The organism is Micromonospora tulbaghiae, from assembly GCF_900091605.1.
Lineage (GTDB): Bacteria > Actinomycetota > Actinomycetes > Mycobacteriales > Micromonosporaceae > Micromonospora > Micromonospora tulbaghiae.
This window is the reverse complement of record NZ_FMCQ01000001.1, coordinates 621,883-679,553: the sequence shown is the minus strand read 5'-3', so window position 1 is coordinate 679,553 and position 57,671 is coordinate 621,883. Positions and strand designations below refer to the sequence as shown.

General features: G+C 71.8%; 51 protein-coding genes and 1 tRNA gene (2 of these 52 only partly in view). 17 read left to right on the top strand and 35 right to left on the bottom strand.

All coding sequences use genetic code 11. The features are described from left to right. A protein-coding gene (locus tag GA0070562_RS03245) for an NADPH:quinone reductase (RefSeq protein ID WP_091414663.1) crosses the window boundary here: on the top strand, positions 1-126 show its 3' end. Its footprint begins 888 nt before the window's first position; the window shows 126 of its 1,014 coding nt (coding positions 889-1,014); its start codon lies off the left edge, out of view; it ends in the stop codon at positions 124-126. 180 nt (positions 127-306) lie between these two features. Here GA0070562_RS03245 and GA0070562_RS03240 read toward each other — a convergent pair whose 3' ends face one another. Continuing rightward, a complete protein-coding gene (locus GA0070562_RS03240) occupies positions 307-1,941 on the bottom strand; it encodes a fatty acid--CoA ligase (protein WP_175438633.1) in 1,635 nt (544 codons plus the stop codon). A gap of 100 nt (positions 1,942-2,041) precedes the next feature. On the opposite strand from GA0070562_RS03240, the gene GA0070562_RS03235 reads away from it, so the two are divergent. After that, positions 2,042-2,533 carry an NUDIX domain-containing protein gene (locus GA0070562_RS03235; RefSeq protein WP_091414658.1) on the top strand — a complete coding sequence of 164 codons (492 nt, stop codon included), beginning with the start codon at positions 2,042-2,044 and terminating at the stop codon, positions 2,531-2,533. A gap of 6 nt (positions 2,534-2,539) precedes the next feature. Here GA0070562_RS03235 and GA0070562_RS03230 read toward each other — a convergent pair whose 3' ends face one another. After that, positions 2,540-4,207, bottom strand: a complete 1,668-nt coding sequence (locus tag GA0070562_RS03230; protein ID WP_091414655.1) for an MDR family MFS transporter — start codon at positions 4,205-4,207, stop codon at positions 2,540-2,542. A gap of 54 nt (positions 4,208-4,261) precedes the next feature. Further along, the gene (locus GA0070562_RS03225; RefSeq protein ID WP_091414652.1) at positions 4,262-4,819 is read right to left on the bottom strand and encodes a type 1 glutamine amidotransferase domain-containing protein; all 558 of its coding nucleotides are present in this window, start codon (positions 4,817-4,819) and stop codon (positions 4,262-4,264) included. 123 nt (positions 4,820-4,942) lie between these two features. Between GA0070562_RS03225 and rfaE2 the strand changes: the two genes are divergently transcribed. After that, positions 4,943-6,865 (top strand): D-glycero-beta-D-manno-heptose 1-phosphate adenylyltransferase, encoded by a 1,923-nt coding sequence (rfaE2, locus tag GA0070562_RS03220; RefSeq protein WP_244255328.1) that lies wholly within the window; start codon positions 4,943-4,945, stop codon positions 6,863-6,865. Next, positions 6,862-7,734 (top strand): glycosyltransferase family 2 protein, encoded by an 873-nt coding sequence (locus GA0070562_RS03215; protein ID WP_091414650.1) that lies wholly within the window; start codon positions 6,862-6,864, stop codon positions 7,732-7,734. Before rfaE2 ends, GA0070562_RS03215 begins: the two co-directional genes overlap by 4 nt. Here the strand turns inward: GA0070562_RS03215 and GA0070562_RS03210 are convergent. From GA0070562_RS03210 to GA0070562_RS03200, 3 genes are all read right to left on the bottom strand, one after another. Beyond that, on the bottom strand, positions 7,709-8,830 hold the full coding sequence (locus GA0070562_RS03210) for a glycosyltransferase family 9 protein (protein WP_175438632.1): 1,122 nt from the start codon (positions 8,828-8,830) through the stop codon (positions 7,709-7,711). The two genes, GA0070562_RS03215 and GA0070562_RS03210, sit on opposite strands and share 26 nt — an antisense overlap. 61 nt (positions 8,831-8,891) lie before the next feature. After that, positions 8,892-9,431, bottom strand: a complete 540-nt coding sequence (locus GA0070562_RS03205; RefSeq protein ID WP_091414647.1) for an Hsp20/alpha crystallin family protein — start codon at positions 9,429-9,431, stop codon at positions 8,892-8,894. Then, positions 9,428-9,934, bottom strand: a complete 507-nt coding sequence (locus GA0070562_RS03200) for a DUF2231 domain-containing protein (RefSeq protein WP_091416126.1) — start codon at positions 9,932-9,934, stop codon at positions 9,428-9,430. Before GA0070562_RS03200 ends, GA0070562_RS03205 begins: the two co-directional genes overlap by 4 nt. 167 nt (positions 9,935-10,101) lie before the next feature. On the opposite strand from GA0070562_RS03200, the gene GA0070562_RS03195 reads away from it, so the two are divergent. Further along, positions 10,102-10,722, top strand: a complete 621-nt coding sequence (locus tag GA0070562_RS03195; protein WP_091414645.1) for a pyridoxamine 5'-phosphate oxidase family protein — start codon at positions 10,102-10,104, stop codon at positions 10,720-10,722. Positions 10,723-10,760: 38 nt separating this feature from the next. Here the strand turns inward: GA0070562_RS03195 and GA0070562_RS03190 are convergent, their stop codons facing one another. After that, the gene (locus GA0070562_RS03190; RefSeq protein ID WP_091414643.1) at positions 10,761-12,935 is read right to left on the bottom strand and encodes an acyltransferase family protein; all 2,175 of its coding nucleotides are present in this window, start codon (positions 12,933-12,935) and stop codon (positions 10,761-10,763) included. A 222-nt stretch (positions 12,936-13,157) separates the two neighbouring features. Here GA0070562_RS03190 and GA0070562_RS03185 point away from each other — a divergent pair, with 222 nt between their 5' ends. Both GA0070562_RS03185 and GA0070562_RS03180 read left to right on the top strand, forming a co-directional pair. Next, positions 13,158-13,985: a TrmH family RNA methyltransferase gene (locus GA0070562_RS03185; RefSeq protein ID WP_091414641.1), complete on the top strand. Its 828-nt coding sequence runs from the start codon at positions 13,158-13,160 to the stop codon at positions 13,983-13,985. Positions 13,986-14,120: 135 nt separating this feature from the next. Next, on the top strand, positions 14,121-14,852 hold the full coding sequence (locus GA0070562_RS03180) for an LPXTG cell wall anchor domain-containing protein (protein WP_091414639.1): 732 nt from the start codon (positions 14,121-14,123) through the stop codon (positions 14,850-14,852). A 147-nt stretch (positions 14,853-14,999) separates the two neighbouring features. On the opposite strand, the gene GA0070562_RS03175 is transcribed toward GA0070562_RS03180, so the two are convergent. Continuing rightward, positions 15,000-15,073: transfer RNA gene (locus GA0070562_RS03175), tRNA-Thr, on the bottom strand. Positions 15,074-15,206: 133 nt separating this feature from the next. Here GA0070562_RS03175 and GA0070562_RS03170 point away from each other — a divergent pair. Continuing rightward, positions 15,207-16,937, top strand: a complete 1,731-nt coding sequence (locus tag GA0070562_RS03170) for a metallophosphoesterase family protein (protein WP_091414635.1) — start codon at positions 15,207-15,209, stop codon at positions 16,935-16,937. A 124-nt stretch (positions 16,938-17,061) separates the two neighbouring features. Here GA0070562_RS03170 and GA0070562_RS03165 read toward each other — a convergent pair whose 3' ends face one another. The 6 genes from GA0070562_RS03165 to tmk form a co-directional block, all read right to left on the bottom strand. Further along, positions 17,062-17,904 carry a PSP1 domain-containing protein gene (locus GA0070562_RS03165; RefSeq protein WP_091414633.1) on the bottom strand — a complete coding sequence of 281 codons (843 nt, stop codon included), beginning with the start codon at positions 17,902-17,904 and terminating at the stop codon, positions 17,062-17,064. Positions 17,905-18,163: 259 nt separating this feature from the next. Then, positions 18,164-18,832, bottom strand: a complete 669-nt coding sequence (locus GA0070562_RS03160) for a hypothetical protein (protein WP_091414631.1) — start codon at positions 18,830-18,832, stop codon at positions 18,164-18,166. Next, positions 18,832-19,137, bottom strand: a complete 306-nt coding sequence (locus GA0070562_RS03155) for a hypothetical protein (protein ID WP_018788783.1) — start codon at positions 19,135-19,137, stop codon at positions 18,832-18,834. Before GA0070562_RS03155 ends, GA0070562_RS03160 begins: the two co-directional genes overlap by 1 nt. 1 nt (position 19,138) lies before the next feature. Further along, entirely contained in the window at positions 19,139-19,468 is a 330-nt protein-coding gene (locus GA0070562_RS03150) for a YbaB/EbfC family nucleoid-associated protein (RefSeq protein ID WP_013473591.1), read from the bottom strand. Positions 19,469-19,600: 132 nt separating this feature from the next. Then, entirely contained in the window at positions 19,601-20,863 is a 1,263-nt protein-coding gene (locus GA0070562_RS03145; RefSeq protein WP_091414629.1) for a DNA polymerase III subunit delta', read from the bottom strand. After that, positions 20,860-23,085, bottom strand: a complete 2,226-nt coding sequence (gene tmk, locus GA0070562_RS03140) for a dTMP kinase (protein WP_225853213.1) — start codon at positions 23,083-23,085, stop codon at positions 20,860-20,862. The genes GA0070562_RS03145 and tmk overlap by 4 nt, the downstream gene beginning before the upstream one ends. A gap of 148 nt (positions 23,086-23,233) precedes the next feature. Here tmk and GA0070562_RS03135 point away from each other — a divergent pair, with 148 nt between their 5' ends. Beyond that, a complete protein-coding gene (locus tag GA0070562_RS03135) occupies positions 23,234-24,442 on the top strand; it encodes an amino acid deaminase/aldolase (RefSeq protein WP_091414627.1) in 1,209 nt (402 codons plus the stop codon). 65 nt (positions 24,443-24,507) lie between these two features. Here the strand turns inward: GA0070562_RS03135 and GA0070562_RS03130 are convergent, their stop codons facing one another. After that, positions 24,508-25,083, bottom strand: a complete 576-nt coding sequence (locus tag GA0070562_RS03130) for a TetR/AcrR family transcriptional regulator (protein WP_030274442.1) — start codon at positions 25,081-25,083, stop codon at positions 24,508-24,510. Between the two features lie 219 nt (positions 25,084-25,302). On the opposite strand from GA0070562_RS03130, the gene GA0070562_RS03125 reads away from it, so the two are divergent. Both GA0070562_RS03125 and GA0070562_RS03120 read left to right on the top strand, forming a co-directional pair. Further along, positions 25,303-26,619, top strand: a complete 1,317-nt coding sequence (locus GA0070562_RS03125) for a D-arabinono-1,4-lactone oxidase (RefSeq protein WP_175438600.1) — start codon at positions 25,303-25,305, stop codon at positions 26,617-26,619. A 135-nt stretch (positions 26,620-26,754) separates the two neighbouring features. Continuing rightward, the gene (locus GA0070562_RS03120; RefSeq protein WP_225853214.1) at positions 26,755-27,651 is read left to right on the top strand and encodes a DUF559 domain-containing protein; all 897 of its coding nucleotides are present in this window, start codon (positions 26,755-26,757) and stop codon (positions 27,649-27,651) included. 46 nt (positions 27,652-27,697) lie between these two features. Here GA0070562_RS03120 and topA read toward each other — a convergent pair whose 3' ends face one another. The 6 genes from topA to GA0070562_RS03090 all read right to left on the bottom strand — a co-directional run bounded on the left by topA (position 27,698) and on the right by GA0070562_RS03090 (position 35,476). Further along, a complete protein-coding gene (gene topA / locus GA0070562_RS03115; protein ID WP_091414625.1) occupies positions 27,698-30,508 on the bottom strand; it encodes a type I DNA topoisomerase in 2,811 nt (936 codons plus the stop codon). Positions 30,509-30,775: 267 nt separating this feature from the next. Then, entirely contained in the window at positions 30,776-31,384 is a 609-nt protein-coding gene (locus GA0070562_RS03110) for a hypothetical protein (RefSeq protein WP_091414623.1), read from the bottom strand. After that, positions 31,375-31,917 (bottom strand): hypothetical protein, encoded by a 543-nt coding sequence (locus GA0070562_RS03105; protein ID WP_091414621.1) that lies wholly within the window; start codon positions 31,915-31,917, stop codon positions 31,375-31,377. The genes GA0070562_RS03110 and GA0070562_RS03105 overlap by 10 nt, the downstream gene beginning before the upstream one ends. Before the next feature lie 101 nt (positions 31,918-32,018). Continuing rightward, the gene (locus tag GA0070562_RS03100) at positions 32,019-34,367 is read right to left on the bottom strand and encodes a sodium-translocating pyrophosphatase (protein ID WP_091414618.1); all 2,349 of its coding nucleotides are present in this window, start codon (positions 34,365-34,367) and stop codon (positions 32,019-32,021) included. A gap of 321 nt (positions 34,368-34,688) precedes the next feature. Then, positions 34,689-35,126 (bottom strand): ATP-binding protein, encoded by a 438-nt coding sequence (locus GA0070562_RS03095; RefSeq protein ID WP_013283650.1) that lies wholly within the window; start codon positions 35,124-35,126, stop codon positions 34,689-34,691. After that, positions 35,126-35,476, bottom strand: coding sequence for an STAS domain-containing protein (locus GA0070562_RS03090; RefSeq protein ID WP_013283649.1), 351 nt, complete (start codon positions 35,474-35,476; stop codon positions 35,126-35,128). The genes GA0070562_RS03095 and GA0070562_RS03090 overlap by 1 nt, the downstream gene beginning before the upstream one ends. 92 nt (positions 35,477-35,568) lie before the next feature. On the opposite strand from GA0070562_RS03090, the gene GA0070562_RS03085 reads away from it, so the two are divergent. From GA0070562_RS03085 to GA0070562_RS03075, 3 genes are all read left to right on the top strand, one after another. Next, a complete protein-coding gene (locus tag GA0070562_RS03085; RefSeq protein WP_420811443.1) occupies positions 35,569-38,091 on the top strand; it encodes a DEAD/DEAH box helicase in 2,523 nt (840 codons plus the stop codon). A gap of 174 nt (positions 38,092-38,265) precedes the next feature. Continuing rightward, entirely contained in the window at positions 38,266-38,472 is a 207-nt protein-coding gene (locus GA0070562_RS03080; RefSeq protein WP_091414616.1) for a hypothetical protein, read from the top strand. Between the two features lie 286 nt (positions 38,473-38,758). After that, positions 38,759-39,337 carry an LURP-one-related family protein gene (locus tag GA0070562_RS03075; RefSeq protein WP_091414614.1) on the top strand — a complete coding sequence of 193 codons (579 nt, stop codon included), beginning with the start codon at positions 38,759-38,761 and terminating at the stop codon, positions 39,335-39,337. 123 nt (positions 39,338-39,460) lie between these two features. Here GA0070562_RS03075 and GA0070562_RS03070 read toward each other — a convergent pair whose 3' ends face one another. The 7 genes from GA0070562_RS03070 to ssd all read right to left on the bottom strand — a co-directional run bounded on the left by GA0070562_RS03070 (position 39,461) and on the right by ssd (position 44,692). Beyond that, on the bottom strand, positions 39,461-39,853 hold the full coding sequence (locus tag GA0070562_RS03070) for an Rv3654c family TadE-like protein (RefSeq protein ID WP_091416109.1): 393 nt from the start codon (positions 39,851-39,853) through the stop codon (positions 39,461-39,463). Between the two features lie 221 nt (positions 39,854-40,074). Next, the gene (locus tag GA0070562_RS03065) at positions 40,075-40,449 is read right to left on the bottom strand and encodes a TadE family type IV pilus minor pilin (RefSeq protein ID WP_175438631.1); all 375 of its coding nucleotides are present in this window, start codon (positions 40,447-40,449) and stop codon (positions 40,075-40,077) included. Between the two features lie 116 nt (positions 40,450-40,565). Then, entirely contained in the window at positions 40,566-40,733 is a 168-nt protein-coding gene (locus GA0070562_RS03060; RefSeq protein WP_013283643.1) for a DUF4244 domain-containing protein, read from the bottom strand. A gap of 23 nt (positions 40,734-40,756) precedes the next feature. Next, entirely contained in the window at positions 40,757-41,485 is a 729-nt protein-coding gene (locus tag GA0070562_RS03055; RefSeq protein WP_091414612.1) for a type II secretion system F family protein, read from the bottom strand. Beyond that, on the bottom strand, positions 41,485-42,393 hold the full coding sequence (locus GA0070562_RS30155) for a hypothetical protein (RefSeq protein ID WP_175438599.1): 909 nt from the start codon (positions 42,391-42,393) through the stop codon (positions 41,485-41,487). The genes GA0070562_RS03055 and GA0070562_RS30155 overlap by 1 nt, the downstream gene beginning before the upstream one ends. Then, positions 42,390-43,592 carry a TadA family conjugal transfer-associated ATPase gene (locus GA0070562_RS03045; protein ID WP_091414610.1) on the bottom strand — a complete coding sequence of 401 codons (1,203 nt, stop codon included), beginning with the start codon at positions 43,590-43,592 and terminating at the stop codon, positions 42,390-42,392. The genes GA0070562_RS30155 and GA0070562_RS03045 overlap by 4 nt, the downstream gene beginning before the upstream one ends. After that, positions 43,589-44,692: a septum site-determining protein Ssd gene (ssd, locus tag GA0070562_RS03040; RefSeq protein ID WP_091416099.1), complete on the bottom strand. Its 1,104-nt coding sequence runs from the start codon at positions 44,690-44,692 to the stop codon at positions 43,589-43,591. The genes GA0070562_RS03045 and ssd overlap by 4 nt, the downstream gene beginning before the upstream one ends. Before the next feature lie 246 nt (positions 44,693-44,938). Here ssd and GA0070562_RS03035 point away from each other — a divergent pair, with 246 nt between their 5' ends. From GA0070562_RS03035 to GA0070562_RS03025, 3 genes are all read left to right on the top strand, one after another. Continuing rightward, positions 44,939-45,634: a VHL beta domain-containing protein gene (locus tag GA0070562_RS03035; RefSeq protein WP_091414607.1), complete on the top strand. Its 696-nt coding sequence runs from the start codon at positions 44,939-44,941 to the stop codon at positions 45,632-45,634. Between the two features lie 42 nt (positions 45,635-45,676). Further along, entirely contained in the window at positions 45,677-46,666 is a 990-nt protein-coding gene (locus tag GA0070562_RS03030) for a phosphotransferase enzyme family protein (RefSeq protein WP_091414605.1), read from the top strand. A gap of 305 nt (positions 46,667-46,971) precedes the next feature. Further along, a complete protein-coding gene (locus GA0070562_RS03025; protein ID WP_091414603.1) occupies positions 46,972-47,547 on the top strand; it encodes an SLATT domain-containing protein in 576 nt (191 codons plus the stop codon). A 701-nt stretch (positions 47,548-48,248) separates the two neighbouring features. Here the strand turns inward: GA0070562_RS03025 and GA0070562_RS03015 are convergent. The 7 genes from GA0070562_RS03015 to GA0070562_RS02985 form a co-directional block, all read right to left on the bottom strand. After that, positions 48,249-50,846 (bottom strand): DEAD/DEAH box helicase, encoded by a 2,598-nt coding sequence (locus GA0070562_RS03015; protein ID WP_091414600.1) that lies wholly within the window; start codon positions 50,844-50,846, stop codon positions 48,249-48,251. A 9-nt stretch (positions 50,847-50,855) separates the two neighbouring features. Then, a complete protein-coding gene (locus GA0070562_RS03010; RefSeq protein ID WP_091414598.1) occupies positions 50,856-53,009 on the bottom strand; it encodes a site-specific DNA-methyltransferase in 2,154 nt (717 codons plus the stop codon). 229 nt (positions 53,010-53,238) lie between these two features. Beyond that, a complete protein-coding gene (locus GA0070562_RS03005) occupies positions 53,239-54,294 on the bottom strand; it encodes an IS110 family RNA-guided transposase (protein WP_091414596.1) in 1,056 nt (351 codons plus the stop codon). A 1,044-nt stretch (positions 54,295-55,338) separates the two neighbouring features. Further along, positions 55,339-55,653, bottom strand: coding sequence for a hypothetical protein (locus GA0070562_RS03000; protein WP_139135421.1), 315 nt, complete (start codon positions 55,651-55,653; stop codon positions 55,339-55,341). A 148-nt stretch (positions 55,654-55,801) separates the two neighbouring features. Beyond that, positions 55,802-56,245 carry a hypothetical protein gene (locus GA0070562_RS02995; RefSeq protein WP_139135420.1) on the bottom strand — a complete coding sequence of 148 codons (444 nt, stop codon included), beginning with the start codon at positions 56,243-56,245 and terminating at the stop codon, positions 55,802-55,804. After that, positions 56,224-56,769: a GNAT family N-acetyltransferase gene (locus tag GA0070562_RS02990; RefSeq protein ID WP_091414589.1), complete on the bottom strand. Its 546-nt coding sequence runs from the start codon at positions 56,767-56,769 to the stop codon at positions 56,224-56,226. Before GA0070562_RS02990 ends, GA0070562_RS02995 begins: the two co-directional genes overlap by 22 nt. 14 nt (positions 56,770-56,783) lie before the next feature. Next, positions 56,784-57,671, bottom strand: partial view of an NsdA family TPR-like regulatory protein gene (locus tag GA0070562_RS02985; protein WP_254663715.1) — the 3' portion only. It continues 390 nt past the right edge of the window; 888 of the gene's 1,278 nt are visible here — the last part of the coding sequence; its start codon lies off the right edge, out of view; the stop codon is at positions 56,784-56,786.

Genomic DNA, 57,671 nt, shown 5'->3' with positions numbered 1-57,671 from the left:
ATCCGAGTCGGCGAGGAGGCCGGCCTGCCGCTGCACCGGTACCCGCTGGCGGAGGCCGCTGCCGCGCAGCAGGCGGTGCAGGACAGCGTGGTGGGCAAGGTGCTGGTGAGCACCGCCGACGAGTAGGCGACCGGATTTCCCCGACAGCCGGACAGACGCGAACAAGTTTCGCAACAATGACGGTGCGGGTCACCCCGTAACGGACGGGCGGCCCCGGCGCGGTGCGAACGCCGGGGCCGCCCTCTGGGAGGAATGCCCGTTGGAAACGTGTTCCTGCCCGTGTAGGCGACGGTACGCCGCGAAACGTTACGACGCGGTCAGTTCCCGCACGTCGAGCCCGCCGTCGGCGTACCGCGAGCGCACCACCTTCTTGTCGAACTTGCCGACGCTGGTCTTCGGCACCGCGTCGATGAACGCCCACCGCTCCGGCAACTGCCAGCGGGCCACCGAACCGGCGAGGAAGTCCCGCAGCTCCTCGGCGGTCACCGACGCGCCCTCGCGGACCACCACAGTGGCCAGCGGCCGCTCGTCCCAGCGCTCGTCCGGTACGCCCACCACGCACGCCTCCAGCACCGCCGGGTGGGCCATCAGGGCGTTCTCCAGCTCGACCGAGGAGATCCACTCCCCGCCCGACTTGATCACGTCCTTGGCGCGGTCGGTGAGCGTGATGTAGCCGTCCGGCGAGAGCGTGCCGACGTCACCGGTACGCAGCCAGCCGTCCCGGAACTTCTCCTCCTCCGGGGCGTCGTCGCCGATGTACCGGGCGGTCACCCACGGCCCGCGTACCTCCAGCTCGCCCACTGCCGTCCCGTCGGCGGGCAGCGGCTCGCCGGCCGGGCCGACGATCCGCGCGGTCACCCCCGCCGGGACGCGGCCCTGCGTGTAGCGGTAGCGCCAGGCGTCGTCGCCGGTGGCACCGGCCGGCGCCCGGGAGACCGAGCCCAGCGGCGACATCTCGGTCATGCCCCAGGCGTGGATGACGTCGATGCCGTAGCGGTCGTGGAAGGCGTGCATCAGCGACGGCGGGCAGGCCGACCCGCCGACGATCACCTCCCGCAGCGAGGAGAGGTCCACCTCGTGCGCGTCCAGGTAGGCCAGCAGGTCGGTCCAGATGGTCGGCACCGCACCGGCGAGCGTGGGCCGCTCGGCGGCGATCATCGCGGCGATCGGCTCGGCCTGGAGGAACCGGTCCGGCATGATCAGCGACGCGCCGGAGAGGAACGCCGCGTACGGCAGGCCCCACGACATCGCGTGGAACATCGGCACGATGGCCAGCTCGCGATCGTTCGGACCGAGCCCGAAGCCCTCCGGCATGCAGACCTGGAGCGAGTGCAGGTAGATCGAGCGGTGCGAGTAGGCGACGCCCTTGGGGTTGCCGGTGGTGCCCGAGGTGTAGCAGAGCGCCGCCGCGTCCCGCTCGTCCACCTCCGGCCAGTCGAAGTGGTCCGGGCGGCCGTCCAGCAGCGCGTCCCAGTGGTGCACGGTGATCCGGTCACCGGCCGCGGCCAGCAGCGGGGCCGGGTCGCCGCCGCCGACCACCACCACGTGCGACACGGTGGTCATCTCGCCGATCACCCGGGCGAGCAGCGGGATGAGCGTGGTGTCGACGAGGACCACCCGGTCCTGCGCGTGGTTGGCGATGTAGGCGACCTGGTCGGGGAAGAGCCGGATGTTGAGCGTGTGCAGCACCGCGCCCATGCTCGGCACGGCGAAGTACGCCACCAGGTGCTCGTTGTTGTTCCACATGAACGTGCCGACCCGCTCGTCGCCGGTCACCCCGCACTCGTCGCGCAACGCGTGGGCCAGCCGGGCCGCGGTGCGGCCGACCTCCGCGTACGTCATCCGGCGGGGCTCGGCGCCGGTCCAGGTGACCACCTCCGCCGCGCCGTGCACGGTGGAGCCGTGTTCGAGGATCCGGGCGACCTGAAGGGGGGCGTCCATCATCGTGCTACGCATGGGTGACAAAGTAGTGGCGGCGGTCACATCTACGGAACCCCCCGGAATCGCCGAGGTGATCGCGGATGCTGCGTAGATTGTCCGGGTGAGCATCTCGTGGGCCGACTCGTACGTGGGGCAACTCCGCGCCCTGGCCGGTGACCGCACCCTGATGTTCGTCGGCGCCCGCGCCGTGGTGCGCGACAACGCCGCCCGGGTGCTGCTCATCCAGCGCTCCGACAACGGCCAGTGGGCGTTGCCGGCCGGCGCCATGGAACTCGGCGAGTCGATCGCCGACTGCGCCGTCCGGGAGGTCCGGGAGGAGACCGGCCTTCGGGCGACGCGGGTCAGCGCGTTCGCGCTCTACACCGGCCCGGACCGCACCCACACCAACATGTACGGGCACACGTACCAGGTCTTCACCACGGCGTTCCGGGTCGACGAGTGGGACGGCGAGCTGGCCCGGTTCACCGACGAGACCACGGACTCCGGGTTCTTCCACCCGGCGGACTTCCCGCACCCGCTGTCGACGAGCGTGCACGAGACGCTCGCCGACCTCGACGTGTTCGAGCAGACCAACCGGCTGATCCTCAAGTAGCCCGGCTCAGAGCATCGTCTGCGACTTCGCCTCCATGTCGGCGGCGGCCTCGTCCTTCGACTCCTTCGTCAGCGGCTTGCCGCCGGGCGCGGGCGCCTTTCCGCCGAGCGGGTCGGCGCCGCCGGTCGCGCCCTGCGGGCCGGTGCCGCGCAACTGAAGGTTCGGCATGGCCAGGGTGACCAGCACGGCGATCACGGCGATCAGCCCGGTGGTCAGGAAGACCAGGTGCAGCGACTCGACGAACGCGGCCTGGACGGCGGCGCGTACCGGGGCGGGCAGCGCGAGGATCGCCGCCGGGTCGTTGATCGAGAAGTCTCCACCGGCAGTCACCGCGGCCCGCTGCTCCGGCGGGAGCTGCGCCAGCGCCCCCGGCAGCCGCGCGGACATCTCGGCGGTGAGCCGGGACGACAGCACCGCCCCGAGGATGGCCACGCCGAACGAGCCGCCGAGCGACCGGAAGAACGTCGCCGACGAGGTGCCCGCGCCCAGGTCGCGGACGCTCACCGCGTTCTGCACGGCCAGGATCAGCGACTGCATGCACAGGCCCAGCCCGACGCCGATCACCACCATGTAGCCGAACGCGGCCCACAGCGTGGTGGCCACCTGGAGCTGCTGGAACAGCAGCATGCCGACCACCAGCACGGCCGCACCGGCCACCGGGAACCACTTGTACCGGCCGATCCGGCTCATCGCCCGGCCGGTGAGCACCGAGGTGACGATGACGCCGGCCATCATCGGCAGCATCAGCAGACCGCTGCGGGTCGGCGAGGCGCCCTTGACGATCTGGAGGTACAGCGGGATGAAGATGATCGACCCGAACATCACCAGACCGAGCACGAAACCCGCCCCGTTGGCGAGCGCGAACGTGGCGCTGCGGAACAGCCGCAGCGGCAGGATCGGCTCCTTGGTCCGTGCCTCCTGGACGACGAACAGCACGCCCAGCACCACGCCCGCGGCGAACAGCCCGACGATCACGCCGGAGCCCCAGGCGTACTCGGCGCCGCCCCAGCTCAGCGCCAGCAGCAGGCAGCTCACGCCGGCGACCAGCAGCGCCGCGCCGATCCAGTCGACTGTGTGCTCCCGGCGCTCGAACGGCACCAGCCGCATCACGTGCCAGCAGACCACGATGGCGAGGATCGCCAACGGCACGTTGATGTAGAAGATCCACCGCCAGTTGTTCTCTGCGAAGTAACCGCCGACGAGTGGTCCGGCCACCGACGACACCCCGAACACCGCGCCGAACAACCCCTGGTAGCGGCCACGCTCCCGGGGCGACACCACGTCCGAGATGATGGTGAACGCCAGCGTCATCAGGCCACCGGCGCCCAGGCCCTGCACGCCTCGCGTGACGATCAGCTGGGTCATGTTCTGCGACAGTCCCGCCAGCAGCGAGCCGAGCAGGAACATCCCGATCGAGAACAGGAAGACCGGCCGGCGTCCGTACAGGTCGGCCATCTTGCCGTACAGCGGCGTCGAGGCGGTCGAGGCCAGCAGGTACGCGGTGACCACCCACGAGTAGTGGTTGATGCCGCCCAGTTCGCCGACGATCGTCGGCAGCGCGGTGCCGACGATCGTCTGATCAAGAGCCGCCAGCAGCATGCCGGTCATCAGACCGAACATCAGCAGGCGGATCTGGCGGGCGGGCAGTGCGGGACGGGCGGCCTGGGCGGTCATCCCGCTTCCTATCCCACCGGGGGCGGATCATGCCCCCGGTGGGACTGTGAGTTTTCAGCGGGCGGTGTGCCGCCCCTCGGCGAACTCCTCGACGATCTTGGCGCAGAACGCCGGCAGGTCGTCCGGCTTGCGGCTGCTGACCAGCCCGTTGTCGGTGACGACCTCCTGGTCGACCCAGTTCGCCCCGGCGTTGGTGAGGTCGGTGCGCAGGCTCGGCCAGGAGGTGATGGTGCGGCCCCGCACGACGTCCGCCTCGACGAGCGTCCACGGGCCGTGGCAGATCACGCCGACCGGCTTGCCGGCGTCGAAGAACGCCTTGACGAACCGGACCGCCTCCGGGTCCGCACGCAGGAAGTCGGGGTTCGCCACGCCACCGGGCAGGACCAGGCCGTCGTACGCCCCGGCGTCCGCCTCCTTGGTGGTGACGTCGACCTGGTACTGCTTGCCGTGGTCGAGGTGGTTGAAGGCCTGGATCGTGCCGGACTCGATGGAGACCAGCTCGACCTGGGCGCCGGCGTTCTCCACCGCCTCCCGGGGCTCGGTGTACTCGACCTCCTCGACGCCGTCGGCGGCCAGGAAGGCGATGCGCTTGCCCTGAAGTGTCGCTGCCATGCTGCTTCTCCTCTCCGGGGTACGTCTGCACGGTTCCCCCGCCCGATGCCACGAAACCGGACGCATCGGGTGGCCCGCATCGCACCATGTTTGTCCCGACGGCCCGGGGGGATCCGCAGAGGCATGGCAGGAGCAGCAGCGGAAGAGCGCCGGCTGGCCACCGTCGTGGCGAGCTGGCAGCAGCGTCCCGTGCTGGTCGTCGGGGACGCCATGCTGGACGAGTGGCGGTTCGCCGAGTCGGAGCGGCTCTGCCGCGAGGCGCCCGCGCCGGTCCTCACCCTGCGGCGGCGGATCTCCGCGGCCGGGGGCGCCGCCAACACGGCGGTGAACGTCGCAGCGCTCGGCGGCCGGGCCGCGCTCGTCGCCCCGGTCGGCGCCGACGTGGCCGGCGACGAACTGCACGACTGCCTGGACCGCGCGGCGGTCTGGGACCGTACGGTGAGCCAGCCGGGCCGGCACACGCCGGTCAAGCGGCGGATGCTCGCCGGCAACCAGATCCTGCTCCGCGAGGACTCCGGCGGCCCGGAGGACGGGCTGGACACCGACGGCGTGGCCCGCCTGCTGACCGCGCTGCACTGCGCCACCGAGGAGCTGCGCGCGGTGGCCGCCGGTCAGCCGCTCACGCTCGTGGTCTGCGACTACGGCCTGGGCGCGCTGCCCTCGGCGGTACGCGCCTGGCTGGTGGCCAACCGGGACCGGTACGGCACCGTGGCGCTGGACGCGCACGACCTGGCCGACTGGCGTGGGCTGAACCCGACAGTGGTGACGCCGAGCTTCGCCGAGGCGACCCGGCTGCTGGCCCGCGCCGCCGCCGGGTTCGCGCACGCCGAGCGGGGTGCTGTCCCCAGCGGCGACGTGCACCTGGATCATCCGGCCGAGGCCGACGGCCCGTCCGAGCTGATGGTGGGTGCCGCGCCCGGCGGGGCCGGTGAGCGCGTACCCGGCAGCCCGCACCCGACCTCGGGCACACCGGCAGCCGAGGCCCCGGCCGGGCCGACCGGCGAGCCGACGCCCGGCGAGGAGCGGGTGGCGCTCACCGGGGACGGGCTCAGCGTCACCGGGACCGGCGTGACGGTGAGCGCGGCGGCCGGCGCCGGAGTCGACCGGGCCGTGCTGGCCGAGTCACGCCTGCCCGAGCTGCGCGAGCACACCGGCGCCGACGTGGTGGCGGTGACCCTGGACACCGAGGGCGCTGTGGTCGGCGGCGCCGAGGGCGCGCCCCGGCGCAGCCACAGCACCCCGGTCCCGGCCAGTCACGCGGTGGGCGCCGGGGACGCGTACCTGGCGGCCATGACGCTGGCGCTCGCCGCCGACGCGGGTCTGCCCACCGCCGCCCAGCTCGCCCAGCTCGCCGCCACCATCACGGTCGCCGACACCGGCACCTGCGTGTGCCGGCGGCAGGACCTGCTGGCCGCGCTGGGCACCGACGCGGACGAGGGCGGGCACCCGGCCCTGGTCGGCGCCGACGAGCTGGCCGCGCTGGTGGACGAGCACCGGCAGGCCGGGCGGTCGGTGGTGTTCACCAACGGCTGCTTCGACGTGCTGCACCCGGGGCACGTCCGCTACCTGACCCAGGCCCGCGCGCTCGGCGACCTGCTGATCGTGGCGGTCAACTCGGACGGCAGCGTACGGCGGCTCAAGGGCCCGGACCGGCCGGTCAACCCGGTCGAGGACCGGATCGCCCTGCTGGCGGCGCTGGCCTGCGTCGACCACGTGGTGGTCTTCGAGGAGGACTCGCCGGCCCGGCTGATCGAGGCGGTCCGACCCGACGTCTACGTCAAGGGCGGCGACTACCCGCCGGAGATGGTGCCGGAGGCGCCGCTGGTACGGCGGCTGGGCGGGCAGGTGCGCACGCTCGGGTACGTGCCGGACCGCTCCACCTCGGCGATCATCGACCGGATCCGCGCCCAGTCGCACAGCATGAGCGAACGCACCGAGCGAAGCGAGGGCCGTGAGGCCATGCCAGACCGGCACAGCATGAGCGAGGGCCGTGAGGCCGTGCCCGACCAGCACAGCCCCGCCGTGGGCGAGGGCAGGCCGGCGTGACCCGTCCGCTCGACCCGGGTACGCCCGAACGGTTCCGGCAGCACCGGCGGCTCGACGTGCTGATCCCCACCCGCAACCGGCCCGCCGAACTTGCTGTCACGCTGTCCGGGCTGGCCGCCCAGGAGGGCGTACCCGGCTTCGGGGTGGTGGTCAGCGACCAGTCCGACGGCGAGCCCGCGTACGCGCACCCGGCCGCCGCCACGATGGTCCGGGCTCTGCGTCATCGAGGACACCCGGTGCTGCTGACCCGGCGGCTGCCCCGCCGCGGTCTGGCCGAACACCGGTCCTACCTGCTGGCCCAGTCGGCGGCCGACGCCGTGCTCTGCCTCGACGACGACGTGTGGCTGGAGCCGGGCGCGCTGTCCCGGCTGGTCACCGCGCTGGACGAGTTGGGCTGCGGGTTCGTCGGCAACGCGGTGCACGGGCTCTCCTACGCCGACGACGTCCGCCCGGAGACGCACCGGCACTACGAGGAGTGGGCCGGGCCGCCGGTGCCCGAACGCATCCAGCCCGGCACGCCGGAATGGCACCGGGCGTCCATCCATCCGGCGGCGAACCTGCTGCACGTCACCGAGAAGCTGAACCTGGCGGCGGGCGAGTGGCGGGCGTACAAGATCTCCTGGATCGGCGGGTGCGTGCTCTACGACCGGGCCAAGCTCGTCGACTCCGGCGGCTTCGACTTCTGGGAGCGGCTGCCCGAGCAGCACCAGGGTGAGGACGTCGCCGCCCAGCTCGCCGTGCTGGAGCGCCACGGCGGCGCCGGTGTCCTGCCCAGCGGGGCGTACCACCTGGAGTCGCCGACCACTGTCACCGAACGCGACGTGGAGGCGTGGGAAGTGGTGCTCAGCGAGTCGCCTGCGGAGGTGTGAGCAGCTCCCGGGCCGCCTCGACCACCTCGGCGGCGGGCACGTCGGCCACGAACGACACCCGGTGCGGGCACTCGCCGTCGCCCGGCCGGTGCGGGTAGATCCCGGGTGTGCAGTCGACTCCGCAGACCGGGCAGTGGGTGGTCCAGGCGGCGATCGGGCGGTGCCGCCCGCGCAGCGGCGACGCCCCGTTGATCAGGTTGCCGACCCAGAAGACGCCGACCGTGGGCGCGCCCACGGCGGCAGCCAGGTGCAGCGGACCGGTGTCGTTGGAGACCACGAGTGCGCAGTCCGCGTACGCGGCGGCGAGCGCGCCCAGACCGAGCGTGCCGACCTGTGGGCGCACCGGCACTCCGGCCGCCGCCACCACCGCGTCGACCGTCTCCTGCTCGGCGGGGGTGCCCGTGACCAGCACCTCGTACCCGTCTCCGGTCAGCTCGCGGGCGACCTCGGCGAAGCGTTCCGGCGGCCAGCGCCGCCGCGTGTCGGTGGCGCCCGGGTGCAACGCGACCCGAGGGCGGGTGGGTTCGCCGAGCACGGCGGCGGCCTCCGCCCGGTCGGCGGCGGTGACCGCGAGCGCCGGGGTGATCGTGGTGGCCGGCGCGCCCACCAGGGCGACCACCTCCAGGTAGCGGATCACCTCGTGCTGGTAGTAGACGTAGCGCAGCCACCGGTCCAGCGGCGGCGCGCCCTCGGCCCGCAGACCGGCCGTGACCCGGGCGCCCAGCCCGGCCACGAACGGGTTCGAGTTGCCGCCGCCGCCGTGCACCTGCACCGCCAGGTCGAACCGTTCGGCGCGGGCGGCGGCCAGGAAGTCCGCGACGTCTCCCGGCTCCTCGCCGGGGCCGGGGTCGCGGATGCCCGGCGCCGCCGGCACCACCAGCACCCGGTCCACCGGGCCGGGCCGGTCGCGCCAGAGCGCCGCGTGCCACGGCGCGCCGAGCAGCACGATCTCAGCCGACGGGTACGCGGACCGCAGCGCGTCCAGCGCCGGCAGCACGAAGATGAAGTCACCGAGCGCGTTGGCGCGCAGCACGGCGATCCGCTCGACGTCCGGGACGCGCTCGCCGACCGGGCCGAGCACCGACGACGGCTCCAGGTCGCGGCGCGCCGACAGACGCGCCGAGCCGGAATCGTCGGACGGGCTGGTCACGCGGCCCCTACGGCCTGTCGATCTCGTCGAGCGCGGTGTCCGGGTGGTGCAGTTCCCGGTCCGCGGCCGGGTCGGCGGGCATCGGCGTACGGTCGGCGCCCGGTCGCGGGCCGGTGCGGCCGACGGTGATGGTGCGCGGCGCGGGCCGGGACGCCCGGGGCACCCGCACCCGCAGCAGGCCGTGGTCCATCACCGCGTCGATCCGGTCCGGGTCCACGCGGGACGGCAGGTCGACGCGGTACTCGAAGCCCCGGGTGGTGAACCCGCCCGGGATGCCGTGGTCGGCGTTCACCTCGGCCTCCGACCGGGCGCGTACGCACAGCTCCCGGTCGTCCAGCTCGACCGCGACCTCCTCCGGCGCGACGCCCGGAAGTCGGACGATCACCTCCCAGCCGTCGGCCGACTCGGCCAGATCCACGTCCTGGTTGCCGGACCGTCCGCCGACCAGCCGGCTCAGCTCGGAGCGCAGCGACTGGAGCTCGCCCATCGGATCCCAGCCCTGCTGGCGGCCACGCCAGCCCCGTCCGCCGCCGCTCTGTTCGGTCATCGCACGTCTCCGATCCGCTGGGTCGCCGAGGGGGGTCGCAGCGAGCTGGGCGCGTTCAGGTCGTGCTCCGGGTCGACGCCGACACCGAGCCGGTCCACCAGCTCGCCGCCGAGCCAGGCGCTGACGCCGAGGATCGCCAGGGCGACCACCTCGATGGCGATCAACGCGCCGCCCGCCGCGTGGGAGTCGGCGTTGAGCCGGACCACCCAGACCGCGGCGAACAGCAGGATGACCGCCACGTTGGCGGCGGCGTGGGTGAGCCCGACCCGCTTGGCGCGGGTGCCGGCCGGCAGGGCGAGCAGGTCGAACGCCCCGGCCGCCGCGGCCAGCAGGCCACCGATCAGACCGACGGTGATGTTCCAGTACGCGACCTCGCCGAGGAAGTCCGGCCCGCCCACGGTGTCCACCACGTCGAAGATCACGGCGGTCACGAGGAGTGCCACCGGGAACATCACGAGCATCGGATGCACGGGATGGCCGAGCACCTTCAGTCGGCTCTCCATCTCGGCCTCCATCCGTCGTGTCCGGACGCACGCTGCGAACCGGTCCCTACCCGCCGGCCCCGGGGGCAAACCCGGCGCTCGACGCGCTCTTCTAGGCTGACCTTGGCGGATCGCGGCCCGTCGCGGGGCGGAACCGCCGTCGAGGTCAACGGACGGGGGAGGAAGACGTGACGACCCGGGAGATCACCAGCGAGGCCGAACTACGTGAACTGATCGGCACACCGATGCCGCGGGCGGCCGCCAAGGACCGCCGTACGCTGCACGAACGCGACCGGGAGTGGCTCGCCGCCTCGCCGTTCTGCCTGATCGCCACCGCCGGCGCGGACGGCACCTGCGACGTCTCCCCCAAGGGTGATCCGCCCGGTTTCGCGCTGGTGCTCGACGACACCACGATCGCGATTCCGGAGCGGCCCGGCAACCGGCGGGCCGACGGCTACCGCAACATCCTGGCCAACCCGCACGTCGGGTTGGTCTTCCTGATCCCCGGCCGCACCGACACGCTGCGGATCAACGGCCGGGCCCGGCTGATCGCCGACGCGCCGTGGTTCGCCGACATGGAGGTCAAGGGCCACCGGCCGCTGCTGGCCGTCGAGGTCGCGATCGAGCAGATCTTCTACCACTGCGCGAAGGCGTTCCTGCGCTCCGAGCTGTGGCAGCCGGAGACCTGGCAGCCGGACGTGCTGCCGACACGGGCCCGGCTGATCAAGGAGGTGGAGGCCCCCGCGGAGAGCCTGGCCGACCTGGAGCGCCACTACGGCCCGGCCTACCTGGAGACGCTCTACCGCTGACCCCGTCGCCGGCGGTCGGCGCCGCAACCCCCGGCGCGCTACCCCGCCGGGGTGAAGCGCGCCGGCACGCCCACGTCGGCCAGGGCGCGGGCGAGGTGCGGTGCGGTGGTCTTCACGTACGCCGCGCCGATGTGCGAGCCACCCCGGTAGATGAGCACGTTGCCGAACACCACAGGGCACCTGTCGGTCGGGCAGACGGCGTCGAACAGGTCGATCATCTTGACCTTCGGCGCGCCCGCGACCGCCTGCCGCTGCATCCGGTACCCCGGGTCCTGGTCGTGCCGCTCCCGGTCGAACGCGCAGGCCGACAGGCGCTTGCGGTTCTTGTCGGCACAGGCCACCGCCGCGCCCGGATGCGGGTTGTTGGCGAGGACGACGACCTTGGTCCCCACCGAGTCGAGCTTCTTCCACGAGGCCCGTACGCCGGACACCATCGCTGCGACGGTGGCGCGCTTGCCCCCGCTGTCCAGGGCCGTCGACGCCGACTGCGAGGTGACCACGTAGTCGGGGCGCTCCCGCACCAGGCGGTCCAGCAGCGCGCGGTTCCACTCGATGCAGTCGGTGTACGGCTTGCCGGACCCGTCGCCCTTGAGCACCTGGGCGCTGGTGAAGGCGCATCCCGCCTTCGCCATGATCAGCAGCTTCCAGCCGTTCTGCGCGGCGAGCACCTGGAACGCGGGCAGCCACTGGTCCATCTTCGAGTCGCCGACGAGCGCGACGGTGGTGGACCCGTTCGGGACGCCGTACGTGCAGGACAGCACCTCGGCGCCCTCGACCTGCTGGAAACACTTGTCCCGGTTGGTGTCGGGCACGTCCATGAAGCCCTGCCGGATCTGCAGCGGGTCCGGCGTGATCGCGTCGAACCGCTCCGGGACCGGACCGATCGGCGCCGTGCCGGGCGCTGTGGACAGCAGCGCGGCGCCCGGGGCGTACCGGCTCTTGGTCGTGGTCGCGGCGGCGGCCCACGCGCCCATCAGCACCAGGACCAGCCCGGCGCAGATGCCGGCGAGCGTGAAGTTGCCGCCCAGGCTCAACGCCAGACGCGGCGACGTGGAGATCTTCCGCGAGTACCGCAGCGGGTTCTCCACCAGCCGGAACGTGAGCCAGGCCGGGATCACCGAGGCGAGCGCAACCACCAGGCCCTCGGTCACCGACAGGTCACCGAAGTGCGCGGCGGCCACCACGAGCATCGGCCAGTGCCACAGGTACAGCGAGTACGACAGGTCACCGATCCACTGGAACGGACGCAGGCCGAGCACCATCACCGGCCCCCGGGAGCCGGCTGCGGCACCGGCCGCGATCACCGCCGCCGCGCCGAGCGTGGGCAGCGCCGCCGCGTACCCCGGCCATGCGGTCTTCCCGCTGACCAGCAGCGCCGCCGCCACGATCGCGGCGAGGCCGAGCCACCCGAGGACGACCGCCACCGACCGGGGCATCCGCGCGGCGCGGACCGCCAGCAGGGCGACCGCCGCACCGACCGCGAGTTCCCACAGCCGCGTGGTGGAGACGAAGAACGCGCGCTCCGGCGAGTTCGCCGTCTCGACGATCGACCAGACGAACGACGGCACCGCCAGCACCGCGAGACCCACCCACAGGACCGGCCGTACGTTCGCCCGCCGGAGCTTGCGCGCGGCGAGGAGGGCCAGCACGATCAGCAGCGGCCAGAGCAGGTAGAACTGCTCCTCCACGGCGAGTGACCAGAAGTGCTGCACCGGCGACGGCGCGACGTCCTCGGCCAGGTAGTCGACCGCGCGGTCGGCGAACCGCCAGTTGACGACGTAGGTCGCCGCGGCGGCGATGTCGCCGCCGATGACCTGCCACTCACCCCGGGGTACGAACAGCCGGACCGCCACTGCGGTGGCCGCCAGCACCACGGTGGCCGCGGGCAGGATCCGCTTGGCCCGGCGCGCGTAGAAACCGGTGAGCGAGACCCGCCCGCTGCGCTCGATCTCGGAGATGAGCTGCCCGGTGATGAGGAAGCCGGAGATCACGAAGAAGACGTCGACGCCGACGAAGCCACCGGGGATGAACGGCAGCCCGGCGTGGTAGAGCAGCACCAGCCCCACGGCGACGGCCCGGAGCCCGGCGACGTCGGCCCGGAACCGGCTCGGCGTCGCCTCCCTGCCCGGCTCGCGTCCGGTCGTCGTACCGCCGGGCTCCCCGACCGGTGAGCCTTCCCGATCGGCACCTTTCGTCAGCGGCGGGGAAGTCATCGCGATCCTCAAACTCTGCGGGCTGGGGCGAGGGAACGATAGCGGCTGGTCAGGCGGGGGACAATCACGCCGCACCGCCTCGTCGAGCGGATGCCGCGGCGCGGCGGGCGGGCGCTCCGGTGCGACGAGCAGGCGTTCCGACCCTAGACCGTTGCCCGGCGGCGTAGGGGGCGGGGTGGATACGGCGGGTGGCGCCGGCAGGCGATGGGGTTGAATCGGCGGGTGGCGAAGACCTTGACGATCACCACCCGCAACGCGAGCTTCCAGCAGTGGCAGGCGCTGCTGACCAACCGCACCAAGCGGCAGCGTTCCGGGGAGTTCCTGGTTCAGGGGGTCCGCCCGATCACGGTGGCCCTGGAGCAGGGCTGGGAGATCCGCGCCCTCCTGTACCCGGACCGGCAGCCCCTGTCCCGCTGGTGCCGCGACCTGCTCGACCGCACCGACGCCAGGCGGGCCGCCCTCGCGCCGGAGCTGATGCGGGAACTGAGCGGTAAGGAGGAGGAGTCACCCGAGCTGCTGGCCGTGGTGGCGCAGCCCGCTGACGACCTGGCCCGCATCCCGGTCGGGCCGGCGATGCTCGTGGTGGTCTTCGACCGCCCCAAGACCCCGGGCAACATCGGCACGCTGATCCGCTCCGCTGACGCCTTCGGCGCCTCCGGCGTGATCATCACCGGCCACGCCGCCGACCCGTACGACCCGAAGGCGGTCCGGGCCACAACCGGGTCGCTGTTCGCCGTACCCGTGGTGCGCGTCGCCGGCCACCGCGACGTCCTGGACTGGGTCGCCGCGGTGCGCGCGGACGGGCTTCCACAGGTCCAGATCATCGGTACGGACGAGCACGGGGACGTGGACGTCGCCGAGCACGACCTGACCGGCGCCACTCTCCTGCTGGTCGGCAACGAGACGCACGGACTCAGCAAGGGCTGGCAGGAGGCCAGTGACCGGATGGTGCGCATCCCCATCGTGGGGGCGGCGAGTTCGCTGAACGCGGCGGCGGCCGGGACGGTGGCCCTGTACGAGGCCGCACGGCAGCGCGCCGAGCGCCGGTAGGCGGGCGGAGTCGCTCCGCCGGCCGGTGCCTCATCGAATTCGTCGCCGCGAAAACCGGCATCGATACCACATTGCTTTTCCGCCCACCGTCGGTAGCATCTGCATGTTTTGACATACACGGGGAGGAAGAACCAAATGCAGTGGAAAATCCCGGCCGGCGCTTTAGTGGCGCTGGTCTTTCTGCTCCCGGCGGCGCCGGCGACGGCTCAAACCGAGCCGCCCGTGCTCAATGAGGCCTGCCAGACGGTCGAGCGCAAGGTCTACAAGGACATCCGCAAACTCGTCACCATCGACCTGGACACCGCCGCCGACGGCCAGGTGCGACTGCTGGCCGCCCAGATCCTGCACGCGGCGACCACCGACTCGTTGCCCGTTCTGCCCGGCGCGATTCAGGAACGGCTGAACGGCACCGCGGAAGACCTTCGCGCGTTCCTCAAGGAGGACGTGCAGGACATCTGGGCGACGGCTCTGCGAATCAAGATCGGCCAGACGATGACGGGTGCCGGCACCAACGTACGAAAGGCCGCGCAGAAGGTGCTCGACGACCCGTCCGTCGATGCCTACCTGGCTTACCTGAACGACGGCGTGTACGCCGCACGAGCGCTTGACTGCGCCGCTTCGCCCACTCCGACGCCGACGTCCCGGCCGACGTCGGTACCGAGCGCCACGCCCAGCGCCACGACGACCGTCGCACCGCCGCCTGCTTCCTCCGCCAGCCCGGCCGCTCCCGGTGGTGGCGAGGGCGGTGGGCTGCCCGTGACCGGCGACAACACCGCGACCGTAGCCGGCGTCGGCGGTGCGCTCCTGCTCCTCGGCGGCGCGGGCTACCTGCTCGGACGCCGCCGCCGTTCCCGCTTCGTGGCATAGCTCGACTCGTCGCGCCCAGCTCGACGCTTCGTCGAGCTGGGCGCGATCACGGGTCGGGAACACGCGGGTCGCGACGAGCGCGCAAGACCTGGTGACACTGCTCAAGAAACGGCGAAGCCCAGGTCTTTGACCTGGGCTTCTTCACCGAGCCGCCTGACGGAATCGAACCGTCGACCTACGCATTACGAGTGCGTCGCTCTAGCCGACTGAGCTAAGGCGGCAACGATCGTCAAGTGTACGGCACGCCCCGCCGGAAGCCGAACCGGATCCCCCCGCCCCCGAAGCCGGACACCGGACCACATCCGCCCCGCCACGGGAGAGACTTCGCGGCCGGTCCGGACTACCCTGCGGCGGGTGACCGACGAACCGCCGCGACCACCGGCTCCCGAGGCGCATCCCGGCGAGCGGGCCACCCGCCGCCCCCGCAGCATCGACCCCCGGGAGCTGGGTTTCACCCCGCGCCGGCCGGTGCCCTGGCTCGCGCCACTGCTGCTGATCAGCACCGGCCTGCGTACGTTGCTGGCCATGCTGTTCGGGGCGTACCTGGACAAGCGCGAGTTGCAGAACGCGTTCAGCGACGGCACGTTCCGGCAGGTCGGGCCGGACGGTGGGCTCTGGCTCGACTACGTGGCCGACCTGGGTGACGGCTTCGACGCCACGTACTCGGTGGCGTACCTGCTCGCCCAGCCGGAGCTGACCGTGGACGGGCACCGGCTCCCCCGTGCGCAGACGCTGGTGATGGGCGGCGACCAGGTCTACCCGGCGGCGGGCTACGAGGCGTACGAGGATCGCTGCAAGGGCCCGTACCAGGCGGCGCTGCCGGTCGCCCCGCCGGAGCGCCCGACGCTGTTCGCGGTGCCGGGCAACCATGACTGGTACGACGGGCTGACCGCGTTCCTGCGGCTGTTCGTGCGCACCCGGGACCGGCACTTCGCCGGCTGGGGCACCGGCCAGTCCCGCTCGTACTTCGCGGTCGAGCTGCCGGCCGGCTGGTGGCTGCTCGGCCTCGACGACCAGTCCGGGTCGTACCTGGACGACCCGCAGCTCACCTACTTCGACGAGGTGGCCCGCAAGCTCACCCCGGAGTCCAAGGTGATCCTGGCGGTGCCGGCGCCGACGTGGGTCAAGGCCGTCGACCACCCCAACGCGTACGACTCGATCGACTACTTCATCCGTACCCTCGTCGCGCCGACGGGGGCGCAGGTGCGGGTGCTGGTCTCCGGCGACCTGCACCACTATGCCCGTTATGCCGGGACGGACCGGCAGCTCATCACCTGCGGCGGTGGCGGCGCCTACCTCTACCCGACCCACCGGCTGCCGGAGATGTTGGAGGTTCCGCCGCGTGACACGCTGACCCGGCGGGCCAGCACAACCCAGGAGTACGACCTGGCGGCGCGCTATCCGGACAAGGCGCGCTCCCGCCGGTACGGCTGGGGGATCTTCGCCCGGCTGCCGTTCCGTAACCCCGGCTTCACCACGCTGCTCGGCACGTTGCACACGCTGCTGATGCTGGCCATGGCCGGGGTGGCGGTGCAGCGGGTGGGCACCACCGAGCAGCGACTGTTCAGCGTGCCGCTGGCGATCATGCTGGTGTTGGCGATGATGGGCGCGGTGTTCTTCGCCAAGCCGCCGACGGCGGGCGGGAAACGGCACGCCCGGCACTGGATCCTCGGGGTGGCGCACGGGCTGGCTCAGGTGGCGCTCGCCGCCGGGGGCACGTGGGTCTGGTTGCAGCTGCCGTTCTACGACTGGCCGTGGCCGCTGCCGGCGGTCGCCGCCGTGGTGCTCTACGGGCCGGTGAGCGGGCTGGTCGCCAGCCAGCTCGTGGCGCTCTACCTGCTGGTGGCGGGCGCGTTCGGGGTGAACCTGAACGAGTTGTTCGCGGCGCAGGGCATCGAGGACTCGAAGGCGTTCCTGCGGTTCCGGATCGACCCGGACGGCACGCTGACGATCTACCCGATCGCGGTGGACAAGGTGTCCCACGCCTGGCAGCTCAACCCCGACCAGTCCCCCACGGCCCCGTGGCTGACCCCGAAGACCCCCCTGACCCCCCGCCTGGCCGAACCCCCGATCGTCATCCGCTGACCCCCGGCCTCACCCCGTTGATCATGAAGTTAGCGGCGAAGTCGATCACTATTTCGACCGCTAACTTCATGATCGACGGAAAGGGAGGGGGCCGAGGCGGGGGCGGAGGGAGAGGGGCAGCGGGTCAGGGCTGGGGGTAGTGCTGGTCGTGGGCCTGCCTCGGGCCGCACACCGAGGCACGGGAGCACATGGAACGCGAGCCGTCGGCGTCCAGGCGGACCGTGACCGCGTCGCGCGGGACACTGTGGCCGACCACCTTGCCCTCGCCCTGCGGCGTGGACACCCGGCTGCCGACCGCCGGGGCCGTCTCCTGGAACTTCTGATACAGAGGATGTTCGTACTTGAGGCAGCACATCAGCCGCCCGCACGCCCCGGATATGCGCAACGGATTGAGCGGCAGGTCCTGGTCCTTCGCCATCCGGATGGTCACCGGCTCGAAGTCGGTCAGGAACGTGGCGCAGCACAGGTCACGACCGCAGGAGCCGATGCCGCCCTGCACCCGGGCGGAGTCCCGGGCGGAGAGCTGCCGCAGCTCGACCCGGCAGTGCAGCGTGGCACCCAGGTCGCGGACCAGCGAGCGGAAGTCGACGCGGTGCGGAGCGGTGAAGTAGATGGTGGTGCGGTCGCTGCCGTTCTCCGGCGTGGCCAGGACGTGGTCGACGGAGACCACCTTCATCGGCAGGCCGTGCTCGCGGATGAGCCGCTTGGCGGCCACCTTCGCCTCGGCCTTGCGCCGGCGCAGCATCTCGTCTCGGCGCAGGTCGTCGTCACCGGCGATCCCCGCGAGTTTCGGGAAGCCGTCGGTGTCCTCGCTGACCCACTGCGCGGCCCACACGCACTCGGCCACCTCGGGCCCCTCGTCGGTGGGCACCAGCACCCGGTCACCCACCTGCGGGCGCCACTCGCCCGGGTCGAGGTAGTAGAGGCGCCCGTACCGGTTGAAGCTGACCGCGCAGAGCATGCCCATGCGCCCACACTACGCGGATCGACGCCCGCCGCACGGGGCACCTGTCGCCGCCCGGTCACCCACCGCAGCGATCATCGTCGTCGACCCGGCCGAACCGGCCCCATCGCCTCGCCCGGACGGATGAATCTCCGGCGGGCCCCTGACAAACACCGTCCGGGCGCGTTGAGTGAAGGCATACCTGCGGGGGGTGCAGGGGAAGGCCACGGCGCCGCCGCCGGCCCCCGGCCACGGCCGGTCCGGCGCGCGGCGCCGTGGACCGTCAGTAGCCGATCCGGGTGGTGCCGCCGTAGCGCGGGGCGGTGGTGGCGCGATCCCGCCACGGCGTCTCGGCCAGGCTCGGCCCCCACTGGCGCAGCAGCGTCTCGGCGCCGTCGTAGGCCACCCCGAGCACGCCCAGTATCCTCGTGGCGATCTCGGCCGCGGCCGACGCCCCGGCCCGTCCGGCATCGGCACCGGGCCGGGTCGCCGCGTGCACCGCGACCGCCTCGGCCGAACCCAGCACCTCGGCCAGTGCCCGGGCCAGCGCGACCCGGCTGCCCTCCACCCAGCCGGCCAGCGCGTCGGCGTAGCCCGCCGTCGACTCCAGCAGCCCGACCAGGCTCTCCGGCCCCTCGTCCAGGTGCCGCAGCAGAGCGGCACGTGCCTCGTCGTACGCCGACGCGGCGGCGCCGGACCAGGCGACCTGGTCGGCCAGCAGGGCGCAGGTGTCGTCGTACCCCCGGACGAGCCGGCGCACCGCGTGGCCGGCGCCGGTCAGCGGCGCGGGGTGCAGATCGAGGAACTCGCGTACGGCCGCGCCGGGAAGCACCTGCATGCGGCGCAGCAGCGGCCAGAGCCGGTGCCCCTCGGGCGCACCGGCGACCAGCACCGTGTCGACGCGGGCGAGCAGGTCGAGGCCCGGCTCGGCGAGGCGGTCGAGCGCGTCCATCAGGCCTCCCGGGCCAGCCGCCGGGCGACCGCGTCGTCGGCGGCGGCGTAGCGGTCGGCGGCGCTGCGCAGCGCCGCCGCGGCGGCGGCCAGCCGGACGGCGGCGGCCTGCGCCTCGCGTGCCCGGTCGGCGGTCGCAAGGGTCCACTGGCGGTGCAGCGCACGGCCCACCTCGCCGGGACGGCCGGTGGCGTGCGCGCCGAACGCGGGATGCGGCGGGTCGGTGGCGGTCACCGTGCGGGAGAGGGTGGCGAGGGTCGCGCCCGCCTCGTCGAGACGGGCGGCCAGGGCACGCAACGTCTCCATGTCAGGCCCCCGCCAGCGGCCGGTAGGCCGCGAACGTCTCGTTGTGCAGCTTCTCCCGCGCCCACTGCGCCGCGTCGGCGGCAGCGGTGACCGCGGCCTGCACCGAACCGGCCACGTCGCGCGGGCTGCGGTGGTGCAGCGGGCCGAGGAAACGCACGTCGGTGATCCGCCCGCCGGCGGTCACCACCACCTCGACGAGCCCGTCGGGTGAGCGGACGGTGACCTCGACCGTCGCGACCGCCTGGTCGAACTCGGCCTGCAGGTTCTCGATCCGGCGGTAGCGCCGCACCGCCTCCTCGATCCAGGCCTCGTCGATCTCGCCCCGCGGCATCGGCGGACTCCTCCCGGCCGGTCGGCCCGACCCTCACTGAGCGTGCCGCCTCGGTCACCGCGGCATCACCGGACCGTACCGCACGTCAATCGCGCGTGTCGATGCCCTGTGGACAGTGCGGAAGGGCCGGGCTCAGCCGCGCCAGAGGGCCAGCATCATCGCCTCCACCGCAATGCGCGGCTTGACGTTCGCCTCGATCGCCGCGCGGCATTCCAGCACCGCCTCCAGGCGGCGCAGCGAGCCCTCGGCGTCCCACTTCTGCGCGCCCGCCGAGGCGAGCGACGCGGTGTCGGTGTGCACCGGGGCGACAGGCGCCCGCAGCGCCATGACGATCGCGTCCCGGTAGAACCCGGCCAGGTCGACGAGCGCCCGGTCGAGCGCGTCCCGCTGGGCGCGGGTGGCCCGCGACTTCTGCCGCTTCTCCAGGTCCTTGAGCTGTCCCGCCGCGCCGCGCATGGCGCCGGCCGCGCCCCGGCCGGTGCCGCCCGCGCCGAGCGCCGTCTGCAACGCCGTACGCTCCGCCTCGTCGATCTCCACGACGGAGGCGGCGGCCTCCGCCTCGGCGGCCTCGATCAGCGCCGAGGCCGCGTCGAACGCCGCGCCCACGCCGGTCAGCCGGCGCGGTACGGCGAGCACCGCGTCACGCCGCTGCCGGGCCTCCGGATCGCGGGCCAGCCGCCGGGCCCGGCCCACGTGTCCCTGCGCCGCCGCGGCGGCCCACTCGGCCACGTCCGGGGCGATGCCGTCGCGGCGGACCAGCACCTCGGCCACCGCGGCCGGCGGCGGCTGCCGCAGCGGTACGACCCGGCAGCGCGACCGGATGGTCACGGAGATGTCGTCCGGGTGGGTGGAGGGGGCGCAGAGCAGGAAGACGGTACGCGGCGGCGGCTCCTCGATCGCCTTGAGCAGCGCGTTGCCGGCGGCCTCGGTGAGCCGGTCGGCGTCCTCGATGATCACGATCTGCCACCGGCCGCCGGAGGGCGCGCTGGCCGCCCGCAGCACCAGCGCGCGCATCTCGTTGACGCCGATGGACAGGCCCTCGGGCACCACGAGGCGCACGTCCGCGTGGGTGCCGGTGAGCGTGGTGTGGCAGCCGGGGCAGCTGCCGCACCCGGTGCCGTGCACGCATTCGAGGGCGGCGGCGAACGCGCGGGCGGCCACCGAGCGGCCCGATCCGGGCGGGCCGGTGAAGATCCAGGCGTGGGTCATGCCGGCGCCCGGATCGGCCGGCGCCGGACCCGGGTCGCCGTCGTACTCCTCGGCGAGCGCGTCGAGGTCGTCGTGCCCACCTGCGGTGACCGGCGCGCGCAGCTGCGCGGCGGCCGAGGCGGCGGCCCGCCGCAGCATGGCCACCGCCTCGTCCTGCCCGACCAGATCGCCGAAGACGTCGGTCATCGTCGAGGTTGCTCCATCGTCACCAGCTCCGCGTCGGATAACTCGGGCTGGACCGAGGTGTCCGGGCCCTGCGCCGGGCGGGGGTGCACGATGCCGGCCGGATCGGCCAGCAGCTCGCCCACTCGACGGGCGACCGCGTCGGCGGTCTCCGCGATCGGGCGGGACGCGTCGAGCACCAGGTATCGCTTCGGGTCGCCGGCGGCGAGGTCGAGGAAGGCGTACCGGACCCGCTCGTGGAACGTCAGCGACTCGGCCTCCAGCCGGTCGGTGCCCTCGTTGCGGTCCTCGACCCGGCTCAGGCCGGTACGCGGCTCGACGTCGAGCAGCACCACCAGGTCGGGCTTGAGACCGCCGGTGGCCCAGGAGGAGAGCCAGGAGACCTCGTCCACCGGCAGCGTCCGGCCGGCGCCCTGGTAGGCGAGCGACGAGTCGACGTACCGGTCGCTGATCACCACCGCGCCGCGCACCAGCGCCGGGCGGACGACAGTGGCCACGTGGTGCGCCCGGTCGGCGGCGTAGAGCAGCGCCTCGGCGCGCGGCGACGGCGCCTCGTCGGGGGCGGTGCCGAGCACCAGGGAGCGGATCCGCTCGCCGACCGGCGTGGCGCCCGGCTCTCGGGTGACGACCACGTCGCGGCCCTGCGCGCGCAGCCGCTCGGCGAGCGCGGCGAGCTGGGTGGACTTGCCGGCGCCCTCGCCGCCCTCGAAGACCACGAACAGGCCGCTGGAGACGAACGGCTCGGCCGGCATCAGCGGGCGGCCCCGGATCGAGCCCCAGAGGTCCGCGAGGACCGGTACGCCCTTCTTGTCGTCCATCTGGCCGAACGCGCTGATCCCGGCGATGATGCCGGCCGCGCCGGCGGCGAGCAGCAGCAGCCGGGTGGAGGAGATGGAGATGCCCAGGTCGGCGATGGTGAGCTGGCGGGAGCCGCCGACGCCGACCAGGAGGCTGCTGAGCGCGATGGCCAGGATCAGCACCAGCCGGGTGCCGATCTGCACCACCGCGAAGACCCGGCCGCGTACCTCGTCGGCCACCTCGCCGCCGAGCAGCGTGGTGCCGGCCAGGAACGCCATGCCGGCGCCCGCGCCGACCAGGATCGCGCCGAGGATGGCCATGGACAGGTGGATGGCGAACGCGAGCACCAGCACCGAGGCGCTGGCGAGCACGATGCTCATGCCGAACCAGCGGCGGCGGGACATGTCCCGCACGATCATCGGCCCGAGGCCGATGCCAAGCGCCAGGCCGACGAAGATCGCACCGAAGAGCAGCGAGAACGCGGCGTCACCGGCGCCGAGCGAGTTGGCGAAGAACTTGGCCGTGCCGACCACGATGCCGCCGCCGGCGAACGCGCCGAAGATGCCCAGCACCAGGCCACGCACCAGCGGGGTCTGGCCGATGTATTTCCAGCCCTCGGAGAACTGCCGGAACATGCTCTGCTCGGTGCGCTCCGCCTCGCCGCGCTGGGCCTCGCTGATCTCCTTGATGCCGAACGCCACCACGAGCGCGGTGGCCAGCCGGGAGAAGGCGTTGAACCAGAGCGCGAGCTGGGCCGGCTCGGCCCAGTCGGGCAGGTCGCCGCCGACCGCGCCGCGGACGCCGCGGTCCAGCACGGCCAGGGCGATGGCCGCCGCGACCGGCGTCAGGCCGTACGTGGTGATCAGCGTGAGCTGGTTCGCCGCCTCGAGCCGGGTACGCGGGATGAGGTTGGGGACCGCGGCCTCCTTGGCCGGGATCCACAGCAGGGTGATCGACTCGATCAGGAACGTGGCGATCAGCGCCCAGCCGACCACCAGCCCGCCCGCGGCGCCGGTGAGCGCGTACAGCGGGATCGAGGCGAACAGCACGAAGCGCAGCAGGTCGCAGATGACCATCGTCCACCGGCGGTCGAACCGGTCGGCGAGCACGCCCGCGACCGGGCCGAGCACCAGCGCCGGGAGCAGCCGGATCGCTGTCACACCGCCGAACGCGGCGCCCTGGGCGGTGCTGCCGGAGACCTGGGAGGCGGCGAACAGCGCGGTGGCGAGCAGGCCGAGCCAGTCGCCGAAGGAGGCGGCGCTGAGCACGATCCACAGCCTGCGGAACGGCCGGATGCGCAGCACCGACCGGATGGCGGCGGCACCGGAGTGGTCGGCGGCTGTCCCGGACGACGACACGCCGGGCGACTCGCCGTTGTTCTGGCTTTCGATGGCCGTACCTCCACGTGCCGGCCCAGGTCTGGGCATCCCCGGTGGAACACTCTAGTCGCGCAGGAAGGGTCGTCCCCCGCGACATTCACCTGCTCGCCGAGCCTAGGCCGCCGGGACCACCGCCCGCAGCCCGGACAGACGCGAGGGTATTTCGCATTGCCGTCCAGACAGTTAGCGTGCAGACGTGGCCATCGACCGTGACAAACTTCGCGATCGTCTCGACCGGGCGACCGCTCACCTCGACCCGCCGTACGCCGTCGTCGACCTCACCGCGTTCGACACCAACGCCGAGGCGCTCGCCGGCCGGTCCGGCGGCAAGCCGCTGCGCGTGGCGAGCAAGTCGGTACGCGTCCGCGAGCTGCTGACCCGGGCGCTCAAGCGTCCCGGCTGGCACGGCGTGATGGCCTTCACGCTGCCCGAGGCGCTGTGGCTGGTCCGCTCCGGGGTCAGCGACGACGTGCTCGTGGCGTACCCGACGGCCCACCGGGGCGGCCTCGCCGAACTGGCCGCCGACCCGGTGCTCGCCGACGCGGTGACGCTGATGATCGACGACACCGGGCAGCTCGACCTGATCGACGCGGTGCGCCCGCCCGCGCGCCGCCCCGCGCTGCGGATCTGCCTCGACCTGGACGCCTCCTGGCGCCCGCTGGGGGGCCGGGTGCACGTCGGCGTGCGCCGCTCCCCGGTGCACAGCGCCACGGCGGCCGGCGCGCTCGCCGCCGCCGTCGCCGGCCGGCCGGGCTTCCGGCTGGTCGGCCTGATGTCGTACGAGGCACAGATCGCCGGCCTGGGCGACGCGCCGCCCGGACAGGCGGTGCTCGGCTCGGCGATCCGGGTCGCGCAGCGCGGGTCGTACCGGGAACTGCTGGCCCGCCGCTTCGCCGCGGTCACCGCGGTCCGGGAGCACGCCGACCTGGAGTTCGTCAACGGCGGCGGCACCGGCAGCGTGGCCGCCACCAGCGCGGACCCCGCGGTCACCGAGGTCACCGCGGGCTCCGGCCTGTACGGGCCGACGCTGTTCGACGCGTACCGTGCCTGGCAGCCCACCCCGGCGGCGTTCTTCGCCTGCGCGGTGGTCCGGCGCCCGGCGCCCGGGCTGGCGACGGTGCTCGGCGGCGGCTGGATCGCCTCCGGCCAGGCGGCGACCAGCCGGCTGCCCCGGCCGTGGCTGCCGGAAGGGCTGAAGCTGCTCGGCGCGGAGGGCGCCGGCGAGGTGCAGACCCCACTGGCCGGAAAAGCCGCGGACACCCTGCGCGTCGGCGACCGGGTGTGGTTCCGCCACGCCAAGGCGGGCGAGCTGTGCGAGCACGTCAACGAGGTGCACCTGGTCGAGGGGGACGCGGTGGTCGCCACAGTGCCGACCTACCGGGGCGAGGGGCACGCCTTCCTCTGATCTGCCCGCGGCATGACGACGGCGGGCCCCGACGCACTCTCAGAACCCGCCGTTCAACGTGCCGCTCAGCCCTGGTGGACGGCCTCCGTGGGGGCGTTCACCTGCCGGTGCAGGTACTCCCGGATGAGCGCCTTGGCCTCGACCAGCACCCGCTCGTCGCCGTCGGTGCGGCGGCGGAAGGCCAGCTTGATCAGGGCGTCGGCGGCCTCCACCGCGACCTCCAGGTGGAACCGCAGGTCGGGCACCCCGGCCAGGCCGAAACGCTCGGTGAGTACGCGGGCGAGCTGCTCCGCGATGACCCCGTTGTTGTCTCGCTGGTCGTCCAGCAGGTGCAGGTCGACCACGTCGCCGAAGTGCAGGGTACGGAAGCCCGGAACGGTGCGGTGCATCGAGATGTACTCGTCGATCGCCGCGTCGACCCCGTCCCACCAGTGGGTCAGGTCGTCCGAGGAGAACCGCTCGTCGAGCCGCTGGAGGTAGGACTCCATGGTGCGCAGGGTCAGCGCCTGCACGATCGCCCGCTTGTCCGGAAAGAACTGGTAGACCGACCCGATCGCCACCTCGGCGCGCTCGGCGAGCAGGGTCGTGGTCAGCCCTTCGTACCCCACCTCGTCGACGAGCTCGGCGCAGGCGTCCAGCATCCGCTGGACCCGCGCGACACTTCGGCCCTGCACCGGTACTCGACGCAGCGGCCCGGTCGTGGCGGCTGGTGTGGACACTCGGCGCCACCCCCCTTCGACGGATGAACATATCTGCACGTCACGAGTCTGTGACTACCGGTACAACGAGCCGGGCTCGATTGCGGTATTTACCAGGCACAACGTTCCTGATATGAATTCAGTTCATATTCATGTCGAGGAGTGGCCGCGATGACCGGTACCACCGCCACCTGGTCCAACTGGGCCGGCAACCAGCACAGCACCGCGCTCCTCACCGTGCGCCCGCGTAGCGTCTCCGACGTCGTCGAGGCGGTCCGCCAGGCCGCCGCGGCGGGCCGGACCGTCCGGGCCACCGGCAGCGGCCACTCGTTCACCGCCACCGCCGTCGCCGACGGGCACCGGATCGACCTCGCCGCGCTGGAGACGGACGTCACGGTCGATGTGGCGCGCCGCTTGGTCACCGTACCGGCCGGGATGACGTTGCACACGCTCAACGATCTGCTCGCCGGGCACGGCCTCGCGATGCCGAACCTCGGCGACATCGACGCCCAGACCATCGCCGGGGCACTCTCCACCGGCACCCACGGCACCGGGGCGAAGCTGGGCTGCCTGTCCACCTTCGTGGCCGGGCTGACGCTGGTCACCGGCACCGGCGAGGTGCTGCGCTGCTCGGCCGAGGAGAACCGCGACGTCTTCGACGCCGCCCGGGTCGGGCTCGGCGCGGTGGGCGTGCTGGTCGAGGTCACGCTGCGCTGCGTGGACGCCTTCGTGCTGCGGGCGCACGAACGCCCGGCCCCGCTCGCCGAGGTGCTCGACGACCTGCCCGGCCTGTACGAGGCGCACGACCACGCCGAGTTCTACTGGTTCCCGTACACCGACCGGGTTCAGGTCAAGACCAACGACCGGGTACCCGCCGACGACCAGCCACTGCCCGGCTGGCGCGGCTGGCTGGACGACGAGTTCCTCTCCAACACCGTCTTCGCCGGCGCCTGCCGCCTCGGCCGGGCCGTACCCGCCCTCGCACCCCGGATCAGCGCCGTCTCCGCCCGCGCGCTCACCGAACGCACCTACACCGGCCGCTCCGACCGCGTGTTCTGCACGCCGCGCCGGGTCCGCTTCGTGGAGATGGAGTACGGCCTGCCGCGCGAGGCGCTGCCCACCGCGCTGGCCGAGTTGCGCCGGATCGTGGACCGCCTGCCGTTCAAGGTGCTGTTCCCGGTCGAGGTGCGGTTCACCGCCGCCGACGACATCTGGCTGTCCCACTCGTACGGGCGGGACTCCGCGTACATCGCCGTGCACCAGTACGTGGGCATGCCGTACGAGCCGTACTTCCGCGCGTTCGAGCAGGTGGCGACCGAGTTGGGCGGCCGGCCGCACTGGGGCAAGCTGCACTGGCGCGACGCGGAGTCGCTGGCTACCGCCTACCCCAGATTCGCGGACTTCCAGTCCGTCCGCACCCGTCTGGACCCGTCCCGCATCTTCCAAAATCCCTACCTGAGTCAGGTCCTGGGCATCTAAGGATCTTGGTACGAGGACGCCCTTCGAGGGGCGTTTCCGTACCAAGATCTCGACGGTTGTCCACAGGGGCAGCGTGACGGGTGCTTTTCGGGTGGGGTTTCCGGTGTGGAGATGCCGGGGGACGACGCAGGGGAATTGAGCTGGTTGCTCTTCCGTCAGGCGCGCGTGCTGGGTGCGGCGCAGGCTCGGCGGTTCCTGTCCGAGAAGGCGATCCGCCACCGCGTCGCCAGCGGGCGCTGGCGGCAGGTGCACCCCAGGGTCTACGTCACGCATGACGGTCCCGTCGGCCCGGAGGAGCGACGCTGGGTCGCGGTGCTGGCAGCTGGACCGGCCGCGACGTTGGGCGGGCTCACCGCGGCCCGGTGCTGGGGACTCAGACGCTACGAGAGCCGGCTGATCCATCTGCTGCTGCCGGCTCGGCACCAGACCCGGGCGCTACCACCCGGCGTACGGATCCACCGCACCACAGTGCTGCCGTCGGAGGACGTGCTCGCGGTCGGCCGACCTCGCCGGACCATGCCGGCCCGCTCACTCGTCGACGCGGCGCAGTGGGCGGCGACCGACGAGGAGGCACGGGCTGTCATCGCGGCAGGCTTCCAGCAACGCCTGGTCTGGGGCGACGACCTGCACCGGGTGCTGGAGCGGCTCCCTCGCGCACGTCGGCGCCGGCTGATCCTGGCGACCGCCACGGACGCGGCCGGCGGCGCCCACTCCCTCGCCGAAATCGACTTCCTCGATCTCGTCCGGCGGGCCGGGCTACCCGAACCGTCCCTCCAGGTCGTCCGGCGTGACGCCACCGGGCGGCGGCGCTACCTGGACGTCTGGTTCGAGCGATGGCGGGTGCACGTCGAGATCGACGGTGGGCAGCACTTCGACCCGAAGACCGCCTGGGCGGACATGCAGCGGCAGAACGACGTCTGGACCACCGGTGACCGGGTCCTGCGCTTCCCCGCCTGGGCCGTCCGCAACGACCCCACCCGCGTGATCACCCAGTTGCGTGCCGCCCTGCGATACGCAGGCTGGCCCGGCTGAGATCTTGGTACGGATCCGCCCCTCCACGGGCGTTTCCGTACCAAGATCACTCCTTCGGGGTTGAGGTCGCCTTCTTGGGGGCCGCCTTCTTCGCGGGGGCCTTCTTCGCGGCCGTGGTCTTCTTCGCCGCCGTGGTCTTCTTCGCGGCCGTTGCCTTCTTGGCCGGGGCGGCCTTCTTCGCGGCCTTCTTCTTCGGGGCCGGACCCTTCGCGCGCTTCTCGGCCAGCATCTCCGACGCCTGCTCCAGCGTCAGCTCCTCCGGCGTCTGCCCGCGCCGCAGCGACGCGTTGAACTCGCCGTCGGTCACGTACGGCCCGAAGCGCCCGTCCTTGATCACCAGCGGCTTCTCGGTGAGCGGGTCGTTGCCCATCTCCCGCAGCGGCGGCGCGGCGGCCCGGCGCTGGCGCGTCTTCGGGGCGGCCAGCAACGCAAGCGCCTCGTCCAGCGTGACGGTGAACATCTTGTCTTCCGAGTCCAGCGAACGGAAATCGTCACCGCGCTTGACGTACGGGCCGTAGCGGCCGTTGTTGGCGACGACCTCGGCGCCGTCCGGGGCCACGCCGATCAGCCGGGGCAGGCGCAGCAGCTGCAACGCCTGCTCCAGGGTGAGGCTGTCCGGCGTCTGCGAGCGCAGCAGCGACGACTTGCGCTCACCGCTTGCCACGTACGGGCCGAACCGGCCGGACTTGAGCAGGATCGGCTCGCCGGTCGACGGGTCGTCGCCGAGCTTGCGCTCACCGCCGCCGCCCAGGAACAGCTCGTGCACCTTCTCCGGCGTCAGCTCGTCCGGCGCCAGGCCCTCCGGGATCGGTGCCCGGTCACCCTGCGAGCCGCTCTCCTCGCCCTCACCCGAGGCCGCCAGCGTCGGCACCTGCTGCTCGCCGGGCAGCGCCCGCTGGAGGTACGGCCCGTACCGGCCGACCCGGACGACGACCTCGCGGCCCTCGTCGTCGGTGAACAGCGGGATCGAGTTGACGCTGCGCGCGTCGATCTCGCTGAGGTTCTCGGTGACCAGCTTCTTCAGGCCGCCGGCGTGCGCGATGGCCTGGTCGCCGGTGCCGTTGGTGCTGCCGAAGTAGAAGGAAGTCAGGAAGTCGACGGCGGCGTGGTCACCACCGGCGATCTCGTCCAGCTCGTTCTCCATGCTGGCGGTGAAGTCGTAGTCGATCAGGCGCGGGTAGTGCCGCTCCATCAGCCCGATCACCGCGAACGCCAGGAACGACGGGATCATCGCCTGGCCGCGCTTCACCACGTACCCGCGATCCTGGATCGTCTGCATGATCGACGCGTACGTGGAGGGCCGGCCGATGCCCAGCTCTTCGAGCGCCTTGACCAGCGACGCCTCGGTGTAGCGGGAGGGCGGCTGGGTGTGGTGGCCCTGCGCGGCCAGCTCGTCGGCGGTCAGCGGCTGGTCCTTGACCAGCGTGGGCAGCCGCCGCTCGGCGTCCTCGGCCTCGGCGTTCTCGTCGTCGCTGGACTCGACGTACGCGCGCAGGAAGCCCGGGTCGGTGATGGTCTTGCCGGTCGCGCCGAAGTCGGCCTCCTCCTGGGCGGAGGAGACGGCGCGGATGCGCACCGACACGCTGGAGCCGACCGCGTCGGTCATCTGCGAGGCGATGGTGCGCCGCCAGATCAGCTCGTAGAGCTTGAACTCCTCGGCGGACAGCTCCTTGGCCACCTCGCCCGGGGTGCGGAAGTTGTCGCCCGCGGGGCGGATCGCCTCGTGCGCCTCCTGCGCGTTCTTCACCTTGCCGGTGTAGCGGCGCGGCTCCGGCGGCACGCTGCGCTCGCCGTACAGCTCGACGATCTGCCGGCGGGCCGCCGTGATGGCCGTCTCGGACAGGTTGACCGAGTCTGTACGCATGTAGGTGATGTAGCCGTTCTCGTACAGGCGCTGCGCGGTGCGCATCGTCTGCTGCGACGAGAACCGCATCTTGCGGGCCGCCTCCTGCTGGAGCGTGGAGGTGATGAACGGCGCGTACGGGCGGCGGCGGTAGGGCTTCTCCTCGACCCGCGTGACGGTGAACGGCCGGTCGGCCAGGCGGGCCGCGAGTCCCCGGGCCCCACCCTCGTCCAGGTGCACCACGCCCGCGCCGGGCCGGACCTTGCCGGTGGTCGGCTCGAAGTCCTTGCCGGTGGCGATCCGGTCGCCGCCCAGCGCGACGAGCGTGGCGTTGAACGTACGCGGGCCCTCGCCCGGCTTCGCCACCGCGAGCGTGGCCAGGATGTCCCAGTACTCGGCGGTGCGGAACGCCATCCGCTGGCGCTCCCGCTCGACCACGATCCGCGTCGCCACGGACTGCACCCGGCCCGCCGACAGCTTCGGCATGACCTTCTTCCACAGCACCGGCGAGACCTCGTACCCGTAGAGGCGGTCGAGGATGCGCCGCGCCTCCTGGGCGTCGACCAGGTCGCGGTCGATCTCCCGGGGGTTCGCCACGGCGGCCTGGATGGCCGGCTTGGTGATCTCGTGGAAGACCATCCGCTTGACCGGCACCTTGGGCTTGAGCGTCTCCACCAGGTGCCAGGCGATGGCCTCGCCCTCGCGGTCCTCGTCCGTCGCCAGGAAGATCTCGTCGACCTCCTTGGCCAGCTTCACCAGCTTGCTGATCTGCTGCTTACGGTCGGGCGAGACCACGTAGAGCGCCTGGAAGCCGTTGTCGACGTCGACGCCGAGGCGCGCCCACGGCTCACCCTTGTACTTCGCCGGGACGTCGGCGGCGTTGCGGGGCAGGTCCCGGACGTGGCCGAAGCTGGCCTCCACGACGTACCCCGGGCCGAGGTAGCCCGAGATCGTCTTGGCCTTCGCCGGTGACTCGACGATGACCAGACGGGTGGTTCCAGCGTTGCTCGGCACGTCTCTCCCCGACCTCACTCCTACGCCATGCCCGCTTCGGGCCGTGTTGCGCCACCCGGACCAGAGGCGGTCCGGATGTCCAACGTAACGCGCCGTCCGCGTTCCGGGTTTCGTGGGCGGCAAACGGGCCGCCCTCCCGGCGACCGCCGGCCGCACCCTGCCGGACGGCGTCACGGTACACCGTGGGTAGGGCAGCAGGCCGGTCACTGTGACGATCGCGTACCGCCGGCGGAGCCCTCGCCGGGTGTCCGGCTTCGGACAGCGGCGTCAGCTCCGCGGCCCCGGCCAGTCCGTCACCGGCGCCGCTGCCGGCCGTTCCCCCACCAGCTCCGCGAGCCGCGACATCCGCCGTCCGCCGATCCGGAACGCGGGCCCGCCCTCGTCCGGCTCGACGAACGCGGCCGGCAGGCCCACCGCCGCCAGCGCGGCGCGGACCACCGGCCAGGACTGCTCGTCGGCCGGTCCGAGCCGCAGCCGGAACCCGGCCGGCTCGGCCGTGCCGGCGGCCGCCGCCCAGAGCCGCAGCCGCCGCCCGTCCAGGTGGAAGCGGGGCGGCGGCCGCTTCGCCGCGCCGCGCAGCCAGGCCCGCGCGAGCGGCGCCAGCATGCTCGTGTACGCGGTCCGCACCCGGTGCCGCCCGTCCTCGGTCGGCTCCCAGCTGGCCGGCACGCCCCGGGCCCCCAGCTCCGCCACCAGCACGTGCACCCGCCAGGCGGCGTCGACCACCACGGAGATCCGCGCCGTGCCGCCCATCCGCCCCACCTCACCCGGCCCGGCGAGCAGGCCGGCGAGATCCGCCAGCGCGGGATCGGCCGCCTCGGTGGAGAACAGCGAGGGCTGGCGGGCCGGTTTCGGGGTGGGAGGGGTCAGCGACACTCCGGGACCTCGTCGAAGGCCTCTTTCAGCTCGGTCGAGTTGAGCTTGCTGGTGTCCAGCGCGCTCGCGTCGTACTCCTTGTTGAGCGTGTCCACGGCGGCGCGCACGCCGTCGTAGAACGGACCGGCCTGGGCGGTGTCGAGCCGGTCTACGGTGTCCCGGGCCCGGCCGTAGGCGTCGCGCATCTTGCTCAGCGACCCCAGGAACCCGGCGGACACCTCTTCGCCGCGCTCGGCCTCGGGCACGCCCGCCTCCTCGACCTTGCGCCGGGCCGTCTCACTGGCCTGCTCGGCGCCGGCGAAGAGCCGGACCAGGTTCTCCTTGGCCTGCGGCGGAGTCGTCTGCGCGGTCATCTGCTGCTGGGTGCTGCTGGTCAGCTTCGAGATCTCCGCGCGCCACGGGGTCAGCGCCTGGCACACCGACGCGGCCCAGACCCGGGGGCTGGGACCGCCGCCGCACCCGGTGACGACGAGGACCAGCGTGGCCAGGACCACCGTGAGCTTTCCGGCGGTTGCCGCCCGGCGCGTACGCATGCGAAGCAGCGTACGACCTCCGGGCCGAACCGCCACCGGTCAGGTTTGCCGGGCACGGGGTTCCCGGCCGGCCGGGGCCGGCCGGGAACCGTCACGTGCGATCAGGCGTTCACCGTCTCCGGACGCTGGTCCGGGGTGCCGGCGCCGCTGTCCGAGTCGGACATCGCCACACCCTTGCGCTTGCTGAACACCACAGAGGCCGCGATGATCAGCGCGGCCACCACGGCGATCGTGATGCGCAGCGGGTTGTTCTTGTCGTCGCCCACGCTCCAGGCCACCACGGCCGGGGCGATCAGCAGCGAGACCAGGTTCATCACCTTGAGCAGCGGGTTGATCGCCGGGCCGGCGGTGTCCTTGAACGGGTCGCCGACGGTGTCGCCGATGACCGTGGCGGCGTGCGCGTCGGAGCCCTTGCCGCCGTACGCGCCGTCCTCCACCAGCTTCTTGGCGTTGTCCCAGGCGCCACCGGAGTTGGCCAGGAACACCGCCATCAGCGTGCCCGCGCCGATCGCGCCGGCCAGGTACGCGGCCAGCGCGCCCGGGCCGAGGCCGAAGCCGACAGCGATCGGGGCCAGGATCGCCAGCAGACCGGGGGTCATCAGCTCGCGCTGCGCGTCCCGGGTGCAGATGTCCACGACCTTGCCGTACTCGGGCCGCTGGGTGCGGTCCATGATGCCGGGCAGCTCGCGGAACTGGCGGCGTACCTCCATCACCACGGCCCCGGCGGAGCGGGAGACCGCGTTGATGGCCAGGCCGGAGAAGAGGAAGACCACAGCGGCGCCGATGATCAGGCCGACCAGGTTGCGCGGGTTGGACACGTTGAGCGAGTTCAGGATCTCGTTCCCGACGTCGCCCACGCCCGCGTCCTCGTAGGCGGAGCGCAGCGTGTCGGTGTACGAGCCGAACAGCGCCGTGGCGGCCAGCACCGCCGTGGCGATCGCGATGCCCTTGGTGATCGCCTTGGTGGTGTTGCCGACGGCGTCCAGCTCGGTGAGCGTCCGCGCGCCGTGCTCGTCGATGTCGCCGGACATCTCGGCCACGCCCTGCGCGTTGTCCGAGATCGGGCCGAACGTGTCCATCGCGACGATGACGCCGACGGTGGTCAGAAGGCCGGTACCGGCCAGCGCGACGGCGAACAGCGACAGCGTGATCGAGCTGCCACCGAGCAGGAACGCGCCGAACACGCCGGCGGCGATCAGCAGCGCCGAGTAGACGGCCGACTCCAGGCCGACGCTGATGCCGGCGAGGATGACGGTGGCCGCGCCGGTCTGCGAGCTCTTGCCGATGTCCTGCACCGGACGCCGGTTGGTCTCGGTGAAGTAGCCGGTGAGCGCCTGGATCGCGGCGGCCAGCACGATACCGATCACCACCGCGCCGATGGCCACCAGCCGCGGGTTGCGGTCGACGTCGGTCAGCCCGCCCTCCAGCTCGGCGAACGTGGCCGGCAGGTACGCGAACGCGGCGATCGCGACGAGCACCGCGGCGATCAGCGCGGACAGGTAGAAGGCCCGGTTGATCGCGGTCAGGCCGCTGCGGTCGCTGGCGCGCAGCCGGGTGATGAAGACGCCGACGATCGCGACCAGCACGCCGATGGTGGAGATGATCAGCGGGAAGACCAGGCCGGTCTCGCCGAACGCGGCCCGGCCGAGGATCAGCGCCGCGACGAGCGTGACCGCGTACGACTCGAACAGGTCGGCGGCCATGCCGGCGCAGTCGCCGACGTTGTCGCCCACGTTGTCGGCGATGGTGGCGGCGTTGCGCGGGTCGTCCTCCGGGATGCCCTGCTCGACCTTGCCGACCAGGTCGGCGCCGACGTCGGCGGCCTTGGTGAAGATGCCGCCGCCGACCCGCATGAACATGGCGAGCAGCGCGGCGCCGAAGCCGAAGCCCTCCAGCACGGTCGGGGCGTCGCCCCGGAAGATCAGCACGACCAGCGCCGCACCGAACAGGCCGAGGCCGACGGTGAGGAAGCCGACCACGCCGCCCGTGCGGAAGGCGATCTTCATGGCGCCCTCACGGCCGCCTTCTCGCTCCCGCGCGGCCGCCGCCACCCGCAGGTTGGCGCGGGTGGCCAGCCACATGCCGGCGCCGCCGATGAACGCGCTGAACAGCGCACCCACCACGAAGAACGCCGAGCGGCCGACCTTCACGAGCGTTTCGTTGCCGTCGGTGTCGTGCACCGGCAGCAGGAAGAGCAGCACGACGGCGACCACCACGAAGATCGCCAGCGTGCGGAACTGTCGCAGCAGGTACGCCGACGCGCCCTCCTGCACCGCGCCGGAGATCTCCTGCATGTTGGTGGTTCCCTTACCGGCCGCCAGGACCGCCCTGGTGAGGGCGGCCGCGAAGACGAGCGCCACCAGCGCGATGACCGCGGCGATGACGACGTACGTCACGTTGGCTCCGGTAAGGGACAGTGCGCCGCCGTCGGCGGCCAAGGTCCCGGACATCTATGTCCTCCTGTACCGAACAACTCGCGTCGGCTCGTGGAGACGCACGGGCCGACGCCTGGATGCGGACTCGCAAGCGCGCGCCAACCCACCCCGGCGGACCAGCGATGAACTCCCCTTCCCGCTGGCTACGGGACGGGATCACTTGCTGACAACCCGCGTACTGTAGCCCTCCGGCGTGGCGAGGGTCACACCGAGGGGGCACCGTGTCTCGATGATCTTCGTAACTGTGTTATGCGAAGAAATCTGATATATGGCGCGGCCAATACGACGAGGCCGCGCTCCCCCTTCGGGGAACGCGGCCTGCGTGTGCGAATCGGGTCAGGCGCGGCCGGCCGGCCAGGACATCCGCACCTCGGTGCCGACGCCGTCGTCGACCGGGCGGACCTGGAGATCCTCCACGAAACCGGCGAGCAGCGCGAAGCCCACCCCGGTCGTGAGCGCGTCCTCGCTGAGCGACTCCTTGGCCAGCTCGTCCGGGCCGAGCGCGGCCAGACCGAGGCCCGCCTCGATCGGGGCCCGGTCCACCACCCGGACCGTGTAGCCGCCGCCGTCGGACATCTCCACGTACACCGGGTCGGCCAGGCCGTACTGCCGGTGCAGCGCGACCGCCCGCGTGCACGCCTCGCCGATGGCCAGGCGCACCTCGTCCAGCAGGTCCTCGCGTACGCCGGCCCGCCGGGCCACCGCGACGCCGACCAGGCGGGCGGTGCGCACGTGCACCGGGGCCGGAGAGAAGGACAGCTTGACGGTGGCCATCACGCGCCGGTGGAGTCGGCGGCGATGGCCGCGTCGACCGTCGGATGCAGCGGGAAGACCTGGTCCAGTGCGGTGATCCGGAAGATCTTGAGCAGCGGCTCCTTGTCGCAGACCAGCGCGAAGGAACCACCGGCCGAGCGCAGCCGCTTGAGCGCGCCGACGAGCACACCCAGCCCGGTCGAGTCGAGGAAGTCCACCCGGCCGAGGTCGACCACCACGTGCCGGGCTCCGCCGTCGATCAGTTCGAGGAGCCGTTCCCGCAGGCGGGGGGCGGTGTAGACATCCACCTCACCACCGACCTCGAGCACCGTGTGCTCCCCCACGGCGCGGGTCGCCAGCGACAGCTCCATCGGTCCCTCCTCGGTAAACTCTCCTGGGCATCTAACCATCCCCCCGTGCGGCCCTCTCGGGTCACCGGCCACGCCCTCCCCATACCCCCACCCTGCGGTTCCCAATTCCGAACACCAGTGCGAGAGTGCAGGACGTGACCGACCACAGCCCCGGCCCGCGGCGTGCGCCGGGCGAGCTGCTGCGCCGGCTGCGGCTGCGTCACCCCACCGACCCGGTCACCCACGTCGAACGCGTCCCGGCCCGCGCCGGCGAGCCGGTCGGATGGCCCGGCTGGGCGCCGGAGGAACTGCGGGCGGCGTTCGCGCGACGCGGCGTCACCGCCCCGTGGCGGCACCAGGCCGAGGCCGCCGAGCTGGCGTACGCGGGACAGCACGTGGTGGTGGCCACCGGGACGGCGTCCGGCAAGTCCCTGGCGTACCAGCTTCCGGCGCTGAGCACGCTGCTCGCCGACCCGCGCGCCACGGTGCTCTACCTGGCGCCGACCAAGGCGCTCGCCGCCGACCAGCTCCGCGCCGTCGCCGGTCTCGAACTCGACGGGGTACGCCCCGCCACCTACGACGGGGACACGCCGCGCGCCGAGCGGGAGTGGATCCGCCGGCACTCCCGGTTCGTGCTGACCAACCCGGACATGCTGCACCACGGCATCCTGCCCGGGCACGCCCACTGGTCCGGGTTCCTGCGCCGCCTCGCGTACGTGGTGGTCGACGAGTGCCACACCTACCGGGGCGTCTTCGGCTCGCACGTCGCGCACGTCCTGCGGCGGTTGCGTCGGCAGTGCGCCCGCTTCGGGCGTACCCCCGTGTTTCTCCTGGCCTCGGCCACGTCGGGTGACCCGGCGACGGCGGCCGGGCGGCTCACCGGCCTGCCCGTCACCGCCGTCACCGAGGACACCTCGCCGCGCGGCGGGGTGACGTTCGCGCTCTGGGAGCCGCCGCTGCTGCCGCCCACCGACTCGTCGGTCGACGCCGACCTCGTCCAGGTCCGGCGCTCCGCGCTGCGGGAGACCGCCGACCTGCTCGCCGACAGCGTGGTCGAGGGGGTACGCACGCTCGCGTTCGTCCGGTCCCGGCGGGGCGCCGAGGTGGTGGCGGCGAACGCCCGCCGCGCGCTGGACGAGGCGGTGCCCGGGCTCGGCGAGCGGGTGGCCGCCTACCGGGCCGGCTACCTGCGCGAGGAGCGCCGCGAGCTGGAACGGGCGCTGCTGCACGGCGACCTGCTCGGGCTCGCCTCCACCAACGCGCTCGAACTCGGCGTCGACCTGGTCGGGCTGGACGCGGTGCTGATCTGCGGCTGGCCCGGCACCCGCGCGTCACTGTGGCAGCAGGCCGGGCGGGCCGGGCGCTCCGGCGACGAGGCGCTCGCCGTGCTGGTGGCCCGGGACGACCCGCTCGACACCTACCTGGTGCACCACCCGGAGGCGCTGTTCGGGCGGCCGGTCGAGGCGACGGTGCTCGACCCGGCCAACCCGTACGTGCTCGCGCCGCAGCTCGCCTGCGCCGCCCACGAGTCCCCGCTCACCCCGGCCGACCTGGACCTGTTCGGGGAGGGCGCGAAGGAGGCGGTGGACTCGCTGGTCGAGGCCGGGGCGCTGCGGCAGCGGCCCACCGGCTGGTACTGGCGGCACCGGGAACGCCCCGAGGTCGACCTGCGCGGCGAGGGCGGCGCGCCGGTGTGCGTGGTGGAGGAGTCCACCGGCCGGCTGCTCGGCACCGTCGACGGCGGGTCGGCGCACTTCCTGCTGCACACCGGCGCGGTCTACCTGCACCAGGGCGTCTCGTACGTGGTCGACTCGCTCGACCTGGCCGACGGGTGCGCGCTCGTGCACGCCGAGGAGCCGGACTGGTCCACCCACGCCCGCGACGTCACCTCGCTGTCGGTGGTGTCGGTCCGCTCGTACGTGGACGCCGGACCGGTCGGGCTGTTCCTCGGCGAGGTGGACGTGACCAGCCAGGTGGTGTCGTACCAGCGGCGGCGCATCGCCACCGGCGAGGTGATCGACACCCGCCCGCTGGACATGCCGGCCCGGGAACTGCGCACCGTCGCGGTGTGGTTCACGCTCTCCCCCGAGTCGCTCACGGCCGCCGGTGTCGAGGCGGCGGACGTGCCGGGCGCGCTGCACGCCGCCGAGCACGCCGCCATCGGCCTGCTGCCGCTGATGGCGACCTGCGACAGGTGGGACATCGGCGGGCTGTCCACCGCGCTGCACCCGGACACCGAGGCGCCCACCGTCTTCGTCTACGACGGGCATCCGGGCGGCGCGGGTTTCGCCGAGCGGGCGTACGGCACGGCCGCCGCCTGGTTGCGCGCCACCCGGGACGCGATCGCCGAATGCGGGTGCGAGACCGGGTGCCCGTCCTGCGTCCAGTCCCCGAAGTGCGGCAACGGCAACAACCCGCTGGCCAAGGCGGAGGCGGTGAAGGTCCTCGACGTGGTGCTGACGAACCTCGCCACGGCCGGGTACGCGGCCCCGGAGCGACCCGGCAGCCTGGGCCCGGACGGCGCCACGTCGCCGGAGGCGGACCTCGGCGCCGAGGCGGGGCCCGGTGGGACGCTGCCCCGGCAGGGCGACCGGGTGGCCCACCCTGCCCCGGCCGCGGGCGGTCCGGTCCCCTGACCTTCCGGCGGCGGGCGGTCCGGTCGCCTGGCCTTTCCGGCGCCGGGGCGTCTGGTTCGTGGGACGGGTGCATGACCGTGGGGCGGTCGGGGCATTGATGTATGGGAGCGCTTCCATGCATCATTTCCGGTAGCGCACAGGTGACCCGAGACCCGTCCCGCCGGAGGTGCCGCCGTGGCCGACACGATCGCCGAGACCGTCGATCTTCTCTACACCATCGACCAGGAAAGCCTCACCCTCGATCAGCAGATAGCGCTGGGCACCGCGATGGCCACCCTCGCCCAGGCGGAACGGCTGGAACAGATCAACGAGCGTCTGCGCGGCATCCATCAGGTGCTGAACAGCTGGGCGATGAAGGCCACCGTCGACAGCGGCCGCTGACCTTGCGCCTCGCCCGGTGTGCCGGCGTCGTGGTTCGCCGGCCGTCGCGGTGTGCCGGCCGTCAGTCCCGGTGTCCGGACCGTCGGCGTCCGGGCCGTCGCGGTGTCCCGGCCGTCGCGGTGTCCCGGCCCGCGCCAGTCACGGCGGCGGCGTATGCGCTGCGCCGCGTGCCACCGTGCGAGCCCTGCGTGTGGGCCCCGTCCGTCCCAGGCTGCGGTGGGTGCGATCGGGCGAGCGGTGGTCGGCCTGCTGTGCAAGACTCCGGCGACCCCTCGAAGGAGATCCCATGTCGCCCGACAATCTGCAGGCCCAGCACCGGTTCATCATCCGTCAGCGACTCCGGATGATGGTCAACCAGTATGAGGTGCACTCGGTGGCGCCCGACGGCTCCGAAGGTGGGCTGCTCGCGTTCGCGCAGCAGAAGCGGCTCGCCTTCAAGGAGCAGGTGACCATCTACACCGACGACTCCAAGCAGTACCCCCTTCTCGGCTTCAAGGCCCGTCAGCGGCTCGACCTCGGCGCCACCTACGACGTGACCGATCACGCGGGCAACCCCATCGGGCTGTTCCGCAAGGACTTCGCCCAGTCGCTGCTGCGCTCGACGTGGCACGTCGAGCAGCCCGGTCTGCCGCCCGCCACCGGGCAGGAGCGCAGCCTGCCGGTCGCGCTGCTGCGCCGGTTCGTCGACTCGCTCTCGTGGCTGCCGTACCACTTCGATTTCATGGCCGGTGGCCAGCCGGTGTTCTCGGTCGACCGGAAGTGGGGCCTGCGCGACCGGTACTCCGTGGAGATCCAGCACCCGCAGATCGACCGTCGGCTGGTGATCGCCATGGCGGTCGGCCTGGACGCCCTCCAGTCCCGCTGACCTGGCTCGGCAACTCGCATCCGCTGAGCCGGGCTCCGGCCTCGTCCTGACATGCCCCTGCCGCCGGTCCCGGCCAGGCTTCCGGTTCCGGCTCGGCTTCCAGCCCTGGCCCGGCTTCCGTCGTCAGGACCGGGCCGGGCCGGCCCGGGACGTCGCGGTGGCGTCCCGGGTCAGCCCCGGCAGCGGTGCGACACGCACCCGGGCCGTGACGATCAGGTCCAGTCCGTCGACCCGGCACCCGGTCATCCGGCCCCCGTTGGCCGAGACCAGGTCGGCGGCGCGAGCGCAGGCGGCGTCGGCTCCGTCGAGCACCTGCCCGGCCCCGGCCAGCGCCCCGAAGTCCGCCGCGTTGCGGGCCTGATGCCGCGCGCAGCGGGCAGCCCCGAGCGCGGCGCCGAACACCCCGACCAGCACGAACACCAGCCCGATCGCGAGCAGGCAGACGGTCGCGCCGCCCCGGTCGGCCGATGACGTCCTACCAACGGGCTCCCCGGGTTCTCCGGTCCCGCTCGCCAGGGATGTGGTCGCCCCGAGCCTGCCCGCCCCGGATCTGCAAGTTCCGGGCCCGCTCGCCCCGGACCCGCTCGCCCCGGACCCGCTCGCTTTGGATCTGCTTGCCCGAGGCCTGCTCGTGCCGGGCCCGCTTGCTCTGGACCTGCTTGCTCTGAGCCTGCTCGCGTCGGCTCCTCCTTCCACTGCGGACCGGCAGGAGGAGTCGGCCCAGGCACAGCGGGCTCTCATGGCACCGGGCCGGGCGCGCCGGGTTCCACGGCGGCCACCGCCTCCCCCGACACGACCAGGCGAGGCAGCCCCGCGCCGAGCGTCCGTACCGGCGCCCGGACCGTCGCCGTGACCCGATCACCGGCCACTGTCACGGTCACCTCGGCGCCGTCGGGGGCGTACCGGGTTCCGGCCATGGTGCCGGGCTCGCCCCGGGCTGCGGCGAGAGCCGCCTCCCGGGCCGCGTCGACACACGCGACCCGGGTGCCCACCGCGTTCACCGCGGTCAGCCCGGCGACGAGAAGCAGCATGAGCGCCGGCAGGCCGGCCGCCAACTCGGCGGTGAAGGAACCCCGCTCACACGCGACCCGCGAGCGCCACCGGTGCCACACCGCCCCGGCCCGGGTGCCGACGGCGTGCCGGATCGGGCCGGGCGCGGTCGACACGTCGAGCGGGACCGCTGGTTCGTGGAGCCACCGACCACGGCGGCCGGCCGGCCGGCGCACGGTCACTTGAGGGCCCGGTCGATGACGGCGGTCAGTGCGGACTGCACGTTGCCGGAGGTGAGCACCTTCAGCAGGATCCCGGCGAAGGCGACCGCGGCGAGGGTGCCCACGGCGTACTCGGCGGTGTTCATACCGGCGTCACCCCGCAGGCGGGTGAGGAGCTTGCGCATGTCGTACGTCCCTTCTCGATGGTTCACAGCACGTCGCCGAGAACGGCGACGATCACCGGCACCAGACCGGCGAGAATGAAGGCGGGCAGGAAGCACAGCCCGAGCGGCAGCACGATGAGCACGCCCGCGCGGCGGGCCGCCGCCTCGGCCGCGGTCGACCGTTCGGCACGCAGGTCGTCGGCCAGCCGGGTCAGCGCGCGAGCCAGTGCGGCGCCGCTGTTCGACGAGCGGACCGCCGCCGCGACCACGGGTTCAGCCCCGGTGACACCGTCCAGGTGCGCCCAGGCTTCACCGGGGCCGCCCCCGAGCCGTAGCGTCCGGCCGACCCGGCCGAGCCGGTCCGCGAGTGGCCCGCCGAGCGCCTCGGCGACGGCGAGCACCGAGCGGTCGACCGGCGCGCCCGCCCGCAGCGCGGCGGCCAGCAGGTCCGCGGCCAGCGGCAGGTCGGCGGTCTCCCGCAGCCGCCGTTCCCGGGCTGCGCGCGGCTCGATCCGGCGCAGGAGGCGGTCGGCGGCGACACCGGCCAGCAGCCCGAGGAACACGCCCGTCACACCGCCGACGACAACCGCCACCGCGATCCCGGCCAGCGCCGCGCCGAGGCGTACCCGGTCCGGCCACCACGCCGGGCGGTCCGGTCGCGGCGCCGGGACGAGACGGCGCAGCCGCCGTGCCGGGCGGACGGCCGGACCGGCGACGACCAGGAGTGACGCGGCGCCGCCGAGACAGACGGCGGCCAGCACCTGCCCTGACATCAGGCGGCCCGCCCGGGCGTGACGCCGAGCCGCTCGGCCCAGAGCAACCCGCCGACCTGCAACACGACAGCCGCCACCGCGCTGCCGGCACCCACCGGCGTGCGCAGGAGCACCGCCACCGGGTCCACTCCGATGCCGTAGCCGAGACCGATCCCGCCGAGCGGCAGCGCGGCGAGCAGCCAGGCGGTCGCCCGCGCCCCGGCGGCCTGGGCTGCGGCAGCGGCAAGGCCGCGGTCGGCGGCGCGGGCGTCGGCCTCGATCCGTTCCAGCAGATCGGCCAGCGGCGCACCCGTCTGGTCGGCCAGCTTCCCTGCGGCCCGGGCCAGCCGCGCGACGCGTCCCGGGCCGTCGTCGACACCGCCGTCGGCGGGTAGCCCGGCCCGTAGGTCGGCGGCGACGGCGGCGAGGCGGTCGAGATCGCGGCGGTGCGCGAGGGCGGCCCGCCGGTGGGTACGCCGGCGCAGGACCGCCCGAGCCGCGAGCACGCCATAGGTGGCGAGCACCAGGGCGGCCACCGGACCGCCGAGCAGCACCCCGGTCACGGCGCCGCACAGCGCCGCCACGGGCAGCACGCGTCCGGCGGACAGCGCCGGCGCGGGAGCCGACGCCGGAGAGGGTGTCACCGGAACCGGCACGAGGTCGCTCCATCGCCGTGCCTGCTGTCCGGCACCGGGTCGCCTCCGTTCCCGGCCCCGGCCGGGCGGACGGGCGGACGCCTTGGGCCCGGAGTCGAGCGGACGCCGTGACGGGTCCGGGGATGCTGGACGCGCACCCTTCACCCGCTCGCCCGGCGTGCCAGCACTACCCAGGACCGCCAGCCGCCGGGCGCGACCGGCCCGGACCGGCCAGGCGACGGCGACCGCCGCAGCGGCCAGGAGCAGGACCGCCGGCCAGAGGTGGCCGGTCACGACGGTTCCGCCGGAGTCGGCCACGCCGCCTGGAGGATCGGCGGTACCGGCGCTCCCCGTTCCCGCAGCAGGCCGGCGAGCAGCTGGGCCGCCGGTGCAAGACCCCGACCCCGCGCCCAGGCCGGAACCACTGTCACCACCCGGTCGGGCCCGTCGGGCAGCAGCAGGCCGATGGAGTCCAGTACGCGCCCCTCGCCGGTGCGGCGGAGTTGAAGGACGACCTGCAACGCGGCGGCGACCTGCGCGTGCAGCGCGAGCCGGGGCAGGCCGCCGAGCATCCCGAGCGCCTCCAACCGGGCCGGAACGTCGGCCGGGGCGTTCGCGTGCAGCGTTCCCGCCCCGCCGTCGTGGCCGGTGTTCAGCGCGGCGAGCAGGTCGACCACCTCGGCGCCCCGGCACTCGCCCACGACCAGCCGGTCCGGCCGCATCCGCAGCGCCTGCCGGACCAGGTCACCGAGACCGACGGCTCCGGCGCCCTCGACGTTCGCCGTCCGCGCCTGCAGGCCGATCACGTGCGGGTGCACCGGGCGCAGCTCGGCGGCGTCCTCCACCAGCACGATCCGCTCGGTGCCGGGCACCAGCCCGAGCAACGTGTTGAGCAGCGTCGTCTTGCCGGAGCCCGTGCCACCGCTGACCAGGTACGCGAGGCGGGCCGCCACGAGCGCGGCGAGCAGCGGCGCGATCGGCCGGGGCACTGTGCCCCGCTCGACGAGTTCGTCGAGGGTGAACGGCCGCTGCCGGAAGGTACGCAGCGACAGGTAGGGCCCGTCGGTCGCCACCGGAGGCAGCACCGCGTGCAGCCGGGTGCCGTCGGGCAACCGCGCGTCGGCGTACGGGGAGGCGTCGTCGAGCCGGCGACCTGCGGCCGCGGTGAGGCGCTGCGCCAGCCGGCGTACGTCGTCGAGCGTGCCCAGCGGCACGGCGACCTGGCGCAGTCCCTGCCCCCTGTCGACCCAGACGCGCACCCCGTTCACCAGTACGTCGGTGACCTGCGGGTCGGCGAGCAGCGGTGCCAGTGGACCGGCGCCGACCAGGTCGTCGTGCACCCGGTCGGCGATCCGCAGCAGCGTGGTGTCACCGAGCACCGCCGTCGCCGGTTCGGCGCGTACCGCGGAGACGATCGCCGCCGGTGTGACCGGCGTGGCCTCGGCGGCGAACCGGTGCCGGACCCGGGCCGCCAGCTCCCCCGGGCCCGTCACGCCGCACCCGCAGCCGACGACCCGACCAGCTCGTCCACGATCCGCTGGCACAGCGCGGCGAGCGGCCCCTTCCCGCTCGCGCCCGGCGCCTCGCCCCGCTCCAGTCCGCGGCACAGTCCCGGCTCGGGTCGCAGCGTGCCGGCGAGCGGCAGCCCCAGCGCCCGGGACACCTCGGCCGCCCGCAGCCGGCCGGGCGCCGGACCGCGCACGACGACCGACAGGTCGACGCAGTGCGGCGCGGCCACGGCGGCGACCCGGGCCGCTGCGGCTGCCGCCCGCAGCTCGGCCGGTACGACGAGCAGCGCACGGTCGGCGGCCTGGAGCGCGACCACCGCGGCGTCGTCGAGGTGCCGGGGCAGGTCGAGTACGACAAGGTCCCGCCCTCGCCGGCCGGCGTCGACTGTGGCGGCCATCGCCTCGGCCGGCAGGTGCCGCAGGTCGCCCCGGTCCCAGGAGAGCACCACCAGGTCGCCTCGGCTGGGCAGGGCGCGGATCAGCGACGGCGGGTCGACCCGCCCGTCCGTGCCGGCCAGTTCGGGCCAGCGCAGCCCGTCGAGCTGCTCCCAGCCGAGCACCAGGTCGAGACCGCCGCCGAGCGGGTCGGCGTCGACGAGCAGCGTGCGGAGCCGGGACCGGGCCGCGCTGACGGCGAGCCCACCGGCCAGCACGCTGGCTCCGGCGCCGCCCCGACCGCCGAGGACAGCCACCACCCGGCCCTGACCCGGGCCGGCCGGACCGGCCACGCACTCCGCGAACCGGTCGACCAGCCAGGGCTCGGCCGCCGGCAGCGTCGCGACGTGCTCCGCGCCGATGAGTTCGGCCAACTCCGTACCCGGGTCGAGCTCTCCGGAGCGACCGACGAGGACCGTGCGGGCGCGGCGGGGAAGGCGCGCCCGCAGGCAGGCCGCCGCCTGGTCGGCGCCGATGAGCACCAGCGGCGCCGGCGCCCAGCGGGCCCGGGCGGCGGCCGGATCGGCCGCCAGCTCGACCTCGGTGCCACCGGCCGCCGCGAGTCGCAACAGCTCGTCGAGCAGGTCGCCGTCGGAGGTGACGAGCAGGGGCAGGCGACGGTACGGCGGGAGCGGGGTACGGGGCGGCATGGCGGCCTCCATCGGTCGAACTCGGACGTGCCGGGGTGAGCCTGCCCGGCCGGGGGATGCGGAATCGGCGCCCTGTGGACAACGGAGGCCGTTGTGGACAGACCTCGGGGACCCGGTTGATCTGCTATGCGCCGGAGACGGAGTCGACGGGTGGGCAATCGGCCATTGACGACAGGGATGATCGGTAACGGATAATCGGGGCCCTTCGCCGCCCGATGGACGGCACCGGCTTGCGGAATCGAGGCCATGACCGATTCACCGCACCCCCTGGCGATCCCCTCGGGTGGACGCCACCCGCGATCCGGCCGGAGAACCGAAGACGGGGTCTGGCTACGCGATCCGTCGCCGACACTGCTCGCCGCGATCGCCGTCGGCCTCGTGGTCGTGGTGCTGGCGAGCATCGTCAGCGTCTTCGCCACGCCGCGTCGCCCTGACCTCCCGCCACCGATCAAGGGCGAGGCCATCCTGGCGTCCCCGACGAGGGCGGGATTGGTGACGGAGGCGCCCGCCGAGTCCTACGCGCCGCCGTCGGTGTCGTTCTCCAACCGCGCCGTGGCGCCGACCCGGACCGCAGCACCGACCCGCCGCGCCACCCCGAGCAGCCGTCCGACCTCACCGAAGCCGTCGATTCCCCGGTCGAAGCCGCCTGTGGTCGGCCGGGGAGAACTGGCCCCGCTGCCGGCCTCGCGCGAATCGCGGCTGCGCTCGCACGGCGGCGGTCCGTCGACGTTCATCGACTTCGTCAACAGCCACGGGTCGACAGTCGTGGTCCACTGGATCAACTACGAGGGCCGGCGACAGCAGTACGCGGTGCTCCGGCCCGGGCAGTCCTACCGGCAGCAGACGTACGTCGGTCATCCGTGGGTGGTGGCCGACGAGCGGGGCCGCGGGCTGGCGTGCTTCGAGCCGGCCCGACAGACGCTGCGCGCGGTGATCCGGTAACTCCCTTGCCGGGCCCGACCGGCGGCTGCGACGCTCCGTCGGGTGATCGACAAGCCGGACATCGACGAGCGGTCACTGGCGGCCGAGGTCGCCGCAGCCTGGTCGGTGGACGTCGTCGATCTGGTGTTCATGCCGGTCGGGCTCGACGGGCACGCATGGGCGTACCGGGTGGAGACGTCCGACGGCGGGCGCTACTTCCTCAAGGTGCGCCGCGGCGACTTCACGCCGGCCGCCGTCCTGCTGCCCCGTTTTCTGCGCGCGCAGGGCCTTCGGCAGGTGGTCGCACCCTTGGACCTCCCCGAGGGCGGTGCCGGGCGCGAGTTCGGGGACTATCGGCTACTGCTCTACCCGTTCCACGACGGCGGCAGCCTGTGGGGTCGCGGCCTCACCGACCGCCAGTGGATCGAGTACGGCGATTTCCTGGGCCGGCTGCACCGGGTCACGCCGACCGCCGAAGTCGCCGCCGTCCTGCCGGCCGAGACGTACCGGTCGAGCGCGGGCGAGCGGTTGCGGACCCTCGGCGGACAGGCCTCGACGAGCGAGGTTCTGGGCGCCTTCTGGGAGCAGCACGGCGCCACGCTGCACCGGTTGGCGGAGACTGTCGACGACCTGGCCTCGCGCGTCACGCCGGGGCGGCACGTCGTCTGCCACGCCGACATCCATCCGGACAACCTGATCCCCGACTGCGACGGCCCGCTGCACGTCGTGGACTGGGACGCGCCGATCCTCGCGCCGCGCGAGCGGGATTTGATGTTCGTCTACAGCGCCGACTTCGGCGACCACCCGGTCAACGGACGCCGGGCTGAACTCTTCCGCGAGGGCTATGGGCCGCTGGAGCCGGACCCGGTCTTGCTGAGTTACTACCGCAGCGAACGGCATCTCGACGATGTTGCCGTGTTTCTGGGCAGCATCCTCAGGCCCGAGGCCAGTGCGGAGTCTCGGGCCAACGATCTGCACTGGCTCACCCGTATCGCCGAGGTGGTCGCCGGCCCCGGCTACGGGCCTGATTCAACTGCGGAACGCTCATCTTAATAGAGAATTACCCGCACCGAAGCTCGCGACGCCTTCTCACTCCCCCGCTGCCTGGCGCCTCAATTTGGCTCTATACGTCGAGGTCGCCGTCTGCCGCGATCAGCAGCACCAGGTCAGGCCGCATGCGCGATCAGGATCCGGGTGATTCTCCACCTCTGGTTACTCGCCACCATCGACAGCCAGCCGACGTCCAGAGGACTTCGAGGCGAGGCCCATCCTGGAGACCGGCCATACCGCCTGTTCCTGAGCTGTCGGGTATCTGGCAGTCAGCTCTTCTGAACGCCTGCATCCTCGTCAATTGGACGATGACCCAGCAACGCGAGCCTGGCGATGAACAAGCAGCGGCGCCCATGTCGGCGGTTTCCGAGCAAGGGCTCCTGGTCTTGGCCGGCCGCCGGACGGCCCTAACCCCAACGGAGGCTCTTACCACCTTCCGAGAGCTTATTTCCGCCGACATGGGGTGGGCAGACTCCCGAAAGACACGTTTTCGCCGTCGTTCGACGTGGTCCAAAGGGCTATCGCTCGGGTTGACCGCCCTATCAACGGTAGTTCTAGGAATCCCGCAGATCCCCGCCAATGCATCGCTCGCCTTGCCGATGGTCGCGCTGGTCACGCTGCTAGGCTCACTCGAGCTGTTCCACAACTGGCGATCACGATGGATTTTGATGGAACAGACGCGCTATCGCCTCAATCGCCTACGGGACGAGATCGACTACCTTCTCGTAACGAATCCATCGGACGAGATCACCCGCGAGCATATAGATCGGTTCTTCGCCGATCAGCAACAGATCTGGGCGGACGTTAGCCGGCAGTGGGTGGAGTTCAGGCGGCAGGGCGACGCCCAACAGCTCGGCCCGATCTCCCCAACACCTGGCGGCTAACGCACGAGATCCAGGCCGGCTGCTGCGCCAGCTGGCCGCTGCGCTGGAGCCGAGGCAGCCATCTGCGGTTGCGGTTCCACGATCTACGGCACAACGGCGTCCCGATCAAGGCTGTGCAGCGGGTCACGGGCCCCGAACAGGCGTCGACGATGCTCAACCGGTACACCAACACCCCGGACGACTACGCGGCCCACGTCCTGGCTGCCTTCGAGGGCTCTGCTGCTCCTCTGCTGCCTCCGACCCGGAAGACACCGCAGGGAGGCAACCTGAACGACGGCCGGGAGGGTATTTGACCTGCAGCGGGACGCTTATCCCGGCAAAGGGACGACCCCCGTCGGGGGGAAAGTGACCTGACGTAGCAGCGAGTGTGATCGAGTGCCGTGCCGCGGGGTCAGGCATACCGGTCATGCCGTCGCGCATGATCGAGTGTCGCCACGTGGTACGGCGTTCGCTGACGATTCGCTGACTCGCAAAGTGACGCGCTGACGCGCTGCGGGCGCCCGAGGACGGCCGGAGGCCGCCCGCAGGGCAGTCCGCAGGCGCGACTAACAACGCCCGCCTAGCCTTCTGATCCGTAGCTCCAGGCAATCCGATCCCCAACGGCCGTTCCCGACGTGGGGCAGCTCCTGATGACCGCCTGGTAGCTCTTGCGGCTCGACCGGTTGCTGTACATCGTTGCTGTACTGCTGAGTTCGCCTGGGTCAGTAGTTGCTGGCAGCGTAAGACAGGTACAGCTGCTCGGCGTCCTCCGCCTCGTATACGGCCTTCCGGACCGATTCATTGGTGAGGTCGAGTACTCGAAGAGTCTTGTCTTCCATCTGAGCGACGGCTTCTATGCGGTGGAAGTCGTCCCTGTATTCGATGGCGAAGCTAGCTAAGCCACGCAGTTTGGGGAGTGCGTCGCCGAGATGGTACCCGTGCGGGTCGATGATGGACACCTTGACGTTGTGTTCGTCGCCGTGGAAAAACAAGAAGTCCGGGCACATTCGCCGCCAAGCGCCCTTGCCGTCCTTGTATGCGATGGCGAGGGAGTCATCCGATGCACGTCCAGGGTTGCGGTACCAGGCGAGAAAGCCGGGCTGCTTCCGTTCGGAGTCGAGCACCGCGGTTTCCCAGCTATTGAGGGAGCCGATCGGAAAGTCGCCGGCCTCGTCGGACATGAGGTGCCCAGGCCGCGTTGGGACCTTAGTTCCGTCGGCGTCAGCTTCGGTCTCCTCGGATCGGACCTTGGGACGAAGGATATCGATGCGCTGCGGGTCGGTGGACATAGCGATGATGGCGTCGTAGACGGCACGGCGCTCGTCCCTTAGACCTTTGATCGCTACGCGAAATCGGTCGAGCCATCTCCTCGCCAGGGCGTCGGCTTCGCGTTCGATCTCGGCTTGGACACCGTCAATCCGGGCGAGGGCGGCCACCTTGAGATGGGCATCGAGCAGGCCGTCGTCGTCGTCGCCGTCGACAGCGATGCGGTCGGCGTACTTGCGGGCCAGGTCTGGCGACAGGATCCGCTGAGCCTCCTTAAAGTAGGCTTCCACCGAGCGGTCGTCCGCAACCTCGCTGAACTTCTCGGTATAGGCGATCTTCCCGCCGGCGACGGAGGCGACGATGGTTTCGCCCTCGACTTCGCGTAGCCCGAGGATGTTGGCTTCTATGTTGTCCTTGTGTCGGGCCATCAGGCCGTCCAACACCGCGAACAACTCGTTGTAAGCGGCCTTGCGGGCGTCAGGTAGCAGCTCATCGCGGGAGAGCGCCTGGGCCAGGCTGCTGAGGCGCTTCGTGGGTTTGGCTGCCTTCTTCGGCAGCGTCTGGGACGGGAGGGTGTCGAACGCGACCCACACGTAGTCCGGGATCGCTGGATTCACCTGCATGTCGACCGGCTTGTACAGGACCCGACGGCCTTCACCACCGCCACTCTCCCCAGTGCCGTCGTCTCCCTCGGTGTGCTTTCCGAGCAGGATGTCGGCGACTTCCGTGGCGGTGGTTCTACTGAAGTGCGGGAGCAGGCATTCGACAGAGTTGAGCCGATCATCCCCAGCGATCCGGCGGGCCAGCGGTGTGCGGACCATCCGCCCCAGCATCTGGGTGATGTGTGTTTTGTCTTGCGCGGGCCGATACGACACCAGCACCTCAGCCCGAGGACAGTCCCAACCCGTGGTGATGGCTTCCTTCGCCAATAGCACCCGCACGCGCAGGCTCTGCTGCACCTTCTCCGGGGCGATGTAGCGTACCTCGTAGTCGCCAATCTCCAGAGCGGTGTGGTCACCGAAGGTGTGCCCAATGCCATCCGCGGGGAGTTCGGGCCACTCTTCCCGGATGGTGTCCACCGCCGTACGGAGGAGGTCGTCCGATGGCGTGTTCGGCACCTGAACGACCAGCAGCGGAATCACCAGGTCGGCTTCGTTGTCCTGGTCGGCTGCGTACTGGGCCCACAGCTCGGTCACTTCCTTGATCCTGCGGACGGCGCGCTTTAGTAGAACGGTGTCGAAAGTGCCCTTTTCGGCTGGGAAGTCGAGCCGGATGTCGTCCTTGAGCAGACCAGATTCTTGAATCAGCGCCGGGTCGACTTCGTAGTTGGGGTAAGCGAACCGACCCTGGGCGTCCTTCATCGCCTCGGTGAACCGCTCAATGGTGGCCGAGATGCCCCACACGACAGGAACCGGAGGGACACCGTTCGCACCGTTGATTAGGCGCTTGACAATGGTTTGCTTCTCGGCCCGCTCGTTGTTACTGGGCTTCCTCATACCCTTATGCGCCTCATCGAGGATCAGGTAAAGGGTGAGGTTGCCGTCCTCGATGGTGTTTCGGAGAGTGTCCCAGATCGTGTACTGCCGCAGGTCCGGCGACGCCGCCCGCTCAATCAGGGCGTCTTGGGCGTCGTCGGGTGCGCCGCGGACCAGCAGTGAGTTCTTCGACAACTTCTGTGAGTTGAGGAAATACACCTTGCCGGGCTCAAATTTTTCCTGGTTGAACCTGTTCCCGATTACCTGCAACCGTGAGTAGGCGATTCGGTCCCCCGCCGCCTCCAACAGCCGGTGTTTGGTCTGCTCGTTGAGGGAAGGATCGTCGGTGAACCAAAGCACCACGGCATTCGGGTCCGCTTCGAAATCCCAATCAGAATCGCCGAAGAACAAGCCCTCGATAACTGCCGCCGCCATGACCGTCTTACCGGCGCCAGTGGTCGCGGCGAGCGAGAAGGAGACGTTGCGGCCCTTGCGGTGGAAGTCGTCACGGGCGTCGGTGAAACAGCCGAGAATGTGCCCGACTGCGTCGGCCTGGTAGTCCTTGAGCGTGAACTTCATCGCGCCTGGTCACTCCCTGCCCGTGTTGATCGTGAAGTTCGTCAGATAGGACTCATAAAGTCGCACAGGCTTGACCTCCGGCGGCAACTCCGAACATACCGCCTGAAATGCCCGATCATCATCGGTGACGACGAACGCAGTCCGCAGCCGCGGCGCCCCCTGGATAGCCTGGAAGAAATCGCGGGAGCAGTCCAGGTCGAACAGCACGCCGTACGTGTCCACGATGGCGAAATCGTCGGCGGCCTTGTCGATTGCCCTGCCCTGCGAGCCGGCCTTCATCCATAGCAGCGGGGCGATCGCCTCGAATGCGCGGTTGTGGGCAACCAGGCGGGGCGCTTCATAGGTCATCGTAAAGAACTCGACGTTTTCCTCGAACCCGTCAGACATCGGAAACTCATCGGTGAACTTGTAGTCGCCATTGATCGGAACGCCGGCAGGGGTCAGGCCGGTAACTGCTGCGCGAATGCGCGGTTTCGTCACGTAGTCACAAATGCCGAGTGCTTCCCACTCAGGGTCGCCGGGCCGCAAGTCCTTCTCCCGGAGACCTGCTTGCTCGTCCACGGAAACCTCATTGTTCGTCACCGAGATCGATCGCCTCATCCCTCCGTCCTGCTTATTGAGTCGCATGACTGCGTGAGCCGTCGTGCCAGAGCCTGCGAAAAAGTCGACGATCAAGGCATTGCGTTTCTCTGCGACAACGAAACGCAGTGCATCTTCGACCGCATACAGGGACTTCGGGAAGTCGAACCGTTTCTCGCCCAGCAGGGCCTTGATGAGATGGGATCCATGGTCACGAGCGAAGTGGCTCGTCCTACTCCACACGGTACGCGGGGTGACCACTTTCTCGGCCCCATCTGCGAGCGCCAACTCAAGAGCACCTTCCGGGCTCTTCCCGGTAACGACAAACGTTCCGTTCGCGATGTTGGCGATGGTGCCCGGTTGCAAATAGGTGATCGGGCGGAGACCTGTCACGGGGTCGCGCTTGCCGAGCCGCGCAGTTCCCGCGGCGAAGTACTCCCGCATCTTCGCGGCAGAAAACCGCCAGGTCTGTTCCCGTCCGTCGTTCGCCAGCGGCCACACCGCGACGGTTCCCGGCTCCGTCGGCACCTTGGACCTGTCCGCATCCTTCGGAATCGGGTCGCCGACTCGGACTAGGGAACCAGTCTCTCGGTCGAGAATCACCGGATAAAAGAGCGCGGGTCGAGCCCGCCGCTCCGCCGACGCGGTGCCACGTCGCACGGCGGTAAACCAGACCGTCGGCATAGCCAACGCCGAACCCTCATCAGCGCCGTCACCGAGCATGGTGGACACCCAGGGCGAGATACGTCCATCTCCGATGAACACGTAGAATACATATTCGTCGACGCGAGCGAACCGGCCCGCCCGCGAGGAGCCCGCCCGATTAATGACGGACGAGACCATCTGTACATCACACCCGGGAAACGTCTGTTCCAAGAGCATGCCGAGGCGCAAGCACTCCTTCTCGTCGATGGTGACGATCAGCACCGAGTTATCGGGATTTAACAGCCGCTTCGCCAACTTCAGTCGGCGTTCCATGAAGGCAAGCCACTTGGAGTGGCGATAGATGTCTTCCGAGTCGACGTAGTCGTTGTTGTACTTCCAGTCGCGCGCGCCGGTATTGTAGGGCGGGTCGATGTAGATGACGTCGACTTCGCCCTCGTGGGTGTATAGGAGCGCTTGGAGCGCATGGAAGTTCTCGGCGTTGATTACGGTGTGGAAGGGCTTGTCGCCGCCGCGTTCAACCTTGCCAGTCGATTTCAAGCCTGGGTAAATGGGATCCCGGAACTCGGCGACGACGACAAGGTCCTCGACGTTACGGGTCGTGGTTGCCATCTCCGCTTCGGGAGTGTCCTGGCGAGTGAGGGTCGCTACGCGGCCCCCGTCGACCCGTGCGATGGAGTAGACCCGCCACAGCCGCTGATCAATGCTCTTAGGTGACTGGCCGCGTTCGGGCAGGAAGCGCACCTTGTCGCCCTTGCGGACCGGCCGCCCGGGCAGTTCAACGATTTCGGGGGTGTGGCGTTCGAAGTTGAGGCCGAACGCCCGGCGTTCACTGAAGGCTCTGACCTCACGGGCGAGGTCGGCAGCCAACTGGGCATCCTTCTGCTCCACCTGTCGCAGCAGGTTGCTCAGCGTTGACACTCAGGCGCTCCGTTCTTTTGTCCGAGTCGGCATCGGCGGGTCGGCGGTCTTACTGGACGGCGCCCATGCACGTCACCAGACGCGAATTTGAGAGCCGTCAAGGTCACCCTAAGGGACGCCGTACCTCGGGCGCTTGCCGCGAACAGGCGGCACCGGGTCAGCCGATGCGTCTGGTCTCGCCGGCCCCGCCGAATGCCCCTCTCATGCCATCCCGATGCTCCTATGGAGGTCAAGGGGCGAGGGCGGTGAAGTCGGCGCGTAGGGCGGTGTAGACGTCGCGGACGATGTAGCGCTTCAGGCAGCGCAGGATCTCTTGTTTGCTGAGGCCTTCGGTGATGCGTCGTTGCTGGTAGGCGCGGGTGCGTGGGTCGTAGCGCAGGCGGCAGAGGGCGATGGTGTGCAGGGCGTGGTTGGCGCCGCGGTCGCCTCCTCGGTGGAGGCGGTGCCGGCGCACCCGTCCGGAGCTGGCGGGGATGGGTGCGGCGCCGCAGAGGTGAGCGAGGGCCGCTTCGGAGTGCAGCCGGTCGGGGTTGTCGCCGGCGGTGGTGAGCAGTTGGGCGGCGACGTCGGGGCCGACGCCGAATAGGGCCGTGGTGTGGGGTGCCGCTTTCTGGACGATGGGGGTCACCTGCCGGTCGAGGGTGGTGATCTCCTCGGTGAGGGTGGTGACCCGGCGGGCGAGGCCGGCCAGGGCTGCGGTGGTGGCGTGCTCGGGTTCGTGGAGTCTGGCTGGGTCGTAGGTCAGTGCAGCGGACCGGCTGACCAGCGTGGCGGCGCTGACCTTGGTCAGGTGGGCTCGCAGGGGCTCGGGGGCGGCGGCGACCAGGCCGCGCATCTGATTCAGGGCGGCGGTGCGGGCCTTGACCGCGCCTCGGCGGGCGACCCTGAGGGCGCGGATAGCCTCGACCGGCCCGGTGCGGGTCTTCGGGGTGCCCATGGCGGTGCCGGCAAGGGTTGCCCGGGCGGCGGCGATAGCGTCGATCGGATCGGACTTGCCTTGTGCGCGACGAGCGCGGCGGTCCGGCCGGTCCACCTCCATGACGGGGGTCTTCTTGCTGGTCAGGTAGCGGGCCAGGCCGGCGCCGTAGCTGCCGGTGCCCTCCACGCCCACGGCCGTGACCCGGCCGAAGGAGCGCATCCAGGCCAGGAGATCCGCGTAGCCGGCGGTGGTCGCGGGAAATTCGGCGTCGCCGAGGAGTCCGCCGGTGCTGTCGAGTACGGCGGCGTGGTGGGTGTCGCGGTGGGTGTCGATACCCCCGATGACCGATCGCTTCTTGGCTGCCATGCTGGTGAGGTCCGCCCTTCTCGGTCGAGTCGAGAACACGTGGACACGTCACCGGTCAGGCGATGCGGACAACACAGTGGTGGGCGCCTCTCGCACAGGCTCCTATCAAGTCACGACGCCTGACCGGTGACATGCAGCTGCCGGGGTCACCGAGCCGGCCGACGAATCGGGATGAGGACAGCAACGTCGGTCTGCCGGTGAGTCAGACCAGCCCGGCGACCCACCTCACCATCCTCACTGTCTGCCGCCGACCCACACATCGTGGAGCAGGCCAGGGCCAGGGTGACAAGGTGGAGCGCCCTGCTGGACGTACGACCTTGTCACCCTGGCCCTGGTCTGCTCGGCTTGCCTGGGTCGGTGGCTGGTGGGATGGCATCCCACCAGCCACTCACCCACCGAAACCGTTCGGCAACTCCATCCTGGAGTCGTCTGGCCCCCGCCGGAGGCACAGCTCTAACCCCGCTCCCTCCCTCACCTCCCATCCCCTCCCACCACCTCCACCCCTTCCCCTCTTGGGGCTCCAGCGGCCCACTGCGGTTGTTCGGCAGCTTCGTCCGCCTGTGGTGGCCGCCGGTCTTCGTGGGTCTCTGGAGCGTCGGAATCGGGTGAGAGTGTGTCCGCCTGGCCTTGGTCGTTCTTCGGGACTCGTCACCGGGTCACCTCACCGACCCAGGGGTGACGCGCGGGGCGGGGCGTGGGGTTCGGGCCGGCTGACTTTTCCGCCCCGGCGCCGTGCGCCGGGGCGGCGGCTCCGCAGGAGCCGTTTGCCGCGCCCCGGCCCGCGCCGCGCGGAGCGCCTTGATCCTGATGAGATTGTTTCGGCAGTCAGTCCGGCTCACCCGCAGTCCGGCTCACCCGCGCCCGGTCGGCCTACCGGTCATGACGGACACAAGTTCGCCCGGACGTGCACCCCGCACCATGCCGGTAGGTCGACGGACCACACACGCCACCCGCCGCGGTCCTTGCGCAGCTCCCACCGCCACGGATGCGCAGTACCGGCAAGGATCTGCCCGTCGTCCCACCACACGGCGCGGACCTGCTCAATCACCGTGGCCCGGTCGGCGGCCTGGTGCTCGATCGCGCTCGGCCCACGCTCTCCAGCTTCGAAGGCTCCCGGCCGGCGCCGGTCATCTCGGCTCGGTAGTCCCGCCACTGCTGCCGCAGCTCGTCATAACGCGCGCCAGCCAGCACCCGCGACAGCCCCAGCTCCTCACCAGCGCTGAGCTGCAACAGCCACACCCGGGCCGCGGCCTCCGGCGTCGCCTCGCCGCGCTCTGCTTCGAACTGCTTGCGCACGGCCCACGAGGCCGGCACGGCGACAACGCCAGCGCAACTGATCACCACCAACGCCAGCACCACCCAGTGCCACCGCCGGAGACGCTTAGCTTGTTGGGCTCGGCGCGACCGCCACCCTTGCGGAGCCTCCCTCAAGATCACTTGCGCGAGTCTAGGAGATGACCTTGAAGGGGTCCTCGGTCCGGACTGCGCAGAACTGGGAGCGGCTTCGCTATCCGCATGCCTTGTGAAGTCGCTCGACTGCCGCAAAGATCTGTTGCTCGGGGCCCGGCCGGCTCGGGCGCCATTCGGCGAGCACGGGACGAACCGCGTTGACGATTGCGGCCAGATCCTCCGAGGTCTCGGGCTCGGGTAGCCCGCTGAGCGCGGCGACAGCGTCCGCCGTCACCGCGTACCGGTGAGCGTTCGTTGGTGTCTCCTGCCAACTAGGGGCGTCCCGCCACTCCTGAACACGTTCGTGCACCTCGGCTGCGGCGGCGCGAATGCGGGCCGCATGCTCCTGGAGCGTGAGGGCGGTGTCGGCGTAACGAGGGTCGGCGGGTTCCTGCGGCGGCGTGTCGGCGTCGCGCATGCCGGCGATCGTACCGGCGCCATGATCCGGCCGGCGTTGGCCGTCGAACCGCCAGCGGTTGGTCAGCCGGCGTTGCTGGTCCACTCCTGGGCGAGGATGGAGTAGAGCAAGGAGTCGCGCCATGCGCCGTTGGTGTAGACGTGGTCGCGCAGCCGGCCCTCGTACTGCATGCCGAGTCTTTCGGCAACGGTGATGGAGGCGGCGTTGTCGGGACCGATGGCTGCGGTGATCCGGTGGAGCTTCAGCGTCTGGAAACCGTAGTCAACCATCGTGCGGGCGGCGTCGGTGGCATAGCCGCGGCCCCAGTGGTCCGCACCGATCGCGTACCCGAGTTTGGCGGCCTGATGACCGGTGAGGCCGAGTCGCGCGAAGCCGATCATGCGGTCTGAGGTGTCGGCAACGGCCAGGTAGTACTCGGTGCGCGGGGTGAGCTGGGCTCGCTCGATGGCGCCTTCGACCATGGCGACCGCAGCGGCCTGGTCCCGACTGTCGAAGGAGAGCCACTCCGTGACACGGTCATCTCCGACGATTGCCCAAGCATCGGCCGCGTCATCGGAGCGCAAGTCGCGCAGGGTGATGACGCGGCCGGGGATGGTGATCGGCTCCATGCCCAGATCGTGCCCTATCGAGGAAGAGCGTTGGCCGGGGCGTGGGTGAAGTGCTCGATGCCGTCGACAAGCTCGCGGGCACCGTCGGCGTGGCCGGCGCGGGTGATGGCCTGATGGACCCTGCGCACGGAGTGAACGATGCCGTTGATGCGCTGATCGGCGGGGAGGTCGAGCACGGGGGCCAGGGCGTCGGCGGCGGCGTCAAGGTCCCCGCCGGCCACGCGGGCAATGGCGAGGTTGGCGTGTGAGCCTGCCTGGTCGCCGAACGCCCACGCGGGGTCGTTGGGATCGGCGTATGCCTGGGCGGCGCGGAGGGCGTATCGCTCGGTGTTAGTGGCCTCGCCGGGAAGCCAGGCCAGGGCATCGCTGGCGTAGTAGAGGGTGCGGGGCTGGTTGAAGGTGCAGATCCCGCCCATCTCGTCCATCTCGTCGGGGCGTACCCGAGACCAGGCGTCTTCGGCTTCGGTGATGGCGGCCTTGGCCTGCTCGGCGTTGCCCAGGGCAGCGTATGCGCGGGCGGCGCTGGCGGGCAGCCAGACGGCAGTTGTGCCCCCGGCCTGGGTGGCGTACTCACGGCCGGCTTCGGCGTAGCGGACCGCCTCGGCGTAGCGGCCGGCCCAGTAGGCGACGAGCGATTGCAGGCCGCGCAGCCACGCCTGAAGCCCTGGGTGGCCGGCCTGCTCGGCGCAGAGAACCGCGGTGCGGGCCTGGAGCATGGCCGAGTAGGGGTCGGCCATGTCGTGGGAGACCTTGGCGAGCAGACCGCTGGTGATGCCGGCGAGGAAGTGCAGGTCCCTGGACTGGTTCGGGGCTTGGCGGCGCTCTAAAAGCGTGAACAGGGTGTCCTGTGTCTCGGCCAGGTCGGGGAGCACCTGGCTGACGGGGCGCTGCGGGTACGCGAG

Coding starts and splice junctions, on each gene's coding strand:
- GA0070562_RS03240 (WP_175438633.1), bottom strand. CDS start 1,941: ATGGACGCCCCCCTTCAGGTCGCCCGGATCCTCGAACACGGCTCCACC.
- GA0070562_RS03230 (WP_091414655.1), bottom strand. CDS start 4,207: ATGACCGCCCAGGCCGCCCGTCCCGCACTGCCCGCCCGCCAGATCCGC.
- GA0070562_RS03225 (WP_091414652.1), bottom strand. CDS start 4,819: ATGGCAGCGACACTTCAGGGCAAGCGCATCGCCTTCCTGGCCGCCGAC.
- rfaE2 (WP_244255328.1), top strand. CDS start 4,943: ATGGCAGGAGCAGCAGCGGAAGAGCGCCGGCTGGCCACCGTCGTGGCG.
- GA0070562_RS03205 (WP_091414647.1), bottom strand. CDS start 9,431: ATGACCGAACAGAGCGGCGGCGGACGGGGCTGGCGTGGCCGCCAGCAG.
- GA0070562_RS03200 (WP_091416126.1), bottom strand. CDS start 9,934: ATGGAGAGCCGACTGAAGGTGCTCGGCCATCCCGTGCATCCGATGCTC.
- GA0070562_RS03190 (WP_091414643.1), bottom strand. CDS start 12,935: ATGACTTCCCCGCCGCTGACGAAAGGTGCCGATCGGGAAGGCTCACCG.
- GA0070562_RS03180 (WP_091414639.1), top strand. CDS start 14,121: ATGCAGTGGAAAATCCCGGCCGGCGCTTTAGTGGCGCTGGTCTTTCTG.
- GA0070562_RS03165 (WP_091414633.1), bottom strand. CDS start 17,904: ATGGGCATGCTCTGCGCGGTCAGCTTCAACCGGTACGGGCGCCTCTAC.
- GA0070562_RS03160 (WP_091414631.1), bottom strand. CDS start 18,832: ATGGACGCGCTCGACCGCCTCGCCGAGCCGGGCCTCGACCTGCTCGCC.
- GA0070562_RS03155 (WP_018788783.1), bottom strand. CDS start 19,137: ATGGAGACGTTGCGTGCCCTGGCCGCCCGTCTCGACGAGGCGGGCGCG.
- GA0070562_RS03150 (WP_013473591.1), bottom strand. CDS start 19,468: ATGCCGCGGGGCGAGATCGACGAGGCCTGGATCGAGGAGGCGGTGCGG.
- GA0070562_RS03145 (WP_091414629.1), bottom strand. CDS start 20,863: ATGACCGACGTCTTCGGCGATCTGGTCGGGCAGGACGAGGCGGTGGCC.
- tmk (WP_225853213.1), bottom strand. CDS start 23,085: ATGCCCAGACCTGGGCCGGCACGTGGAGGTACGGCCATCGAAAGCCAG.
- GA0070562_RS03130 (WP_030274442.1), bottom strand. CDS start 25,083: ATGCTGGACGCCTGCGCCGAGCTCGTCGACGAGGTGGGGTACGAAGGG.
- GA0070562_RS03105 (WP_091414621.1), bottom strand. CDS start 31,917: ATGCGTACGCGCCGGGCGGCAACCGCCGGAAAGCTCACGGTGGTCCTG.
- GA0070562_RS03100 (WP_091414618.1), bottom strand. CDS start 34,367: ATGTCCGGGACCTTGGCCGCCGACGGCGGCGCACTGTCCCTTACCGGA.
- GA0070562_RS03095 (WP_013283650.1), bottom strand. CDS start 35,126: ATGGCCACCGTCAAGCTGTCCTTCTCTCCGGCCCCGGTGCACGTGCGC.
- GA0070562_RS03090 (WP_013283649.1), bottom strand. CDS start 35,476: ATGGAGCTGTCGCTGGCGACCCGCGCCGTGGGGGAGCACACGGTGCTC.
- GA0070562_RS03075 (WP_091414614.1), top strand. CDS start 38,759: ATGTCGCCCGACAATCTGCAGGCCCAGCACCGGTTCATCATCCGTCAG.
- GA0070562_RS03060 (WP_013283643.1), bottom strand. CDS start 40,733: ATGCGCAAGCTCCTCACCCGCCTGCGGGGTGACGCCGGTATGAACACC.
- GA0070562_RS03055 (WP_091414612.1), bottom strand. CDS start 41,485: ATGTCAGGGCAGGTGCTGGCCGCCGTCTGTCTCGGCGGCGCCGCGTCA.
- ssd (WP_091416099.1), bottom strand. CDS start 44,692: ATGCCGCCCCGTACCCCGCTCCCGCCGTACCGTCGCCTGCCCCTGCTC.
- GA0070562_RS03035 (WP_091414607.1), top strand. CDS start 44,939: ATGACCGATTCACCGCACCCCCTGGCGATCCCCTCGGGTGGACGCCAC.
- GA0070562_RS03025 (WP_091414603.1), top strand. CDS start 46,972: ATGACCCAGCAACGCGAGCCTGGCGATGAACAAGCAGCGGCGCCCATG.
- GA0070562_RS03015 (WP_091414600.1), bottom strand. CDS start 50,846: ATGAAGTTCACGCTCAAGGACTACCAGGCCGACGCAGTCGGGCACATT.
- GA0070562_RS03005 (WP_091414596.1), bottom strand. CDS start 54,294: ATGGCAGCCAAGAAGCGATCGGTCATCGGGGGTATCGACACCCACCGC.
- GA0070562_RS02990 (WP_091414589.1), bottom strand. CDS start 56,769: ATGGAGCCGATCACCATCCCCGGCCGCGTCATCACCCTGCGCGACTTG.